Source organism: Streptomyces sp. NPDC054842 (assembly GCF_053611025.1).
On the sequence record NZ_JBSGZN010000046.1, the window covers coordinates 1 to 56,330 of the forward strand.

The following is a 56,330-nucleotide window of genomic DNA, read 5'->3' on the forward strand; positions in this document are numbered from 1 at the left end:
ACCGCGCCCGGTCCGGGCGCGGTGCCGGCGGTCAGGCGTCCGGTGTCCGGTGGGGGCGGCCGAGTACGAGCATGCTGTGCGCGTCGACCGTCAGCCGGACCCCCGCCTTGAACTCGGTCTCGTCGGACTCCTCGCCCGCCGGGTCGGCCGTGTCCGCGACGGTCCGCCACATGTCCCCGAAGGACGCGGACGGCAGCCGGAACGGCAACGGCTCCCGCCAGGCGTTGAACAGCACGAGGAACGAGTCGTCGCTCAGCCGCTCACCCTCCGGGCCGCGTTCGCTGATCGCGTCGCCGCACAGGTAGACGCCCAGCGCGTGGATGTCCCCGCGCTGCCAGTCCTCGTCGGTCATGACGCCCGCGTCGGGCCGCAGCCACACCACGTCGGCGCGCTCGGGCGGCGTGCCCTCGGCAGGACCGCGCAGGAAGCGGCGCCGCCGCAGCACCGGATGCGCGCGCCGCAGCGCCACGATCCTCCGCGTGTAGGCCAGCAGGCCGCGGCGCTCCTCGTCCAGGTCCCAGTCCGTCCAGGAGACCTCGTTGTCCTGGCAGTAGGCGTTGTTGTTGCCCTGCTGGGTGCGGCCCAGCTCGTCGCCGTGCGCGATCATGCACCCCCTGCGAGAGCAGCAGGGTGGTCAGCATGTTCCGCTGCTGGCGGGCCCTCAGCCGCAGCACGTCCGGATCCCGGGTGGCGCCCTCGGCCCCGCAGTTGAACGAGCGGTTGTCGCTCTCGCCGTCGCGGCCGTCCTCGCCGTTCGCGTCGTTGCGCCGCTCGGTGTAGGAGACCAGGTCGCGCAGGGTGAAACCGTCGTGGGCCACCACGAAGTTGACGCTCGCGCGCGGCCGCCTGCGGTCGCGTTGGTACAGGTCGGACGAGCCGAGCAGGCGGCCGGCCAGGTCGGCGACGGTGTGGTCGTCACCGCGCCAGAAGGAGCGGACCGTGTCGCGGTAGCGGCCGTTCCACTCGCTCCACAGCGCCGGGAAGTTGCCGACCTGGTAGCCGCCGTCGCCGATGTCCCAGGGCTCCGCGATGAGCTTGACGCGGCTGATCACCGGGTCCTGCTGGACCACGTCGAAGAACGCGGAGAGCCGGTCCACCTCGTGGAACTGGCGCGCGAGGGTCGCCGCGAGGTCGAAGCGGAAGCCGTCGACGTGCATCTCGGTGACCCAGTACCGCAGCGAGTCCATGATCAGCTGGAGCACGTTGGGGTGGCGCATCAGCAGGCTGTTGCCGGTGCCGGTGGTGTCGAAGTAGTGGGCCGGGTCGTCGTCCACGAGCCGGTAGTACGACCGGTTGTCGATACCGCGGAACGACAGGGTCGGCCCGTTCTCGTTGCCCTCGGCGGTGTGGTTGTAGACGACGTCGAGGATCACCTCGATGCCCGCCCGGTGCAGAGCCTTGACCATCGACTTGAACTCGTCGACCTGGCCGCCCCTGCTGCCCGCCGAGGAGTAGGCGTTGTGCGGGGCGAAGAAGCCGATGGTGTTGTAACCCCAGTAGTTCGACAGGCCCTTGTCGGTCAGGAAGCCGTCCTGGGTGAACTGGTGCACCGGCATCAGCTCCACTGCCGTGATCCCGAGCTTCTGGAGATGGTCCACGACCGCCGGGTGCGCCAGGCCCGCGTAGGTGCCGCGGATCTCCTCGGGGACGTCGGGGTGCAGCCGCGTCAGTCCCTTGACGTGAGCCTCGTAGATCACCGACTGGTGGTACGGCCGGTCGGGTGAGCGGTCGCCCTCCCAGTCGTACCGGTGGTCGGTGACCACACCCAGCGGGACGTGGCCGAGGCTGTCGCGTTCGTCGGGCCGCCCGGGGTCGTCCAGCCGGTGCCCCGTCAGAGAGGGGTGGCCGTCGATCTGCCCGTCCACGGCGGTGGCGTACGGGTCGAGGAGGAGCTTGGCCGGGTTGCAGCGCAGGCCCTCCGCGGGGTTCCAGGGACCGTGCACGCGGTAGCCGTAGCGCTGCCCGGGACGCACGTCCGGCAGATAGCCGTGCCACACGCCTCCGTCGGCCTCGGGGAGCGTGACACGCCGCTCCCGGCCGTCGTCGTCGACCAGGCAGAGTTCGACCTTCTCGGCGCACTCGGAGAACAGGGCGAAGTTCGTACCGGAGCCGTCGTAGGTGGCACCGAGCGGATAGGGACGTCCTGACCATGTCTGCATGAACCGCAGCCAACCACGCCGCAGTTAGGAGTGCTCGCCGATCGCCGCGGCGCGGCGCCGTCGGGCCGCCGGCCCCCACCCGGGGGCCGGGACGCGACGGGGGAGCGATGTCCCGGGCGGTCGTCCCGCGAGCGGCTGAATCCCCCGCGGCAGGAAAGACGACAGGGTGGGCCGTGCTCCCCGCGGGCGGCCCGCCCGCGGGGCCGGCCGGACGACACGAGGAGACGCACACCATGGGGACCGCTGTGCACGTCCCGCAGACCCGGGACATGATCGGGGAGGAACTCTCCGGCGACGAGGCGCTGACCGCACTGCGCCGCTACGGCGGCCGCCGCCTGTTCCTGGACGCGTTCTCCCGGTTCCGCTACGCCGACGGCTTCACGAGCGCGCGCTCCCTCGGCTTCCAGGTGGTCCTCGGCATGGTGCCGTTCACCATCGCCCTGGTCGGCGTGGCCACCACCGTGCACACCGAGAGCGTGGGGCGGGTCATCGAGCTCACCCTGAGCCGGATCGTGCCGGGCGCCAGCACGGACCTGGTGGAGGACGCCCTGGACAAGACGCGCCGCAGCGCCGGTACGGGGGTGTGGAGCGCCGTCGCCATGTGGGTGGGCCTCGCCTTCGCGGTGCTCAACCTGGCCTCGGCGATGGGCCAGGTCGAGCGGGGGGCCAACCGCATCTACGGCATCGAACGCGACCGGCCCTTCCTGCGGAAGTACGGCAGGTCGCTGCTGCTCGCGCTCGCCGCCGGCATGCCCATGGTCCTGGGTTTCCTGGTCCTCGTCGCGGGCGAGGCCGTGGGCGACTCGGTGGTCGAGGCGCTCGGCCTGCCCGGGGGCAGCCTCGACTGGTGGGGAGCGATCCAGGTGCCGGTGGGCATCGCGCTCGCCTGGGTGGCCTCGGCCGTGATCTTCCGCTGGGCACCCCGCCGGGACCAGCCGGGCTACACCTGGCTCGCCTTCGGCTCGGCCGTGCACCTCGTGTTGTGGGTCGCGGCCACCTGGCTGCTCGCCTTCTACGTCGCCGAGAGCGGTTCCTTCGGCGCCCTGTACGGGCCTCTGACGGCCTTCGTGGCGCTCCTGCTGTGGGCCAACCTGACCGGGGTCGCCCTGTTCCTCGGCATCGCCTTCGCCGCCCAGCTCGAAGCGGCCCGCGCGGGGATCGCCGAGGCGGTGCGGCCGGACCCGGGACCGGGCCCGTGAGACCCCTCCGGAAAACGCCCCGGGCCGGACTCCCGTGAGTCCGGCCCGGGGGGCTTCCCCGCCTCAGCGGGACGAGGCGGGCACCTCCGTGCGGTGGTCGTAGTACGCCCACGCGCCCACGGCGACCAGGGCGGTGAGACCGGTGGCCACCACGCGCAGCGCTCCGGACGTCGTGAACGCGACCAGCACCGTGACCAGCGCCCCGCCCAGCATGATCACGCGGCTGATGACGCGCTGTGCCGGCCGCTGCGGTTCCTCGCGGTCCTTGAGGTCGTGCAGCGCGTCACTGGCCGGGTGCCGCGAGCCGCGCCGCGCGCGGGCCCGGTACTGCAGCCCGTAGCTGATCACGGCGTACAGCGCGAGAGCCCCCAGCGCCCACAGCCAGCCCTCGGCATCGCCACCGCTTCCTCGTGCCAGATCCATGCAACCTCTCCTCCCCGATGGCGTCCGTATGCCCCGGAACCCCCGCCCCAGGCACGCCGTCAGTCCCTGCCGTCCTCCGGCCGCGGGGTGAGGAGCAGGATCGTCACGTCGTCGCGGATCGTGGTGCCGAAGCGCACGAGGTCCGCCCAGACCAGGTCCACCAGAGCCTCGGGGGCGGTGTCGGCGAAGGCGGTCAGCCGGTCCACCAGGGGATAGAACGCGCCGGCCGCGTCCCGCGTCTCGGTCACCCCGTCGGACACCAGCAGCAGCCGGTCGCCACGCTTCAGCGGTACCCGGCACTCACGGGGCGGGGACAGGCCGAGGAGCCCGACCCCGAGCGGCGCCGCGGGTTCCACCTCGATCTCGACGGCCTTGCCGTCCCGCAGGAGGAGCGGCTGCGGATGGCCGCAGGACACGATCCGTACGGCATCGGCGTCCTCGGAGAACTCCAGCACCAGGGCGGTGGCGAACAGCTCGGAGTGCGGGGTCGCGGCCGAGTCCACGGACAGCCGGCGGTCGAGCCGACCGGCCACCGACGTCAGTTCCCGCCGGTCGAGCACCGCCTCCCGGAACGCCCCTAGGAGCGAGGCGACCGTCCCGACCGCCGACAGGCCGTGCCCCTGGACGTCGCCCATCACCGCGCGCACGCCGAACGGGCCGTCGCGCACGTCGAAGAAGTCGCCGCCCACCAGCGTCCCGTGCTGGGCCGCCCGGTACAGACCGGAGCAGCGCACGGGACCGATGCGCTCGGCGAGCGGTGGCAGGACGGCGAGCTGGACCGCCTCCGCGACACTGCGCACGGAGACCAGCTGGGCGTCGCGCCGGCTGCGCACGAGGGACACGAAGACACTCAGGGCCGCGATGAAGGTGATGGTCAACAGGTCGGTGTTGCCGGGATGGTTGATGTGCAGGGCAGGGATGTTCAGCAGGACGACCACGACGCCGCCGAACGCGGCGGTGGCGGCCGGCCCGTAGGAGAGCACGGCAAGCGACGGGATGGCTCCCAGCAGGAAGCCGATGTCCAGCGGCCTGCCGCTCACGAGCTCGGCGATGCCGACGCCCAGCAGCAGCACGACGGGAAGCGCCCGCACCCAGCGCGGGGGCGGTGCCGCGCCGCGCAGCCAGCCGCGGTCCTCGCCGTCCCCGCGCCGGGACATGGTCACACCCATGGCAGCCCTCCTCACCCCCACGCTCCTCCGTCCGGGCGCCGGGCGCACTCGGGGTGCCGGTCGGGACCCGCTCGTCGGGAACCTCACGGGCGGGCGAAGAGGGCTTCACTCGGCGAACCGCGGGGCGCGGGGACCACCCGGGCCTCCCGGAACGGCCGGATGCACGGCGACTCCCGCTCCGCCTCGTCCGGAAGGACTGCTCCCGCCTCACGGCATCCACCAGGACTGCTCCCGCGACGCCTCGTCCGGCAGGACTGCTCCCGCCTCACGGCATCCACCAGGACTGCTCCCGCGACGCCTCGTCCGGCAGGACTGCTCCCGCCCCGCCACCCCCGGCCCCTCGTCGCCTGCCGCCCCGCCGGAGGTCCGACGTGCCCGCCGGCTCTCGTCCCGGCCTGTCCCTGGCGTCCGGTGCCGCGCCCCCCGTCAGCCGTCCTGTCCGTCCCGTCCGGTGCCGCGCTGACCGTCGCCCCGTTTTGCCCGCCGCCCGGTGCCGCGCCCCCTGTCGTCCCCTCCGGGCGCCCCACGCGCCGACGCCTCCCGTCTCGCCGCAGCGTCCGACGCACCGTCACCTACCGGACCCCCGCATCCGACGCCGCGTCAACTCTCTTCCGCTGCCGTACGGACGACGGTCGCGGCCGGGACGCTCGCGGACCACCCCGCCTGCCGGAATTGCGATCATTGTCTGTTTAGCATGCACGAGTCCGCTGCCCTGTCGTTCGACGTACGGAAGTCATAGGGCCCCGCGCACGCCGCCGTGAGAGGAGACCACATGACCCGAGCAGGCCGTCACAGAGCGCTGCCGCAGCACACGCCCTCCGCCCATGACCCCGAACTGCGAGCCGCCGCCCGGCACTTCGGGCGCCGCCGCTTCCTCACCGTCACCGCCGCCGCCGCGGCCCTCGCCTTCTCGACCAACCTGCCGACCCCCGGTGCCGCCCGCGCCGCGGCGCTCGACTCGGCGAGGATCTCCGACAACCCCTTCACCCTGGGCATCGCCTCCGGGGACCCGACCCCCAGCTCGGTGCTGCTGTGGACCCGGCTCGCGCCGTCGCCGTACGAACCGGGTGGCGGACTGGGCCAGAGGTCGGTGCTCGTGCAGTGGGAGGTGGCGTCCGACGAGCGGTTCCGCATGGTCGTCCGCACCGGGATCGCCACCGCCCTGCCCGAGTACAACCACTCCCTGCACATCGAGGTCGAGGGCCTGGCCGCCGACCGCGAGTACTTCTACCGGTTCCGGACGGGTGCCTGGATCAGCGAGACCGGCCGCACCCGCACCGCGCCGGCCACCGCCGCCGCCACCGCGAAGCTCACCTTCGCCGCCGTCTCCTGCCAGGCCTACCACGACGGCTACTTCACGGCGCACCGCCATCTCTCCCAGGACGACGTCGACATCGTCTTCCACCTCGGCGACTACCTGTACGAGTACGCCGTGAACTCCGAGGGCGGCGCCCGCGGCTACACGGACCGCAAGCTGCCCGACGTCTTCAACCGCGAGGCCAAGACGCTGGAGGACTACCGGCTGCGGTACGCCCTCTACAAGAGCGACCCCGACCTGCGGGCCTCCCACGCCGCCCATCCCTTCGTCGTCACCTGGGACGACCACGAGACCGAGAACAACTACGCCGGCGCCGTCGACGAGAAGAACGACCCGCCGGAGGAGTTCCTGCTGCGGCGGGCAGCCGCCTACCGCGCCTACTGGGAGAACCAGCCGCTGCGCGCCGCCCAGCTGCCCAACGGGCCCGACGCCCAGCTCTACCGCCGCATCCAGTGGGGCTCGCTGGCCCAGTTCGACGTCCTCGACACCCGCCAGTACCGCTCGGACCAGGCGTACGGCGACGTGCAGCACGTGCCCGGCCCCGAGTCCGACGACCCCGGGCGCACCATCACCGGGGCGGCCCAGGAGGACTGGCTGATCAGCGGCTGGCGCTCCTCGAACGCCGTGTGGAACGTGGTGCCGCAACAGGTCTGCTTCTCCCAGAGGAAACTCGACCTGAACGACCCGGCGAAGGTCTCCATGGACGCCTGGGACGGCTACCGCGCCTCCCGCGACCGGGTGCTCGCCGGGGTCAAGTCGGCCGGGATCAAGAACCTGATGGTGCTCACGGGCGACGTCCACGTGGGCTACGCCTTCGACATCAAGGAGTCCTTCGACGACCCCGGCTCGCGGACCCTCGGCACGGAGCTCGTCGCCACGTCCGTGGCCAGCGGCAAGGACGGCGCCGAGAAACCGGGCAACTGGGAGACCTACACCAAGGCCAATCCGCATCTGAGGTTCTACAACGGGCGGCGCGGTTATCTGCGGGTCGAACTCGGGAAGGACGCGGCGCGGGCCGACTTCAAGACGGTGTCCGCGGTGACGACGCCGGGCGCGCCGATCTCCACGGCCGCGTCCTTCGTGACGGAGGCCGGCAACCCGGGCCTCAAGCCCGCCTGAGAGACGTCTCTGGTGGAGCGTCAGGCGCCGGCGGGGGCCCTCGGCACTCCGCCGGGCGGGCCCTTCGTGTCGGCCAATGCGCGGAACGGGCGCGAACCAGACATCGTTCGATCGTTTTGCGGCAAAACCTACGGTTTCGAAGCCCTTTCGCTCCGAACCCGAGGAGACACCGATGGTCCACAGATACGCCGGCGCAGGTTGTGCCGCGCTCACCGTGCTCGGCACGCTCGCACTGACGGGGCCGCCCGCGACCGCGGCGGGCGACCCCGTGCCGGCGGCGGCGCCCTCCGCCGCGCAGACCCTCGGCGCCGACAAGCCGTCGGCGACGCTGCTGCGCGCCCTCCAGCGGGACCTCGGCCTGACAGGCGGTCAGGCCAAGGCCCGTCTGGTGAACGAGGCGGAGGCCGGCACCCGCGCCGGCCGGCTCCAGAACTCACTGGGCTCGCGCTTCGCGGGAGCCTGGGTGAAGGGCCCGACCTCCGCCGAGCTCACCGTCGCGACCACCGACGCCGCCACCGTCCCGGCCATCGAGGCGGGCGGCGCCCGGGCCGTGGTCGTCAAGCGGGGACTGGCGGAGCTCACCGCCCTGAAGGAGAAGCTGGACCGCGCCACCGCCGGTGCCAAGGGCGTCGACACGCCGGTGCGGTACGTCGACGTACGGGCCAACCAGGTGACCCTCCAGGCGACGAGCCAGGCCGCGGCGGACGCGGTCGTCAAGGCGGCCGGGGTGGAGCGGGGCCTCGTCGACGTCAAGGTGTCCCCGGACCGGCCGCGCGCCCTGCACGACGTCAGGGGCGGCGACGCCTACTACATCGACGAGCAGGCCCGGTGCTCCGTCGGGTTCTCCGTCACCAAGGGCGAGCAGCAGGGCTTCGCGAGCGCCGGCCACTGCGGGAAGGCGGGCGCCAAGACCACCGGCTTCAACAAGGTGGCCCAGGGCACCTTCCAGGCGTCCGTCTTCCCCAAGAACGACATGTCGTGGGTGGCCGTCACCGGCGACTGGACCACGACCGCCACCGTCAAGGGCGAAGGCGACAAGAACGTGGAGATCGCCGGCTCCGTGCAGGCGCTCGTCGGCGCCGCCATCTGCCGTTCCGGTTCCACCACCGGCTGGCACTGCGGCACGGTCGAGGAGCACGGCACCAGCGTCACCTACTCCGAGGGCACGGTCGAGAACGTGACCCGCACGACGGTGTGCGCCGAGCCGGGCGACTCCGGCGGCTCGTACGTCTCGGGCACCCAGGCACAGGGCGTCACCTCGGGCGGCTCGGGGGACTGCAAGAGCGGCGGGACGACGTTCTACCAGCCGGTCAACCCGCTGCTCAGCGAGTACGGCCTCACCCTGAAGACCAGCACCGGGCAGTCGGGTACGCCCACCGCGCAGGACGGTCAGCAGGGCGGCTGGTCGGCGGGCCGGATCTACGACACCGGCACCCGGGTGAAGTACGACGGCGTCACCTACCAGTGCCTCCAGGGTCACCAGGCCCAGGGCGCCTGGCAGCCGGCGCTCACCCCCGCTCTCTGGCAGCGCCTCTGACGGGACGTCCGCGAGGAACCGCCGTCACCGTCGCCGAACGCCGGCCGGACCGCGGCCCCGGCCCCGGCCCCGCCGGCGTTCGCAAGGCGCGGCCCACGGCGGCGGCAGGCGTCCTCGCGCCCGTGCGCCCGCTACGGCTCGGCCAGCAGCGCGTACGCGGTGGGCACGAAGGCGTCGCGGGCGCGGAACCGGCGCGTGCACACGGCGGCCAGCGCGGTGCCGGTGCCCGGGTGGAAGCCGAGGAACGCCTGCTGCCCGAGCGTCGCCCCGCAGTGGAAGTACATCGGCCCGTGCCCGGTGGGGTGCTGGAACCACGCCACCGTGTGCGTGTGCCGGTGTCCGAACCCGCGCCGGAGCACCGGGCGCCGGACCGCGTGCAGCGCGCCCGTCAGCGGTGACCGGGACGGCTCCAGGTGGGCCTCCAGGAACGTGAGGAGGTCGTGCGGGGCGGCCCGGACGGCGCCGGCCGCCTGGAACCCTCCGACGACCAGCGGCGGCGTACGGGTCGTGCCGTCCTTGCGGTGCCCGGTGGCGTCGGTCCCCGGACCCCCGGCGCTCAGGGCGACCCCGGTCAGCCCCAGGGGGCGCAGCACCCGGGCCGCGACCAGTTCCTCCCACGGTGTCGCGGTCGCCGCGACCAGGGCGTGGCCGAGTACGGCGACGGCGAAGTTGGAGTAGTGCCAGCGCGTGCCGGGCCGGTGCCGAGGCCGGGCCCGCAGGAACGCGTCGACCACCCGCTCGGTGGGGTAGCCCGCGTAAGGGTTGGTGCGCCAGGTGGGCAGCGCCCGCGGGAAGAAGTCGGCGGGCAGCGCGGGCAGCCCGGAGGTGTGGGTGATCAGGTGGGCGAGCGTGACCGGGTGCCGTGACGTCTCGTGGCCCGGGTCCAGGAGGGCGGCGGCCGGTTCGCCGCCGGAGACCGCGCCGGTGCGGGTCAGCTGGGCGAACAGGAGCCCGGTGAACGTTTTCGAGGCCGAGCCGATCTCGTACCGCAGCGCGGAGCGGGGCACGGGCGGCGGCGGGGCGGTGCCGCCCGAGCGCACGGTGCGGTGTCCGTGCCGGGACAGGGCGAAGACGACGTCGGGCGCGTCGACGGCGGCCACGGCGGCGTCGAGCCGCCGCCGGACGGCCTCCGCGTCCACGGGCGGTCCCGTCGGCGCGCCCGGTGCCTCCGGTGCGTTCGCCGCGTCCGGTGCGGACGGGGTGTCGGCGCCGTGGGGCGCGCCCGGCCAGGGCGCGGGCCGGACGGTCATGCCGGGGCCGTCGCCAGCCGCGACAGCGCGCGGGATGTGGCCAGCACCGACGCGAACGCGGCCACCAGGGTCGGGTGGTAGACGAGGTCGAACACCTCGTCGGGCTCACCCTCCGGCATGGCGCGCAGCGCGGGCATCGCGCCGTCGGGCTGCTGGGCGGCGGCGAAGCCCTCCCAGGCCCGCTCGTCGAGGCTGGGCTCCGGCAGGCAGGCGTCGACCACCAGCAGTTCGCCGAGCAGGTCCCAGCGCTGGAGGTCCAGCCAGTCGTCCAGCCACACCGGCAGCCAGAGGGCGAGGTAGTCGGCGATGCGGGGCGGCAGCGCCTCGGGCCGCTCGCCCCAGTCGGTGAGGTGGAAGACGGTGTGCGTGATGTCGTAGGCGATGTGCCCCTCGACGGTCCAGGGTTCGGGGGTGCGGCCCAGCCACGTCCTGCCGATGACGTCGGTCTCCGGTGGCCGGGGCGTGAGCCCGAAGCGGCGCTGGAACGCGGAGAGTCCGAGCCGGCGCACGGGCGGCATCTCGAAGGCGGCGGTGCTGAGCAGCCGGTGGTTGAGCAGGATGCCCTCCTCCAGCCCGGGTTGGCTGTACCCCAGTTCCTTGAACGGGAGGTACACCTCGAACGGGATGGGGGAGACGGGCTCGGTGCGCTGCCCGCGGACCAGCATCCGGCCGCCGTCGAGGGTGTTCCGCCAGGCGTGGTCGAGCAACTGCCGTGCCAGCTCGGCCTGTCGCGAACCGGCCACGCCCTCCCGGAACAACACCTTGCAGATCAGCGCCAGTTCACCGACCGGCTTGAAGCGTTCGAGGAAGCCGACTTCCGGATCGACGTCCGTCTCCAGCCGGAAGCCGTCGCGGTGGGCGTGCAGCCACTCGATGGCGCCGACCCCGACGGTGTGGATGAGGCGGGTACTGGTCATCCCGGCGCTCCTTGTCCGTTGCGGCCCTGCCGTGTCGCCCGCGGGAGGGGCGCTGCCGCGGCGCCCGCGGTTGCGTCGCCGTCGAGGCGGTCGAGGGTGAGGGCGGCGGCGAAGGCCGCCATCAGCGTCGAGTGGTAGCAGGCGGCGAAGCCCGTGACCGCCGCCCGGCCGCCGGGGGCGGGGCCGACCTCGGGAACCGAGCCGTCGTCGTGCTGCGCCGCGGCGAGTCTCGTCCACGCGTCCTGGAGGACCGCCCGCTCGGGCAGCCGGGGCAGACTCGCGGCCACGGCCAGCAGTTCGCAGCTCAGGTCCCACTGCCCGTCCTCCAGGCAGGTGTCGAGCCACGGCGGGAGCCAGTGCCGCAGGTACGTCGCGACCGACGGCGGCACCCCCTGCGGGAGCAGGCCCCAGTCGGTGAGGTGGAAGACCACGTGGGTGAGGGTGTATCCGGCGGCCCGCTCGAAGGTCCAGGGCTCCGGGAGGCCGCCCAGCCAGGTGCGCCGCAGCGCCTCCGGGAAGTCGCCGTGCTCCGGAATGCCGCCGCGCCGCTCGGAGTTGAGCACGCTCAGCCGGCGGTTGGGCTCCTGCTCCGTCACCCGCCAGCCGCGGGTGCGGGCCACCGTCGTGGCGGCGTTCTCGTAGCCGCGGTGCCGCAGGCCGGCCGAGGCGAACGCCGCGTAGACCTCCAGCGGGTACGTCGCGAAGGGCTCCAGGTGCTGCAACTCGTGGAAGAGGGCGCCCTTGTCCGTCTGATGCCAGGCGAAGTCGAGCAGGTCGGAGGCGGTGCGGTGCAGCGGGTCGGCGGGGTCGGTGGCCCGGCGGACGCAGACGCACACCTGGGCGAGTTCACCGAGCGGCTTCCAGCTGGTGTTCACGTCCCCGTCCGGGGCGAGCGCGCCGTCGCCGAGCCGGAAACCCGCGCGGCTGCCGGAGACCCAGGCCAGCGCGGCCTCGGCGACCCCGCGGACGTCGCGCGCCGTCACACCGGTGCTCCGGCCCGCATCAACTGCGCCGCCCGGACCTGGAGGGCCACCCGCGGATCGCCGGCCCCCATCTGGGCGACGAACTCCAGGCCGGTCTCCAGTCCCAGCGTGTCCGGCACCCCGTCGAGGAGCGCCAGCCAGCGTCCCGCCCCGGCCGCCTGGAGCCAGTCGCGGCGGCGGACCGCCCGGACGAACCCGCGGGCGACGTCGACGGGGCGCCGCCGGGCCGCGCGCAGCACCCCGCAGTCGCCCCCCGGCACCGCCAGCGGTGCCAGCACGGCGAGTTGACGGGTCAGGAACTGCCAGGAGGCGTCCTCCAGCCACGTGACCCCGGGTTCGGCATGGTCCCCCGGTGAACCGTCGAAGGACGCGTCGAGCCGCATCAGCGTCCGCCGCATCGCCCAGTGGCTCCACACGGAGGTGGGGGAGGCGTCGGCCGGCGGCGGGAAGGCCCGCACGGCCAGGTCGAAGACGAGCAGGTCCTCGTGGTCGGCGGGCGCGCGCCGCAGGACGACGGGCAGCAGCGCGTCGGCTCCCAGGACGCGTACGGCGGCCAGTGCGGGATCGCCGTTCGCCTCGGATGCCTCGCGTGCCGCCACCTTGCCGGACACTCGAAAGGGGTCCCCGCCCCGAAGGGCGGAGACCACGTCCGATGCAAGGTCCTGCACGGCGACCGACAATCGGGTCGGAGTGCCAGACTGCTCCATTCGGATTCCCCCGTCAGCCCTTCTTGGGCCGCGGCGTCGGAGGCGACAACAGGAGGTTGCCGGTTCCGGAGGACAGGGCGAGCGCGGCGCACTCGCGGCTGTCACGGAATTGGCCGTCGGCCTCGACCGGGTCGAGCGCCGCCTCCACGTCGATGCCCTGGACTTCGGTGATGTCGTCGGTCAGAAACTCGGTGGAAGACATACCACCATCCCCTTTGCGAGAGATACGTAGTTCTCCATTTCCAGTTGAACGCCTCGGGCGCGGATGTGCAAAAGGAACGGGCTCGGCCCAGTGATGACAAGGGTTTCCGCGTTTCCGTCCGGCCCCGGAACGGCGAATGCCCGCGGCAGGCACGGGAAGTGATTGAACGGCCGAAAAATTGAATGCGGAATTTATCGTTACGCAGAGGGCAGTTGGGGTACTCGGGTTCGCGGCCATGGCGCCCCCCGGCCGGTCGTCGCCTGGCGCCGAGAGCTCCGGCGGGACGAACGCTCCTCCCGCACACGGCGGGTGAGGCACCGCCACCGGTGTCAGGGAAGGGGCTGCTCCGCCCAGATGACCTTGCCCGCCGGGGTGTAGCGGGTGCCCCAGCGGTCGGAGAGCTGCGCGACCAGGAACAGCCCGCGGCCCCCCTCGTCGGTGCTCGCCGCGTAGCGCAGGTGGGGCGAGGTGTTGCTGCTGTCGAAGACCTCGCAGATCAGGCTGCGGTCGCGCAGCACACGGACCCGGATCGGCTCGCCGCCGTACCGGATCGCGTTGGTGACCAGCTCACTCAGGATCAGCTCGGTCGTGAAGGCCATGTCGTCCAGGCCCCACTCCGCGAGCCGGCGGGTGACCGAGGCGCGCACCTCGCCGACGGCCGCCGGGTCGGGCGGCACCCGCCACTCGGCCACCCGGTCGGGGCCCAGCGCCCGGGTGCCGGCCACGATCAGGGCGATGTCGTCGCTCGGACGCGGCGGGAGCAGGGCGTCCAGGACCGCCCGGCAGGTGTTCTCCGGCGACGGGTCCGCCTCGGACAGGGCGGTGCTCAGCAGTTCGAGACCGGCGTCGATGTCCCGCTCCCGGTCCTCGACCAGCCCGTCCGTGTAGAGCACCAGCCGACTGCCCTCGGCCAGTTCGAGCTCGGCGGTCTCGAACGGCAGGCCGCCGAGTCCCAGGGGCGGGCCCGCGGGCACCTCGGCGAACTCCACGCGGCCGTCGGGAGCGACCACCGCCGGCGGCGGATGACCGGCGCGGGCGACGGAGCATCGCCGGGACACCGGGTCGTAGATGGCGTACAGGCACGTCGCGCCGGTGATCGCGGCGTTGCTCTCCTCCGCGGCCTCGTCCTGGTCGATGCGGCCGACCAGTTCGTCGAGGAGGGAGAGGAGTTCGTCGGGCGGCAGGTCCAGGGCGGAGAAGTTGTGGACCGCGGTGCGCAGCCGGCCCATCGTGGCCGCGGCGTGCAGCCCGTGGCCCACCACGTCCCCGACCACGAGCGCCACCCGGGCGCCGGACAGGGGGAGCACGTCGAACCAGTCCCCGCCCACGCCCGCCTGCGCCGGGAGGTAGCGGTAGGCGATGTCCAGGGCGCTCTGCTCGGGCAGGCTGCGCGGCAGCAGACTGCGCTGGAGCGTCACCGCCATCGTGTGCTCGCGGGTGAAGCGGCGGGCGTTGTCGACGGAGACCGCCGCCCGGGCCACCAGTTCCTCGGCGAGGGTCAGCTCCTCCAGGTCGAACGGCTCGGGCTTCTCGGAGCGCCAGAAGTTGACGACTCCCATCACCAGCGGGCCCACCCGCACCGGCACGGTGATCAGCGAGTGGATCCCGTACGCCACCACCTGCGCGGAGCGCTCCTGGTCCTGGGCGAGCCAGCCCGGGGCCTCCTTCAGGTCGGGCTCCACCAGGGCCTGGCCGGTGCGCAGGCTGCGGGCCTGCGGCGAGCTGTCGACGAAGACGATGCGCTCGCCCACCGGATACAGGGGCGCGTCCTTGCGGATGCCGGCGGACGCGGTGCGCCGCAGCTCCGTGACGGCCTCGGGTTCCTCGCCGTCCAGCACGGCGTCGGCCAGATCGACGGTGGTGAAGTCCGCGAACCGGGGGACGGCCAGCTCGGCCAGCTCCTCGCAGGTGCGGACCACGTCCAGGCTGGAACCGATGCCCAGCCCGGCGTCGTACAGCAGCTTCAGCCGCTCGCGGGCCACGTCCGCGCGGCCGGACAGGGCACGCAGCTCGGTGGAGTCGCGGAGCGTGGCGACGCTGCCGGGCGGTCCGCCCCTCAGGTCGGTGGGGCGCTGGTTGATCGCCAGGAGGCGGTCGCCGACCAGGTGCACCTCGTCCGTCGCGACGCGTCCCGACGCCAGCAGTTCCGCCGTGCCGGGGTCGAGGCCGAGTTCCAGGACGTGCCGTCCCTCGGCGTCCTCCGGCAGCCCGAGCAGGCGTTGCGCCTCGTCGTTGGCCAGCAGCAGCCGTCCCTCGCCGCCGGCGATGATGACGCCCTCGCGGACGGCGTGCAGCACCGCGTCGTGGTGTTCGTACATCCGGGTCATCTCGTACGGGCCGAGGCCGTGCGTCTGCCGCAGCAGCCGTCTGCTGACGAGCGCCGCGCCCGCCGTCGCGAGGATCAGGGCCGCCCCCGCGGCGGCCAGCAGGATCGGCAGCTGGCGGTCGGCCGCACCGCCGACGTTCGCGGTGGTGATCCCGGCCGACACCAGGCCGGCGACCGACCCGTCGGCCCGCTCGACGGGGACCACGGCCTGGACCAGGGGCCCGATCGTGCCGGTGATCTCCTCGGTGAAGGAACGGCCGGCCAGCGCGGGCTCGAGCGTCCCCACGAACTTCTTGCCGATCCGGTCCGGTTTGGGGTGCGTGTAGCGGATCCCGTCGGTGTCGAGCACGACGATGAAGTCCACCCGGGACGCCTTGCGGGCCGCCTCGGCTCGCGGCTGGAGGATCGCCGTGGGGTCCGGGCTGCCGAGGGCGGCCAGGGTGCCCGGCGCGTTGGCGAAGGTCTCGGCGACCGCCAGCGAACGGTTGCGGGCCTCCTGCGTGCTGTCGTGCCGCACCTGGAGCACCAGCGCGACGACCCCGGAGACCACCAGCATCAGCACGATCACCAGCTGGAAGACGAACACCTGGCCCGCGACACTGCGCCCGCTCAGCGCCGACCGCAGACCGGCGGCGGGCCCGTGCCCGCCGCCCGGTGCGCCCCGCCGTCCGGACGGTCTGTGCGGCACGTGCCGCGCTCGCTGCGCGTGCGTTCCGCGAGCGCGCTCACGCCCGGTGCGCCGAGCGTCGTGCCGGCGGGTCGACCGAGCCCGGGATCGACCCAATAGTCGGACCATGTGCCCATGTCTACACTGCCGGGCGGCTGGAGGCGAGAGGGCACACACTGGGCGAACGGCGGCCCCACCGCCCCCTCACGACCCGTCACGGGCCGCTCGGGCTCCCGTCACCCGCCGCCGCGGGCACCTCCCGGCGCCCCTGGGGTGCCGCTCCGCGAGCGGGCGGCGCGAGCCGCCGGCCAGCATCCGGTAACGATCGTGCCGCGCCCCTTGTGGCGGTTCTTGTCACTCATAGCATGCGATCATGTCTTTTCTCTCAAGTCGCCGCAGAAAGCCGCGCCTTGCCCCCGAGCTCGACGACGGGGACCTCGGCAGGCTGCTGAAGTCTCTGCGCGCGACGACCAGGTCCGGCACCTTCGGCACGACGGACCTGTGCGTGGCCCAGATGTCCCGCCTGTTCGAACAGGACCCGGGGGACTGGGACCGGCGGGCGCACCGGCTGTCCGTCCTGGCCGACTACCTGTCCGAGTCGCACCTGCCGTCCGCCTGGGCGACCCGTGAACCGGGCAACGCCAGCGCGCTCGTCCTCGCCGCCTGGTCCGAACTCGTCCGGGGCAGGGACACGGGAGGACTGCCCGACGCCTCCGCCGCCGCCAAGCAGTGCCTGCGGGCGGCGGACCTCGACCCCCAGGACCCCGCGCCGTGGGTCGTGCTGCTCGGCATCGCCCGCCTGGAGCGCTACGCGCAGTCGGACGTCTTCGGCGCCTGGAACGAGATCCTGGCGCGGGACCGCTGGCACCGGGAGGCGTACCTGAGCATGCTGGCCCACCTCTCTCCGGAGGAGGCCGGCTCCCGGGTCCAGGTCCTCGACTTCATCGACTCGATACGCCCCCGGATGCCGGCGAACGCGCCCTGCGCCGCGGTGGAACTCACCGCCCAGGTCATGCAGTACAACGCCGCGCTGGCCCGCGGGGGAGTGGACGCCCTGGTGGCCCGCAACCACTGGACCAACCCGCAGGCCGTCGAGTCGCTGGAGCGCGCCCACCACACCTGGCCGCAGCCGTCGTTCTTCCACCACGCGAAGACGCTCGCCGACCTGAACCTCCTCGCCTACGCGCTGATGGCCGCCGACCGCCGACAGCAGGCAGCCCCCGTCTTCGAGGCGATCGGCAACACGGTCACCGCCTGGCCCTGGAACAGCGGAGGCGATCCGATGGCCGCCTTCGAGCACGCCCGGAACAGGGCGGGCGTCTGACCGGCCCCGTCCTCACAGCGCGGCGGGCCGGCGGGCGGCGGGCCGGTCGGACGCCGCGACGGGCACCTCCAGCGGACGGGCCAGGCCGACCACCCCCTCGTCCAGCCGCTGCAGATGCCGCAGGACGCGGCCGGTGACCCGGTCGTGCCGGGGAGCGTCCCCCGGCCGGTCGCCCTCCAGCATGGACGCCAGGCTCGCGCCGGTCTCCACCGCGCCCGCGCCGGGCCGGTCCTCGACGTGGGCGACGAGCACGTCGATGTTGTGCGCGATGCGACGGCCCGCCTTCTTCAGCCGGGGATCGGCGGCCACCGTCCTGCTGTGGGGCAGCAGTTCCGCCGTCGCCGCCAGCGACCGCGCGTGGTACGCGCACGTCTCCAGGAGCGCCACCAGGTAACGGGCCGTCTGCCGGCGGGAGCGCAGCGGGGTGATCGGGTGCGTGAGCGGCTGCGTGGACGCCCGCAGGTCCTCCAGCGCCGTGTCGAGGTCCCGGGCCTTGTCCAGCAGGTCCAGCGCGGGCCCGCCGCTCAGCTGCTCCACCGCGGCGCCGGTGACGTCGCCGAGCCGGGCCAGCACCGTGGCGAGCAGCTCGTCCGTGCGGCGGTCGGTGTGCACCGGCAGGACCAGCGCGGCGGCCACCACCCCGCAGACGGCACCGAGGGCGGTCTCCTCGATCCGCAGGACGAGCACCTCGGCGCTGTAGGTGTTCAGGAGTGTGTAGAGCAGCCCGAGCATCGCCGTGACGAAGAACGACATCAGGGCGTACGACAGCGGCGCGGTGAAGAACATCGCGAAGATGAACAGCAGGACGAGACCGAACGCGGTCCAGGTGTGGTTCCCGACCACGCCCGCGAGCAGCACTCCGGCGACGACCCCGAAGACGGTGCCCAGGAGCCGGCGGTAGCCCTTGACGAGGATCTCGCCGGTGGACGCCGTGTTGAGGAAGACGACCCAGCAGGTGAGCACCGCCCAGTACCAGCGCTGGCTGGACAGGAACTCGCCGCCCGCGATGGCCAGCGCGGAGCCGACCGCCACCTGGACGGCGGCCCGCGTGGTGGGGCGCCGCAGCCCGGTGCGGTCCTCGTCCTCGTCCTCGTCCCGGCCGTTCTCCTCGGCACCGGCGATCGCGATGTCCTCGGCGTCCAGCTCCTCGCGGGAGCGTGTCGTGGCCGGGGAGTCGTCGGACTCGTCCTGCGGGCCGTCGAAGGCCAGCCGCAGGCCGAGGACCGCGCGCGCCGCCTCGCCGATGCCGCGGAAGACGTCCTGGACGGCGGCGGGGGCGCGCGGCAGGTTCTCCTCGTCGCGGTAGGCCAGCAGCCGGTTGCGCACGTGGGCGAGCGCCGTGCCCCGGCTGCCGGAGACGGGCCGGGCGACCAGCAGCCGCAGCGCGTTCAGGTCGCGCCGCAGGGTCGCCGTGATGTCGTCCTCGGCCCGCAGCCGGTCGCCCGGCGCGGGCACGGGCGCGTCGGGCAGGTGCAGGGTGAGGGTGTCGGCGCGCTCGGCGCTGCGCGCGGTGAGCAGCAGGACGCCCAGCCGCTCGGCGGCGATCTCGGCGTCGGCGACCCGGCGCTGCACGTGCGAGGCGGCGGCGTCGTCGCTGGTCCCCTCCTCCAGCCGCCCCTGGATCATCATGGCCGTCTCGTGAAGGCGGGCGGTGTGCCGCCGCACCTCCTCCAGCGCCTTCTCCATCCGGTCGGGACCCGCGTCCAGCAGCTCGGTCTGCGCGGACACCAGCTGGGCCAGCCGCGCCCGGAACGCCTCCCGCAACCGCAGCAGGATGCGCTCGGGCGTCTCCGCCACCAGGCCGAAGCGCACCGCCGCACTGCACGCGAACGCGAGGACCAGGGTGGCGCACAGCCCCGGCAGCGTGTCCGAGCCGGCCTGGACGAACAGCGAGACGAAGTAGACCTGGAACCCGATGAGCCCCAGTGCCGTCCCCCGGTCGCCGAACCGGCGGCTGTAGACCGCGCCGAAGATCAGGGCGAGGAAGAAGAGGTCACCCGCGACGACGTGCGTGTTCAGCAGGGCGCCCAGCGACATCGCCGCGAGGGCCACCGGCAGGCCGAGCGCGAGGGTGATGGCCTGTTCCCGCCGCTGCTTCTCCCGGATGGCGAACGTGGCGACCATGGCCGCCATGGCGCCGGCCACCATGTGCGTCACGCCGGCGTCCATCAGGGCCAGCAGCGCCAGGGCGAGCGCGATCGCGCCCACGGTCCGCAGTCCCGCCATGAGCCGCAGCAGCCCCGGGTCGGAGGCCGCGAATCGATCCCAGGTACCCGTCCAGGTCGGCCGTTTCGCTTTCCTCACCCTGCCGTACGTCCTCGCTCGCCGTCATGATCAGCCGTTCCAGCATGTCACGGCGCACCGCGTACGCCCTGCCCCGGGGGCGGCACCCCCGCGGGCGGCGGCTCCGGACTCCGCGGCGGGGCACCCCGGCTTCGGATGCACGCCGGACAACGGACACGCCGGCCCCGCGCGCGACGCAGCGGCCGGTGCCCCGCACGCGCCGAGCCCGGCGGAGTCGTACGGCCCCGGGGGCCGCCGAGGTGCCGGGCCGGTGTCAGCTCGCGGTCCGGTCGCCCTTGCGGTCGCGGCGCGTCAGGGCGCGCTGGACGCGGGACAGGCCGGTGGGGAGGTGCCCGCGCAGGGCGGCGCGCGCCGCGTTCGAGCCCGGCGCCCCGTGCACACCGCCGCCCGGGTGCGCGCCCGCCGAGGCCAGGAAGAGGCCCTTGACCGGGGTCTCGGGGCGACCGGTGCCCGGCACGGGCCGGAAGACGAGCTGCTGGTGCATGGCCGTGGTGCCGCCGTTGATGGCACCGCCGTGCAGGTTGGCGTTCAGGCTCTCAAGCGTGGGCGGCGCCAGGATGCGGCGGGCTCGCACCAGGGCGCGGAACCCGGGCGCGAACCGCTCGACCTGTTCCTCCACCCGGTCGGCCATGACCTCCTGCTCGCGCCGGTCCCACGTGCCGGTCAGCCCGCCGTCACCCGCGTCACCGGTGATCCGGTGCGGGACGTGGGTGTACGCCCACGCCGACTCGGTGCCCAGCGGCGAGCGCGTGGCGTCCGACGTGGTCATCTGCCCGAAGATGGCGAACGGCCGGTCGGGCACCTGGTGCATGGCGATCTGCGCCGCGAACCGCGTCAACTCGTCCATGCCGTCCGCGAGATGGACCGTGCCCGCGGACGCCGCCCGCTCCGCCCGCCACGGCACCGGTCCGCTGAGCGCCCAGTCCACCTTGAAGGTGGCGAAGTCCCACTGGAAGCGGCGCAGATCGGCGAGCAGCTGCGCCGGGAGGTGCTCCTCGTCGACGAGGCTGCCGTACAGCGCGGGCACGGATACGTCGGCCAGTACGGCACGGCTCGCGACGACCGCCTCCCCGCCCGCCGTGCGCACCCCGACGGCCCTGCCGCCCCGCACCACGACCTCGGTCACCCGCTCACCGCAGCGGACCGCGCCGCCGCGCTTCTCCAGCCGGCGCACCAGGGCCTGGGTCAGCACGCCCGAGCCTCCGGTCGGCACCGGGAAGCCGTGCGTCTGGCCCAGCATGGACATCAGCCAGCCGAAGCCGCCGCTGCCCGCCGCCTCGGGGGCGAGGTCGGCGTGCAGGGCGTTGCCGGCCAGCAGCAGCCTGCCGCCCTCGCCCTCGAACTCCTCCTCGCCCAGGCGCCGTACGGGCAGCACCAGGGACCGGGCCAGCCGCAGTCCGCCCGCCCCGCGCAGCCGCATGGCCAGCCGGGCCCCGGCGCGCACGGGCGGGAAGGGGGTGAACAACGCCTCGACGATGTCCGGCCGCAGCCGCTCCCAGATCCGGTGCAGCTCCCGCCAGGCCTCGCCGTCCCCGGGACTGAAGTCGCTCAGGGCGGCGGCGGTGTCCTCGACATTGCGGCCCAGCAGGGCGCAGCTGCCGTCGGTCAGCGGATGCGCCAGCACGTAGGGGGCGTGGCTCCAGCGCAGCCCCTCGCGTTCCAGGTGCAGGCCGGCGAGGACCGGGGAGGCGGCGGCCAGCGGGTAGAAGGAGCTGAAGACGTCGCTGACGTAGTCGGGGTGCACCTCGCGGTCGTGCCGCACCGCGCCGCCCGGTTGGCTCTGTTCCTCCAGTACCTCCACGCTCCAGCCCGCGTCGGCGAGCAGGTTGGCCGCCACCAGGCCGTTGGGCCCGGCGCCGATCACCACCGCGTCCGGCATGTCTGCCTCCTGTTCAGCGGGGCGGGCCCGGCCGCGCACGGGGGAGCACCGCCGGGGGTCCTACCGGTCGGCGGTTTCGGGGAGCGAGCGGCTCTCGCACAGGTCCGCCAGCCGGTTGAGCATCGCGCGGTGGCGCAGCTGGACGAGCACCTCGAAGGCCGCGTTGTGCAGGGTGCCGCCGGCGCCGCGCAGGGGGTGCTCGTCGACGATGAGCAGGGTGTCCTCGCCCCACTCACGGACGTCCAGAGCGATCCTGGCCGTGCCCAACGGGCCGGAGTGGGCCTCCAGTTCCAGCTGCCTGGGCGGCTCGACGCGCCGTACGACGGTCTTGTTGGTCACCGTCCAGGGGCCGAGGCGCACCTCGAAGGTCAGGGAGGCGCCCGTCTGCGGCCACTGTCCCTCGGCGGGCCAGGTGTCGGACGTGCCGACCACCCATTCGCTGTAGCGGTCCGGGTCGGCCAGCACGGACCACACCACGTGGGGCGGCCTCTTGATGAGCTGATGCCGTACAGCCATGCAACCCTCCTGGAGGTGAACGCTCTTCACGGCCCAACGCGGGCTGTCCGAGTCGGCTGCACTCAGGTTTCCATCTTTGCGGGACTTACGCCTTTTCTGCTGTGACGAGCGGCACGGGGCCGGTGTCCGCGTCCGCCGGGCGCCCGCACCCGGCGGACGGGCCTCGGTGCGGCCCGGGAGGACCCCCGTACGAAGGCCGTCGCGGCGCGGTGCGGTTAGCGTGGTGGGCATGCCTGATGCCGAAACGCGTCGTAGTGGTCCGCTGGCGGGCCGTGTCGTGGTGGTGACCGGCGCCTCGCGCGGCCTCGGAGCCGCCGTGGCCCGCGTCCTCTCCGAGCGGGGAGCCGTGGTGGCCCTGCTGGGGCGCCAGCCCGAGGCGATCGCCGAGGTCGCGGCGTCGCTGCCCGGCCCGGCGGGGTGGTGGGAGGCCGACGTCACCGACGACGACGCCATGAACCACGCCGCCGCCCGTATCCGCGAGCAGCTCGGCGCGCCCTCCGCCGTCGTCGCCAACGCCGGGGTCGCCGAGGGCGGTCCGTTCGCCGAGTCGGACCCGGCGACCTGGCGGCGTGTGATCGACGTGAACCTGACCGGCAGCGCGATCACCGCGCGGGCGTTCCTCCCGGACCTCGTCGCGACGCGCGGCCACTACCTGCAGATCGCGTCGCTGGCCTCCATCGGCGCCTCCCCGATGATGAGCGCCTACTGCGCCTCCAAGGCGGGCGTGGAGTCCTTCGCGCACGCACTGCAGGCCGAGGTGGCGCACCAGGGTGTCGCGGTCGGGATCGCCTACCTCAACTGGACCGACACGGACATGATCCGGGACGCGGACCAGCACGCCGTCCTGCGGGAGCTGCGGGGGCACATGCCGCCCCCGGCCCGGAGGGTCTACCCCGTGGAGCACGTCGCGGAGCGCATGGTGGCGGCCGTCGAACGCCGGTCCCGTGCCGTGTACGTCCCCTCCTGGCTGCGGCTCGCCCAGGTCGGACGGGCGGTCCTGCCGCCGGTGGTCACCCGGATCTCGCGCAGGGAGCTGCCCCGGCTGGCGGCCCGGGACCGGTTCGAGGCGACCGGGCTGCTGGGGGCCGGGGCCCGCGACGACCCCGCCGAGGCGCACAGGAGCCGTACACCTCCGGCGGGGTGACGCGGGCCGTCCGGGACGGGCGGGTCAGTGCGGCCCGTCCGCGTGGTCGTGCCGGATCAGCGGGCCCGGCTGCGGAGTCGGCGGCACCGGGTCGGGTCCGGCGGGTCCCGGCGGCGCCGGCGGGACCGGGTCCGGCGGCGGAGCGGGGACGGGACCGGGCGCGGGGCCGGGCTGCGGATCCGTCGGCCCCGGCGGCGGGGTGGGGTTCGGCGGGGTCGGGTCGGTCGGCGGGATGCTCATCGGCCACCTTCTCTCTCGACGGACACGGATCACCTCACGGGTTCCCCCCGCAGCTCGATCATGCCTGCGGCGCCCGCTTCATACCGCTGTGCGCCCTCCGCCCGGGCGGCGGGCCCCGGCGGGAGGACCGCCAAGCGGTGCATCTCGGGCCCTCTCCGGTATGACCGGGCGCGCTGCGGGGAGTCGGAGATCCATGAACGATGCACAGCACCGAGACGGACCCGACCGCGCGCACCGGCGGCCGGACGGGGTCGACGACATGACCGTGGAGGCGCTCGGCGCCCTCTCCAAGGCACTGGAGACGACGGAACGGGCCCGCGGGCACCTGTACGCGTTCCACCAGCTGACCGGCACGGCCGACCTGGAGCTCGACCGGGCGGTGGAGCTGCTCCGCAAGGCCGGGCACGCCGGGTACGGCGACCGGGTGGAACGGGAGATCCTGGGCCGCAACGTGATCCCCGGCCACTGGACGTTCCAGATCGTCGAGGCCTACAACGACACCTACTACGAGCCCTTCAAGGCCCTGGAGCGGCAGGCGCGGGACGACCTCGTCGAGGGACGCGACCACCTGTACGAGGCGGAGATGAAGGAGGACCGGCGCACCGGCGGTCACCCGGACCACACGGCCCGGCCCGACCGGACGTGACCCGGCGGCCGTGAGGGGCGCCCCGCCCGGGCGGGGCGCCCTCGCCCGGGGTCACTTGACGACGGTCGACCAGTCCGGCGACTGCGCGGGGTCCAGGCCGCGCAGGCGCTCCAGCACCTCGGGCTTCTGCGCGTCCATCCAGTCGGCCAGCTCGCGGAAGGACACACAGCGGACGTCCTTGCGGACACAGACGTTCTTGATGACGTCGTCGACCGCCTTCATGTAGATGCCGCCGTTCCAGTCCTCGAAGTGGTTGCCGATGAACAGCGGTGCCCGGCTGCCGTAGTACACGCGGTTGAAGCCGTTGAGGTAGGTCTGGGTGGTCTCCTGGCGCCACTTCTCGTGCTGCGCCGGGTCGCCGTCCGTCTCGCCCTCGGACTGGTTGTAGAGGAAGTTGAAGTCCATCGACAGGCCCTGGTACTTGCCGCCCTCGTACGGAAGCATCTGGAGGGGGAAGTCCCAGATGCCGTCCTTCTTGGCCGGCCATATCTGGAAGTCGCCGGCGGAGCTGGCGTCGTAGCGCCAGTCGAAGGTCTTGATCGCCTTGAGCAGGTTCTTCTGCCCCTCCAGGCACGGCGCCCGGCCGCCGACGATCTCCCGCTTCGCGTCGAAGGGGAGCGCCTTCATGTCGTCGTAGCCGGTGTTGGTCTTCCACTTCTCGACGAACGAGTAGAACTGCTTGATCTCGCTCTTCCACTCCTCGACGCTCCAGTCGCCGCCGCCCTTGTCGCCGCAGAAGTGCCCGTTGAAGTGCGAACCGATCTCGTTGCCGTCCTCCCACGCCTTGCCCAGCTCCGTCAGCGTGGTGCGGATGTGCTCGTCGGTCGGGTAGCTGATCGCCGAGTCGCCCGGGTCGTGCATCGGGGGGTGGTACAGCGTCTTCTTGTCCTTCGGCAGCAGGTAGATGCCGGTCAGGAAGAAGGTCATGTGGGCGTTGTACTGCTCGGCCATCTCGCGGTAGTGCGAGAACAGCTCGTCGTCGCCCTGGAGGGCGCCGTCCCAGGAGAAGACCACGAACTGGGGCGGTTTCTCACCGGGCTTGAGCCGCGTGGCCTTGAACTCACCGCGCTGCGGCCCGGTGTACGAGGTGGAGCCGTCCCCGATGACCTTCGTCTTGCCGTCCCACTGGGGCTCCTTGCCCTCGCCCGCTCCGTCGCCGTCGCCGGGCGACGTGGCGGCCGACGACCCGGTGGGCGCCGGGTCGTCCCCCGTCCCCCACACGACGAGGGGCACGGTGATGCACGAGACGGCCACGGCGATGGCGGCGGTCAGGATCCTGGGCCGGGCGGTCAGCCGGCCCAGGACGTCGGCGCTGCCGCTGCGGCGGCGCCTGCGGTGGGCGTTCGAGTTCATCGGTGGCGCATTCTGCGAGGAGGGAGAGCGGAGCGCAATGGTGCCGTCGCCGCTCGCTTCAGCTGAGGGGGCTCATGGCCTTCGACCAGATGCCGTAGGGGACGGAGGTGGCGGGCGAACCGGCGAGGCCCTTCAGCGGGAGGGGTTCCAGGCTCTTGGACAGGTCCATGCGGTAGGTGACGACCGCCGTGGACACCGCGCGGTGCGTGCCGACGTACCAGGCCGCGGTGTCCTTCTGGCTGGTGCCGCCCTTGCCCGCGACCTTCGCCGCGTCGGGTGCCGCGCCCGGGTGCTGGGTGCGGAACGACTCGGCGAGCGCCTCGGTGACCTGGTCGGCCACCTCGGTCCTGACCGCGCGGCGCGGTTTGGGTGTGCTCAGGGCGACGCCGCTGCCGTTGCGGGTGATGCGGCGCACCGAGTAGGGCTCGGTGTGGGTCCCCTGGGCGGCGAACGTGGCGTACGCGCTGGCCATGCGGATGGCGCTCGGCGTGGAGCTGCCCAGCGACAGTTCGGGCACCTGCGGGCCCATGCTGGACGAGAGCAGGCCGGCCGCCTGGGCGGTCAGGCGCACCTTGTCCAGGCCGGTGTCCAGGCCGAGTTGCATGAACGGCGCGTTGACGGACGAGGCGAGCGCCTTGTGCAGGGGGATCTGCCCCCAGGACTTGCCGTCGTCGTTGTGGGCGGTGACCTTCTTGCCGCTGCGGTCCCAGTAGGGGCCCTCGGGTGTGGTCACGGGGACGTCGTCGTCACCGTTGTAGACGGAGTCGGGGCCGACCGGGGTGGTGGCCGTGGTGCCGCGCTCCTTGCGGACCCCGTGCTCCAGGCCCGCCGCGTAGACGAAGGGGAGGAACGCCGAGCCGGCCGGGACGGTCGTCGCGTTGGACTCGTTGAAGCCCTGCTTGCGGTGGTCGGGACCGCCGTAGACGGCGAGTATCCGGCCGTCGTCGGCGACCGAGGCCGCCCCGTAGTGCGCGGTCTTCGCCTTCTCCGGGTCGTCCTTCACGGCGTCTTTGCGGGCCCGGGTGACGGCCGCGGTGAGGGCGTTCTCCCGCTTCCGGTCGAAGGTCGTGTAGATCTGGTAGCCGCCGAGGTCGAACTGCTGGTCCGAGATGTGCGCGGACTTCTTCGCGTACTGGGTGGCCAGCTCCACGAGGTAGTCGCTCTGGTGGCCGGTGTCGTAGACCCGGGACTGCTTGAGCGGCTCGGGGAACTCGGTGTACTTCGCGCGCTGTTCCGCGGACAGCTTGCCGATCTTGACCATGCGGTCGAGGATCCAGTCCCACCGCTCCACGGCCCGCGCGTGGTTGTTCGCGCTCAGGGAGGGGTCGAAGAGGCCGGCGCCCTTCAGCAGCGAGGCCAGGAACGCGGCCTCGCTGGGGTTGAGTTCGCTGACCTCCTTGCCGTAGTACGCCTGCGCGGCCCGCTGGATGCCGTAGGTGCCCCGGCCGAACCAGCTGGTGTTGAGGTAGCCCTCCAGGATCTGGTCCTTGCTCATCTTCTGGTCGAGCTTGATCGCCATCATGGCCTCGGTCAGCTTGCGGCTCACCGAGCGGTCCTGGGACAGGTAGACGTTCTTGACGTACTGCTGGGTGATCGTGGAGCCGCCCTGGGTGTCGCCCTCGCCGACCGTGCGCCACAGGGCGCGGGTGATGCCGCTGGCGGAGATGCCCGGGTCGGAGTAGAAGCTCTCGTTCTCCGCGGCCAGCACCGCCCAGCGCACCTGCTCGGGGATGTCCTTCAGCGGCATCTCCTGGCGCCGTACCCAGCCGGTACGGGCCATGGGGGTGCCGTCCTCCCAGAAGTAGACGTTGTCCTGCTGGGTGGCGTACGTGTTGAGGTTGTCCGGGATCTCCGTGGTGGCGTAGGCGACGCCCAGCAGGGAGGCGGTGGCGGCGAAGAGCGTCAGGACGGCGCCCAGCCACTGGCGCCAGGACGGCATCCAGCGGCGCCAGCCGGTGCGGCCAGGCCGCGGGTACTTCGGGCGCAGGCGGCGGACGTAGGGCGCGGCGCCCTCGATCACGGGGGCCAGGCGTGCCGAGACGGCCGCCGTCACGGCCGCCCTGGCGGTGGGCGGGCCGGGCTTGCGCCGGGGACCGCTGCGCGGCTCGACGGGCCTCGGCTTCGGCACGTCCGACACCCGGAGCGCCATGGTGGCCTCCGGGTCGGTGCGGACCTGCCGGACCGGGGCGGGCTCGGGCTCGGGGCTGTCGGCGGGCGTGCGGGGCGCCGGTTCGGCCTCCGGGGGCCTGCGGGCCGGCCGGGCGGCGAGCGCCTTGAGGTCGTCGGGCGTCCGGAGGGCCATGGTGGCCTCCGGATCGTTGCGGGGCTCGCGCTCGGGGGCGGGCTCCAGGTCCTCGGGCACCCGGAGCGCCATGGTGGCCTCCGGGTCGGTGCGCGGGCGGCCACCGGCGTCGGGGGTGTCCCGGCGGGCGGGGCTTTCCGGGGTGCCCGTGCGGCGGGAGGCCGACGGCTTCTCGCCGTCGGGCGCGGGCGTGCGGCGGCCGGGTTCCGGGGAGCCGGAGCGGTCGGGAGCGTCCTCGCGGCGGTGCGGACCGCCGCCCTCCTCGGGCCTAGCCATGGAGGATTTCCGGACGTGGCCCCCCGCCGGGGTGCACCTCATGTATTCGCTGCCATGACGTGGACATGCCTGCGTTTCCCTCCGCACTCAGTCTTGCTCGCGCGGGTAGACGCAGCTGCCGCGCACGCGGCTGCGAGCCCCCCTCCCCGACCTTTCGGTACATCGCGGCCCCCACAAATTATCAGTGGTCACAGTGATCGCTTCCGTCGGATACCAGACAGAAAGCGGACAGTTGTGTTCCGTTTCGGTCACGTGAAGGACGCGGCGCCCCGTCTTCCCGGTTCCCGGAGTCACCGCAGCGGGATGATCACTTCGTCCTCGACGGGCGGATCGAGTTCCTGGGCACGGTTTCCGGTGGCCGAAAAGCATCGCAGCCGGACCGCGTCCGGAGAGACGTCGAGCCGCAGGAAGCACTTGAAGAACGGCGGGCTGTACGTCGCCGAGCCGGGCGAGAACAACTGCGTGTACGTCTTGCGCACGGGCAGGCGCAGCCGTGCGCGGCGGTCGGGGCGGCGCCCCGCGCCCAGCAGCCCGGCGACCAGCCGGACGCGCCGCGTCACGCGCGCGGGCGCCCCCGGGGAGCGGGTCGGCGCGATGCCCAGACGCTCGGCGATCACGGCGGCCGCCTCGTCCGCGTCGAGCGTGAAGAAGCGGGGCATCCGCAGCCGCCGCCCGTAGAGCCGGCTGTAGAAGGCCAGGGAGTCGCCGCGCAGGGGGTAGCAGCGGAAGTCGTCCTCGCCGACCCCGGCCACGGAGACCCGGGGAATGGTGTGGGTGGCGTGCATGAAGGCGCCGCCGCCCCCGGCGACCACGTACTGGACGGTGCGGCCGTCCACCGCCACCGGATAGCGCTGGTAGTTGTGGATGTCTCCGCCGATCGCGGCGACATAGCGGTGCGCGGGATCACGGACGATGTCGTCGACCGTGCCGCCGCCCTCGATCGCGCAGGGGTGGTGCTCACCGTCGACGTACAGGGGTGAGCCGGTGACGAGGATCTTCGGGACGTCCGCCTTCGACACCTCGCGCAGCCAGCGGCCCTGTTCGGCGTCGAGGGTCCCCAGCAGTCCCGTGTCGATGCCGACGATGCGCACCGGACCGGCGTCGACGGCCCAGTAGGGGCCCGGCTGCACGGCCTGTTGGGCGGGCGCCGACCGCAACTCCCTTGCGGTGGCCAGACGTTGCTCGTCGACGGGACGGGCCTTGTGCCACAGCAGCCCGCGCAGCCAGGTGCGCGTCAGCGGGCGGGGAGCGGGCGGCGGGGCGAGGGGCGGGGCGTCGCAGAAGACGCGCATGAAGCCCTGGAGGTCCTCGTACCAGTCGTGGTTGCCGGGTATCGCGTACACGGGTGCCTGGTAGTCGCGGTACGGACGGTGGAACTTCGTGCCGTACTCGTCGGCGCTGCCCACCGGATAGACCACGTCACTGGCCAGGACGGCGAAGCTGGTGCCCTGACCGGCTTTCAGGAAACCGGGGACCACCGCGTACTGGGAGTCGTCGCCCTCCCCGGTGTCCCCGATGACCATGAAGGAGAAGTGGTCCGGGTCGTCGCGCCGGATGACGCGGTCGGCGGGGGCGCCGGCGGCCGCGCACCGCTCCGCCCAGCGGGCGCGGGTGCCGCCGGTGGGGTCCCCGAACCACGAGGCCAGGAGGCCGTTGCGTGCCGGCCACAGCGTCCGCGGGTCGAGCCACGACAGCTTCTCGACGCGCTCCGGCATCAGCAGCCGGTAGTCCCCGCGCACCGAGTCGCCCCAGCCGGCGCCCGCGGCGGTGTCCCGTGAAGAGTCAGACATCGGGGAACCGTAACAACGAGCCGCGGCACGCCGACGGCCAGCCCGCACCTTCGCCGCCCGCGCCCGGCACCGCGGGTCCCGGGAGGGCCGTGCACGCTCAACTCGGCTCGCTGCGGGCGCACTTCACGGCACCGGGTCTCAACCGGCCCCAAGATAAAGGGTTTTCACGAAAAGCAATGCGCTCCGCCAAGATTTCTCGGCGTCGAGATTCACGGTTCTCGGACAATTGTCGTTCACATGAATTCGTCACCTGACGGGCTCGGGCGGTCGCTTTGTGTCAACCTCCGCCGGAATGTGTTTCGCGAATTCCCGGAGCGGGAATTCGCGTTTTAGTGCTTCGGACAGGAGGCACGTCCGTGGGAGCTGGCCCCTACAGAATCCCGGGTGTGTCCGGTGTCGTCCGTATGTGCCGCTCCCCAGGTGACGTACACCTTTCGAAGGGAGTTGCGGCGCCATGAGTGTCACGGCACGCACGAAGCAGCACCCGCACGACGACGCCCCCGACACCGCCGCGGCGTTCGAACGTCTCCGCGCCCTGCCCGACGGCCCCGAGCGGCAGGCACTCCGGGACGAACTGGTGAGAGCCTGGCTGCCGATGGCCGAGCGCATCGCGGGCCGGTTCCGGGGCAGGGGAGAGTCCGTCGAGGACCTCTGCCAGGTCGCCGCCCTCGGTCTCGTGAAGGCGGTCGACCGCTACGACCCCGAGCGGGGCAACGCCTTCGAGAGCTACGCCATCCCCACCGTCACCGGTGAGATCAAGCGCCACTTCCGCGACCACATGTGGCTGCTGCACGTGCCCCGCCGCGTCCAGGACCTGCGCAATCGCGTCCGTACCGCCGTGAAGGACCTGTCCCAGACCGCGCCCGGCCAGCATCCCTCCGTCGCCGAGATCGCGGCCGAGGCCCAGCTGACCGAGGACGAGGTGCGCACGGGTCTGGAGGCGCTCGACAGCTTCTCCGCCCTCTCGCTGGACGCCGAGCTGCCGGGCAGCGACGACGGCTACGCGCTGGGGGACGCGCTCGGCGCCCCGGACGGCGGGTTCGACCTCGTCGTCGACCGCGAGTCGGTCAAGCCCTGCCTCCGGGCGCTGCCCGAGCGCGAACAGACCATCCTCTACCTGCGGTTCTTCTGCGGTATGACGCAGAGCGGGATAGCGCGGCAGCTCGGCATCTCGCAGATGCACGTCTCCCGCCTGCTGAGCGGCTGCTACGACAGGCTCCGCGAGGAGGCACTCGCCGACGCGCCGTAGGGATCGTCCGGCCGATCATGGTCCCGGCCGCTGAAGCAAGCACGGCCTCTCACGAGCGGCATGATCGGCCGGTTGGTCAGCCGGACAAGTCCTGGCTGTCGCTTCGCCCTCATGCCGGTTCCGTACGGGTACGCGGGTCGCCTACTCGTGCTGGCCGGCGGCGTTGTTGTTCGTGCCGTCCGCGCGGGTGTTCGCGTTCTCGTTCACGAGGCTCTGCGCATCGCTGTTGATGTTCGAGTTCAGCGTCGAGATGTTGTCGAGGACATGCGCGTCGTTCAGGGTGCCGTCGGCGATACCGGCGTGGGCCGGAGCGGCGACGAGGAGCGCGGTCACAGCGGCGAGGCCGGCGGTGGTGAGGATGTCGGTCTTCATGGCGTGATCAACGACGGTCGTTCACGCCGGTCACCGGAGTTCCATCCGCTCCGCTACGCCGGTTCGGGCTTGTGCGCCTCCAGGGTCTTCGCCAGGAGCGCGTGAAGGTGGCGGCGCTCGTCCGCGTCGAGTCCTGCCAGGAGTTCCGCCTGGGCGTCGTCGGCGCCCCGCTGGATCTCGTCGAGATAGCGCCTGCCGGCCGCGTTGATCGTGACGAGGTTGCGGCGTCGGTCGCCCGGGTCGGCCTGGCGCTCGATGCGGCCTCCCCTCTGGAGCCGGGTCACGATGCCGCTGACGTCGTTGCGGTCCAGCCCGAGCCGCCTGCCGAGATCGGCCTGGCTGAGCGCGCCGTACTCCTCCAGCGCGGCGAGGACGGCGAAGTCGGAACGGGCCGTGAGGGGCATGTGCCTCGCTGTCATGCGAGCCCCGACCGTGGAGACCTTGTTCGCCTGCCAGCTCGTGAGTGCCCGCAGCCGTGCCGGCGGTCGGAGGTCGTCGTTCGCTTCGCCCATGGACCCCACTGTAAACGTTGGCCGCCCCAACCGAACGGTGTTACGTTGGGCTCGCCAACGTTGGGTAGCCCAACGAAAGGAGTCGGCGGGATCTTCTGCCGACCCCGACTTGGCCGAAGGGAGCTTCCTGATGTCCGACAACATCGCTCACCCCGACCTGTCCGGCCGGCGTGTCCTGATCCCCGGCGGCACCGGAGGGGTGGGTGAGGGCGCCGTGCGCGCCTATCTCGCGGCGGGTGCGCAGGTGGTGGTGCCCACACGCAGCAAGGAGCGGGCGGAGGAGTTCCGCGCGCTGCTCGGCGAGGCGGCCACCGCGCGCCTGTACCTGTTCGAGCACGACTACACCGACTTCGCGGGCGCCGAGGCACTCGTCGCCACCATGGTCGACCGGCTCGGCGGGCTGGACGACGTCGTCGCCCCGATCGGCGGCTGGTGGCACGGCAAGCCGTTGTGGGAGATGAGCGAAGCGGACTGGCAGGCGGCCTTCGTGGGCCTGGCGACCGCTCACATGGCCGTGGTGCGCGCGGCCCTGCCTCGCATGACGCGGCAGGGGGCGTACTCCATCGTGGTCGGCGAGTCCGCCCGCGTGCCGATCCCCGGAAGCGGCCTGGTGAGCATGGAGCAGGCGGCGCTCCAGATGATGCACCAGGTGCTCGCCGTCGAACTCCAGGGTGCCAAGCGCGTGTTCCTCCTCGAACTCGGCCCCGTGGCGACCCGCTTCGTCGAAGCCGCCGATCCCGCTCAGGTCACCTCCGCGCAGATCGGTGCGGTCGCCGTCGCGGCTTCCGTCTCGACGCAGCCCGGGCGGCCGGTGCGACTGCTGAACCGGACCCATGCCGAGGACGCCCTGGTCTCGCTCGGGGCGTCGAAGTGAGCGCCACCCACCTCGGCTACGAAGTCATCGTGTCCGAGGCGATCCCGCTCGCACTGCCGGGACGCCTGCCCGACGGAGGCGCGCGCACCTGGGCGCCTGTGTCCACGACTCTCCTCTTCGGGCACGGCGAGGTGGTACTCGTCGACCCGCCGCTGACCGCCGCGCAGGCGGAAGTCGTCGCGGACCGGGTCCGCGCCGGCGGCCGAAGGCTCACCCACATCTTCGTGACACACGCGCACGGCGACCACTGGTTCACCGCGGCGAGCCTGGCCGACCGTTTCCCGGGCGCCCAGGTGGTGGCCACGAGCGGGACCATCGCGCAGATGCACCGGGCCGCGCAGGCGCGCGCGGGCTTCTGGGACAAGATCCTCCCCGGACTGATCCCGGCGTCCCCCGTCACGGCCGTGGCCGCCGAGGACCTCGGAAACCGGCTCGTCCTCGAAGGACACGCCCTGTCCGTCGTCGGCGTCGGGCACAGCGACACCGACGACACCAGCGTCCTGCACGTCCCGGACCTCGACCTGGTCGTCGCGGGCGACGTCGTCTACAACGGCGTCCACCAGTACCTCGTCGAGTCCCGTGACGGGGGCCGCGACGCCTGGCGCCGTGCCATCGCCGCCGTGGAGGCGCTCGGCGCACGCCGCGTCATCGCCGGCCACAAGAATCACCGGTACGACGACGACGCGGAGCGCCAGATCGAGGAGACCCTCCGCTACCTCGCCGACGCGGACGAACTGCTCGAAACGGAAGTGACACCGGAGGACTTCTACGACGCCATGGTCCGGCGGCATCCGGGCCACCTCAACCGCAGCAGCCTCTGGGGCAGCAGCCAGGCGCTCTACACGGACCGCACGTAGTCGATGCGCCGCCCACCTGGAAGGCCCGTCGAAGGCCCGCCGGATGGGCGGCCCGCCGATCGGCCCGTCGACACCTCCCGGTGGTTCCGGTTCAGGAGGTCGATGCCGTCTCGCCGGTCAGCGGATCTCGTTCCCGGGGTGTTCCAGGTCGTAGGTCTCGCGGGCTCGGGCGATCTCGGCCCGGTGTTCGAGTGACCAGTCGGCGAGTGCCTTGACCAGGTGGGTCAGGCTCGCGCCCGTCTCGGTGAGCCGGTAGTCGACCTGGGCCGGCACGGTCGGATACACGGTCCGCAGGATCAGGCCGTCCCGCTCCAGCCGGCGCACCGTGAGGGTCAGCATGCGCTGGGAGATCCCGTCGATGGCGCGCTGGAGTTGCCGGAAGCGCCGCGGGCCGCCGGCCAGCTCGACGACGACGAGGACCGACCATTTGTCACCGACCCGGTCGAGGACGTCGCGGATCCCGCAGTCGGGACGGTCCGGCTGTCCGCAGGGTTCGAGTGCAGCGGGTCCAGCGGTTACCTCGGTGTGCCTCACTGACACGGAACTGCCTCCTTGTGGCCCGACCCGGGCCGGTTGAGGATCTCACCGTAGTTACCGAAGAGAACCACGGTAGGAGACGGAACCGTAATGATCATGGTGACCGGTGCGAACGGACAGCTCGCCACTCTCACGCTCCGGGAGCTGGCCGAGCGCCACCTGCCCGCCCTCGGTGGCACTCGATCACCCGTGGAAGGGCAGCGGCGCCTCGACTTCGACGACCCCGCGAGCCTCGACCTCACCGGTGTCTCCACGCTGGTCCTCGTCTCGGCGGGGTACGCCGAGGACGACCAGGTCATCACCCGGCACCGGGCAGCTCTGGACGCCGCGGCGCGCGGCGGCGTGAGCCACGTGGTGTACACGAGCCTGGCCGGCGACGGTGACCACCTCGGCTTCGCCCTCGCCCATCGGGCCACCGAGCAACTGGTCCGAGCCAGCGGCATCGGGTGGACGGTCCTGCGCAACGGCCTCTACGCCGAACTCTTCGGGGCGCTCCTGACCTGGACCGCCGACGGCCTGGAATCGGCGTTCGGCGACGGAGCGCTCGCCGCCGTGGCGCGGACCGACCTGGCCGCGGCGGCAGCCGTCGTGGCCGGTGATCCGACCGCGCACGCCGGCAGGACCTACGACCTCGTCGGCCAACCGATCACCGCCGTCGACATCGCCGAATCCCTCGGAGTCGCCCACCGGACCATCGGGCTCGGGGAGTACCGGTCCCGACTCCTCGCCGACGACACGCTGCTGCCGTTCCAGCCGCCGATGCTCGCCTCGATCGCGACCGGCGTCCGCCACGGGTTCCTCGGCACCACGGGCCCCGACCTCGCCCGCCTGCTCGGCAGACCGCTCACCGACCCGCTCACCGTCGCCACGGCCACCGCGGCCGCGACGCGCCCCGACGCCGGCTGACACGGGTCATTCACGGCAGCACGCCGCAGTGTGCCGCTGAGGGTCGCCGTCGCCGTCACCCCGGGCGAAGGCAGGTGCTCCTGCACATCTCCCGGCTGCATTCCGTCCGGCGACGGAGTTCTTCGACCGTGCGAAAGCTCCGCTGGACGGCCCGCAGCCGTGTCACGGCCGGAGCCGCCGCATGACGAACGCGCCGTGGGGTACTCCGGCAGCACTCGGGCACGACGGCCCGGGCACCGACGGCACGAACCGGTCCGGAGGCGACGCGCACATGAGCCCGACCGACGGCGCACCCGCTCCCACGACGACGCACGACGCCGGCCCCGAGGCGTACGACGCGGGGCCCTTCCTGCCCGCGCGGGGCGGGCTTCCCGCGCACCGGCGCGCCGCGGCGGAGTGCCGGGGCTGCCCGCTCTTCGAGAACGCCACCGGGACCGTCTTCGGGGCGGGCGACACCTCGGCGCGGATCCTGCTGGTCGGCGAGCAGCCGGGGGACCAGGAGGACAGGCAGGGGGAGCCCTTCGTCGGACCGGCGGGGCGGCTGCTGGACAAGGCGCTGGAGGAGGCGGGCATCGACCGGGACGACGCCTACGTCACGAACGCCGTGAAGCACTTCAAGTTCACTCCGGCCGCGGGCGGCAAACGCCGTATCCACAAGGCGCCCGACCTGCGCGAGACGGCCGCCTGCCGGCCCTGGCTCCTCGCGGAACTCCGGCTGGTCCGGGCCGACGTGGTGGTCGCGCTCGGCGCCACCGCCGGGAAGGCGCTGCTCGGCAGGTCGTTCCGTGTGACGAAGGACCGCGGAACGCTCCTCCCGCTGCCCGCCGAGGTGGCGCAGCACGCGCGGGCGGGTGAGCGGGACGCGGGGGAGCGGTACGTGGTGGCGACCCTGCACCCGTCCGCCGTGCTCCGCTCCGACGACCGCGAGGCCGCCTACGCGGGGCTGGTCGCCGACCTGAAGGTGGCCGCACGGGCGCTGGACGAGGACCGCTGAGCGGGCCGGGCCCGCACCGGCCCGGGTGATCGGGCTTGAAAGCGGATCTCCGGGTACCCGGCCGGTATGCGCGACACCGACCCGCGCCCGACCGGGCGCAAGAAGCCGACCGAGACCGCGACGGAAGAGGCCCTGGAGGAGGTGAAGGAGCTGGGCGAGCAGGAGGACACCGACACCACCGAAGGAGCGCCGGAAGGCACCGGCGACCCGATCACCCCGAGCCCTCCCGCCAACCGCAGGACCGCCGAGGGGCACCCCTCCGACTGACTCCTCGCCGGGGGAACGTGTACGCCTGGAGCACACCGGAGCGCGTCCACCGCGGAGAACACGGAGCGCCCGCGCGGAACCCGGGACCTCCGGAGCGGGCCGCGAGCAGGGTCCCGGCGGGGACGACAACGCCGTACCCGCCCGGCATCCCGGCCGGCAGCGCGGGCAACGGCTCACCGAGGCCGTACTCGGTCGTGCGGAGGCGGGGATGAACGCCCGCCCTGCGCCGCCGGATCTGACCGGTGGGGAACGGCCGAGCAGCGGGCTGGGTGATCGGGCATGCAGGCGAGCGGCCGCCCCCCCCGCCTGACCGGGCGGGCCCCACACGCCGGCGCCGGGCGGGGACCACTCCCGCCCGGCGCCGGTCACGATGTCCTCAGTCCGGCAGGCTCCGCGCCTCGATGTCGACGCTACGGAAAGTCGGGCGCGGCGGACAGGGTGCCGTACCGACGTCCCGGGGTCGCCCCACCGGCGTCAGGCGCACGACGAGGCCCCGGACGGGACACGTCACCCGTCGCTCACCAGCACCACTTCCAGCGTGCGGGGGCCGTGCACGCCCTCCACCCGGTCCAGCTCGATGTCGCTCGTCGCGGACGGCCCGGAGATCCACGTCAACGGGCGTGCCGGGTCGAGGCGTTCGAGCCCCTGCGGCACCGAGGAGACCACCTGGCCGGGCACCCGGAGGACGCAGATGTGGTGGTCGGGCACGAGGGTCGCACGACGGCGCCCCTGGTCGGGACCGCCGTCCAGCACGATGGTGCCGGTCTCGGCGATGGCCACCGCGCACGCCGTGACCACACTGTCCACCCGGTCCAGCTCGTGCGCGCTGTTCCCGGCGACGTCCGCCACGCGGGTCACGTCGGCCGCCGCCAGCCAGCCCGTGTCCAGCCCCGACGGCACCAGCACCGACGTCGAGCCGTGCGCGGCCAGCAGGCCCGCGATCAGCGCCGGGAGCCCGGCGGTGTCGCTGCGGTGCACGAGGGCGCGGTAGTCGGCCAGGTTCTCGGCGAGCAGTTCCACCGTCTGCCCGACGTCGCGCGCGCCGTGCTCGCGCAGGTAGCCGCGCTCGACGACCCGCTCGTAGGGGGTGTCGTCCGCGGGCACGTCCGCGAGGGCGCGCCGCACGCGGCCCAGGATCCGTTCCCTGCTGGTCACTTGCGACCGTCCTCTCCACCGTGCGTCCGCTGCCACCAGTCGCGGAAGGGCTCCGCGGGCACCGGTGGCAGGTCCCGCGTCCCGCTCCACGCCCGGCCGGGGCCCGGCAGCGTACGCGGATGGAAGCGCCGGCTGCGCGAGGCGAGCCGCTGACCGGTGCGCAGCGCCCCCGGGTGCGCGAACGTCCAGCGGGCCGCGCGCATGGCCGCCCGCTCCGCCGCGTGTCCCTTCGCCGGGCGCAGCACCACCTTGTTGCCCTCGCGGGTCACCGGGCCGCCCTGGACGACCCGCTCGCGCAGGTGCACCAGCACCTCGGGGATGTCGATCGCGACCGGGCAGACGTCGTAGCAGGCCCCGCACAGCGAGGAGGCGTACGGCAGCGACGCGTCGATCTCGCTCCCGGTGCCGCGCAGTTGGGGGCTGAGGATCGCGCCGATCGGGCCCGGGTACACGGAGCCGTACGCGTGGCCGCCGGCCCGCTCGTACACCGGGCAGACGTTGAGGCAGGCGGAGCAGCGGATGCAGCGCAGCGCCTGGCGGCCGACCTCGTCGGCGAGCGTGTCGGTGCGCCCGTTGTCGAGCAGGACCAGGTGGAACTCCCGGGGGCCGTCCTCCTCGGTGGTGCCGGTCCACGTGCTCGTGTACGGGTTCATGCGCTCGGCCGTGGAGGAGCGGGGCAGCGTCTGCAGGAACACCTCCAGGTCCCGCCAGGCCGGCACGATCTTCTCGATGCCGACGACCGAGATCAGCGTCTCCGGCAGGGTGAGGCACATCCGGCCGTTGCCCTCGGACTCCACGACCACCAGGGTGCCGGTCTCGGCGACCATGAAGTTGGCCCCGGAGATGCCGACCTTGGCGCGCAGGAACTTCTCGCGCAGGTGCAGACGGGCGGCCTCGGCGAGTTCGGCGGGCGTGTCGGTGAGGCCCTCGGGCGCGGGGCGGCCCCACTCGCTCATCTCGCGGGCGAAGATCTCGCGGATCTCCCCGCGGTTGCGGTGGATGGCCGGGACCAGGATGTGCGAGGGGCGGTCCTTGCCCAACTGCACGATCAGCTCGGCGAGATCGGTCTCGTAGGCGCGGATGCCCTCGGCCTCCAGCGCCTCGTTGAGCCCGATCTCCTGGGTGGCCATCGACTTGACCTTGACGACCTCGCTCTCACCGGTCGCCTTCACCAGGTCCGCGACGATCCGGTTGGCCTCGTCGGCGTCGACGGCCCAGTGCACGGTGCCCCCGGCCGCCGTCACCACCTCCTCCAACTGCACGAGGTAGCGGTCGAGATGGCGCAGGGTGTGGTCCTTGATCCGCTTGCCCGCCTCGCGCAGGGCGGCCCAGTCGTCGAGTTCGGCGACCGCGTGCGCGCGCTTGGCGCGGATCGTGTGCGTGGCGTGGCGCAGATTGCCGCGCAGGGTGGGGTTGTTGACGGCCTCGTGCGCGGCCCGGGGGAAGGCCGGCATGCCGACGAAGGTCCCGCTCATGCCAGGGGCTCCTCTTCCGTGCTCGCCAGGATCTCCGCGATGTGCACCGGGCGCATGCCCGTGCTGAGCCGTGCCATGGTCCCGCCGATGTGCATCAGGCAGGAGTTGTCGGCCGCGCACAGCACCTCCGCGCCCGTCGACTCGGCGTTGCGCACCTTGTCGGCGCCCATCGCCGCCGAGACGTCGGCGTTCTTCACCGCGAAGGTCCCGCCGAAGCCGCAGCACTCCTCGGCCCCCGGCAGCTCCCGCAGTTCGAGGCCCTTGACGGCTTCCAGGAGCCGGCGCGGACGCTCGCCGAGACCGAGGCCGCGCAGCCCGTGACAGGTCGGGTGGTAGGTCACCGTGTGCGGGTAGTACGCGCCGACGTCGGTCACCCCGAGGACGTCGACGAGGAACTCCGTCAGCTCGTACGTCTTCGGCACGACGGGGGCGAGCGTGGCCGCGAGACCGCCCCCGCGGCCCTCCGCCCGGGCCCGCTCGCCCATCCGCGGATACAGCTCCCTGACCATCGCGCCGCACGACCCCGAGGGCGTCACGATCGCCTCGTAGCCGCCGAAGACATCGGAGAAGTGCAGGGCCATCGGCTCGGCCTCGTGCCGGTAGCCGGTGTTGTAGTGGGCCTGCCCGCAACAGGTCTGCGCCATCGGGAAGTCGACCTCGACACCCAGTCTGGTCAGCAGTTTCACCACGGCGCGGCCGGTGTCCGGATAGAGCGTGTCGTTGACACAGGTCAGGAACAGGGCGACACGCATCGCGGCTCCTCGGGTTCGGTCATCGGATGGGTACTGGGGTACCGCGCCACGCGTTCAGCGTAGTGGCGGGCCCGGGGGAGGGTGCGGAACGGGCGGATCCGCGCTCAGCCGCCGGTGAGGCGGCGCTCGGCCTCGCGCCAGGCGGCCTGGTCCCCGCCGGGTTCGTACCGCGTCAACGGCTGGGTGCGCGCGACGAGTTCGCGCATGGCGGTGCGGTCGCCGACCAGGCCCTGGGCGCGGGCCTGGACGAGGACGTTGCCGAGGGCCGCCGCCTCGGCCGGACCCGCCACGACCGGCAGCCCGCAGGCGTCCGCGGTGAGCCGGCACAGCAGGGCGTTGCGGGCCCCGCCGCCGACGACGTGCACGACGTCGACCGGGTGGTCGGCGAGCTCCCGCGCCTCGGCGACGGCCCGGCGGTGGGCGAGCGCGAGGGAGTCGAGGATGCAGCGGGTGATCTCCGCCCGGGAGACCGGCACCGGCTGGCCCGACGCCCGGCACGCCTGCGCGATCCGCTCCGGCATACGGCCCGGCGCGAGGAACGCCGCGTCACCCGCGTCGACGACCGAGCGCAGCGAGGGCACCTGTTCCGCCTCCCGCAGCAGCCCGGCGAGGTCGGGACCGCCCCAGTCGCGCAGGCACTCCTGGAGCAGCCACAGGCCCATGATGTTCCGCAGGTGGCGGACCGTGCCGTCGAGGCCCAGCTCGTTCGTGAAGTTGGCCGCGCGGCTCGCCTCCGTGAGGACCGGCGCGTCCAGCTCCAGGCCCGCCAGCGACCAGGTGCCGGTGCAGATGTACGCGAAGCGCTCGCCCACGGCGGGGACGGCGGCCACCGCGGACGCCGTGTCGTGCGAGCCGACGGCGGTCACCGGGACGGGCCCGGTCAGCCCGGTCTCCTGGAGGACGTGCGGGCGCAGCGTGCCCGCCGGGTCGCCCGGCCGGCGCAGCGGCGGGAACAGCTTCAGGTCGATGCCGAGCCGGTCCGCCACGTCGTACGACCAGTCGCGGGTGCGCGGGTCGATCAGCTGGGTCGTGGAGGCGTTGGTCAGCTCGGTGCCCGCCTCGCCCGTCAGCCAGTACGTCAGCAGGTCGGGGATCAGCAACAGCCGCTCGGCCCGTGCCAGTTGGGCGGAGCCGCAGGCCGCCGCGAGCTGGTACAGCGTGTTGAACGGCGCGTACTGGAGCCCGGTCGCCGCGTACAGCTCGGCGGCGGGCACGGTGGCCCACACCCGCTCCGCGACGCCCTCGGTGCGGGCGTCGCGGTAGTGCACCGGGTTGCCGAGCAGAGCCCCGTCGGCGTCGAGCAGCCCGTAGTCCACGGCCCAGCTGTCGATGCCCACGGAGTCGACCGGCCCCGCGGCCCGCAGCCCGTCGAGGACACCCGCGTACAGGCCGAGGATGTCCCAGCGCAGCCCCTCCGGGACCCGGACGGGCCGGTTGGGGAAGCGGTGCGCCTCGGTGAGCTCCAGCGAGCCGGGCCCCACGCGGCCGACCATGACGCGCCCGCTGGACGCGCCGAGGTCGACCGCGGCGTACGTGTGCACAGCGGTCACCGCAGGAACGCGGCGGCGACGCCGGCGTCGACCGGGACGTGCAGGCCGGTGGTGTGCGTCAGGTCGCCGCCAGTCAAAGCGAACACCGCGTTCGCGACGTGCTCGGGCAGCACCTCCCGCTTGAGGATGGTCCGCTGGGCGTAGAACTCGCCCAGCTTCTCCTCCTCGATGCCGTACGTGGCCGCGCGCTGCGCGCCCCAGCCGCCCGCGAAGATCCCGGATCCGCGCACGACGCCGTCCGGGTTGACGCCGTTGACCCGGATGCCGTGCTCCCCCAACTCGGCTGCCAGCAGCCGCACTTGGTGAGCCTGGTCGGCCTTGGTGGCGGAGTAGGCGATGTTGTTCGGACCGGCGAAGACCGCGTTCTTGGACGCGATGTAGACGATGTCGCCGCCGAGCCCTTGCGGGATCATCACCCGGGCCGCCTCGCGGGAGACCAGGAAGGAGCCGCGGGCCATGATGTCGTGCTGGAGGTCCCAGTCGCGGGCCGAGGTCTCCAGGAGCGGCCTGGAGATGGAGATGCCCGCGTTGTTGACGACGAGGTCGACCCCGCCGAAGGCGAGCACGGCCGCCCTGAAGGCGTCGGCGATCTGCTCCTCGGAGGTCACGTCGACGGTCACGGCGACGGCCTTGTCCGGTCCCCCGAGCTGCTCGGCGACCTGGGCGGCGCCCTCCGCGTTCAGGTCGGCGACCACCACGCAGGCGCCCTCGGCGGCCAGCCGCTCGGCGATCGCCCTGCCGATCCCGCTGCCGGCGCCCGTCACCAGCGCCACGCGGGTGGCGAGCGGCTTGGGCTTCGGCATCCGCTGGAGCTTGGCCTCCTCCAGCGCCCAGTACTCGATGCGGAACTTCTCCGACTCCTCGATCGGCGCGTACGCGGAGACCGCCTCGGCCCCGCGCATCACGTTGATCGCGTTGACGTAGAACTCGCCGGCCACCCGGGCGGTCTGCTTGTCCTTGCCGAAGCTGAACATGCCGACGCCGGGGACCAGCACGATCGCCGGGTCCGCGCCGCGCATCGCGGGCGAGTCGGCGTCGGCGTGCCGGGCGTAGTAGGCCGCGTACTCCTCGCGGTACTCGGCGTGCAGCTCCCGGAGGCGGGCGACGGCCTCGTCCAGGGGGGCCGACGGCGGCAGGTCCAGGACGAGCGGCCGGACCTTGGTGCGCAGGAAGTGGTCCGGGCAGGACGTGCCGAGGGCGGCGAGCCGCGGGTGCTCGGCGCTCGCCAGGAAGTCGAGGACGACGTCGGAGTCGGTGAAGTGGCCCACCTGGGGGCGGTCCTGGGAGGCGGCGGCGCGCACGTACGGCGCCAGGGCGGCGGCCCGCTCGCGGCGCTCGGCGTCGGGCAGGGCCTCGTAGCCGGGCAGCACCGGCCCGAACGGCTCGGCCTTCCCGCGCTCGGCGAGGAACGCCTCGGCGGTACGGATGATGTGCAGCGAGTTGCGCTCGCACTCCTCCGCGGTGGCGCCCCACGCCGTGATGCCGTGACCGCCGAGGACACAGCCGACGGCCTGCGGGTTGGCCGCCTTGACGGCCGCGATGTCCAGGCCGAGCTGGAAGCCGGGACGGCGCCAGGGCACCCACACCACGCTGTCGCCGAAGCATTCGGCGGTGAGCTTCTCGCCGTCCGCCGCGCAGGCCAGCGCGATGCCGGAGTCGGGGTGCAGGTGGTCGACGTGGGCCGCGTCCACGAGTCCGTGCATCGCCGTGTCGATCGAGGGCGCCGCGCCCCCCTTGCCGTGCAGGCAGTAGTCGAACGCGGCGACCATCTCGTCCTCGCGCTCGACGCCCGGGTACACGTCCGCCAGCGCGCGCAGGCGGTCGAGGCGGAGCACCGCGAGTCCGGCTTCGGTGAGGGTGCCGAGGTCGCCGCCCGACCCCTTGACCCACATCAGCTCGACGTCGCCACCGGTCACCGGGTCGGTCTCGCTGCCCTTGGCGGACGTGTTGCCGCCGGCGTAGTTGGTGTTGCGCGGATCGGCGCCGAGCCGACGCGACCGAGCCAGCAGAGCAGCGGCTTCGGGATGGGGTGCCATGTTCCGGTTCCTTAAAGAGAGAGGGTGAACGAGTGCACGTGTCGTACGGGAGCGAGGGGGAGGGGCCTCACAGGCACCGTCGGGGACGAACGGGAGGAGCGTGTCCGGCCGGCCCTCGACAGTGCCGGGCGGATAGCGTCGGCCCGGGCCCCGAAGGGGCGCGGGGAACTGCGCGACCGGCCCACCCCAACCGGAGGTCCACCACCGACCGCGTCCCCAACGGCGCCCGGAGCCAACCACCGGCCCAAAGCGGACCACCGGCCTGGAGGGGGCCGGGCCCCGACAGGGGCGCGGGGAACTGCGCGACCGGCCCACCCCGACCGGAGGCCCACCACCGACCGCGTCCCCAACGGCGCCCGGAGCGGACCACCGGCCCGAAGGGGGTCCGGGCCCCGACAGGGGCGCGGGGAACTGCGCGACCGGCCCACCCCGACCGGAGGTCCACCACCGGCCGCGTCCCCAACGGCGCCCCGGGCGGACCACCGGCCCGAAGGGGGTCCGGGCCCCGACAGGGGCGCGGGGAACTGCGCGACCAGCCCACCCCGACCGGAGGCCCACCACCGACCGAGACCCCTACGGCGCCCAAAGCGGACCACCGGCCCGGAGCGGACACCGACCCCGAGCCGGCTCCCCCTGGTCAAGCCAAGCGCAGCGGCTACGCTCCCCACCCCGCCTGCCGCCCTCCCACCCGCTCCGCGGCAATCCGCTCCTGCCAGCCGGACCGGCGATACGCGGCGACCGGGTCGGGATCCAGACCGAGCTCCTCGCGGACCTCGGCGAGCAGCGGCCGTACGTCGGTGTTGTAGGCGTCCATGATCACCGCGTTGGCCTCCAGCACGTCACCGGAGCGCTGGGCCCCGGCGAGGGCGTCCCGGTCGACGAGCAGGGCCTTCGCCGTGGCCTCCTGGACGTTCATCACCGAGCGGATGATCGCCGGGATCTTCGCCTCGATGTTGTGGCACTGGTCGAGCATGAAGGCGACCTCGGGTGCGAAGCCGCCGCCCCGGATCACCTCGTACATGATCCGGAAGAGCTGGAAGGGGTCGGCGGCGCCCACCATCAGGTCGTCGTCCGCGTAGAAGCGCGAGTTGAAGTCGAAACCGCCGAGCTTCCCCTCCCGCAGCAGCGTGGCGACGATGAACTCGATGTTGGTGCCCGGCGCGTGGTGCCCGGTGTCGACGACGACCTGCGCCTTGGGGCCGAGCTTGAGGCAGTGCGCGTACGCGGTGCCCCAGTCCGGCACGTCGGTGCTGTAGAAGGCGGGCTCGAAGAACTTGTACTCCAGCAGCATCCGCTGGTCGTCGCCGAGCCGCTCGTAGACCTTGGCGAGGCCCTCGGCGAGCCGGTCCTGGCGCTCGCGGAGATCGTCCTGCCCCGGGTAGTTGGTGCCGTCGGCGAACCACAGCTTCAGGTCCTTGGAACCCGTCGCGTCCATGATGTCGACGCACTCCAGCAGGTGGTCGACGGCCTTGCGGCGCACGGCGGCGTCGGGGTGGCAGATGCTGCCCAGCTTGTAGTCGTCGTCCTGGAAGGTGTTGGAGTTGATCGCGCCCAGCCGCACACCGCGGTCCTCGGCGTGCTTCGCGAGGGCGGCGTAGTCGTCGACCCGGTCCCACGGGATGTGCAGCGCGACGGTCGGGGCGGCACCGGTGAACTCGTGCACCTTCGCGGCGTCGTCGAGCTTCTCGCGCGGGTCCCGCGGCACTCCTGGCTGCGCGAACACCTTGAAGCGGGTTCCCGAGTTCCCGTACGCCCATGACGGCGTCTCTACTGCCTGGGTCTTGAGGGCGGCCTTCACGGCGGCGGGATCGGTCACTTCAGGGCTCCTGTGACTTCGGGTGCGACGTCGGTTCTGAACACGTCGTCTGAAACGATTCAGAGCGCCGAAACTATGAGCGCCGCGAAAGGCTGTCAACCCCTCCGGCCAAGACCGCTTTCCGTGACTTGGTCGTGACCTCCAGGTATCGAGAATTTCAGCCCGCACCCATTGACGTGACCTGGGTGACCTGCCTAACGTCCCGGCAACCTAGTTGAAACCTTTCACGACGTCGTGAGGCCTCCCCGCCCGCGTCGTTGAGGAGCCCACATGACCCACCGGTCCGACTCGGGTCCGGCCCCCGTGCTGGCGCTCAGGGACATATCGAAGTCCTTCGGCGCCGTACGCGCCCTGCGGGACGTGTCCCTGGAACTCTTCCCCGGCGAGGTGCACGCCCTCGCCGGCGAGAACGGCGCGGGCAAGTCGACCCTCATCAAGACGCTCGCCGGCGTGCACCGACCGGACGCCGGTCAGGTGCTGCTGGACGGGGAACCCACCGTCTTCCACGGTCCCGCCGACGCCCGTGACGCGGGCATCGCCGTGATCTACCAGGAACCCACGCTCTTCCCCGACCTGTCGATCGCCGAGAACATCTTCATGGGCCGTCAGCCACGGCGCGCCCTCGGTCGCATCGACCACAAGGCCACCCACGCCGCCACGCTGGCCCTGATGAAGCGCCTCGGTGTCGAACTCGACCCCGACCGCCCCGCCCGCGGCCTGTCCATCGCCGACCAGCAGATCGTCGAGATCGCCAAGGCGCTGTCCTTCGACGCCCGGGTCCTCATCATGGACGAGCCGACCGCCGCCCTCACCGGCAGCGAGGTGGCCCGCCTGTTCGGCGTCGTGCGCACCCTGCGCGAGCAGGGCTCGGCGGTCCTCTTCATCTCGCACCGGCTGGAGGAGATCTTCAGGATCTGCCGGCGGGTCACCACCCTGCGCGACGGGGCCCTGATCTCCAGCGAACCGCTGGACGGCATGACCGAGGACGACCTCGTACGCCGCATGGTCGGCCGCGATCTCGACGAGCTCTACCCCAAGCAGGACGTCGAGGCGGGCGAAGTCGCCCTGAGCGTGAGGAGACTGACCCGCGAGGGCGTCTTCACCGACGTCTCCTTCGACGTCCGGCGCGGCGAGATCGTCGGTCTCGCGGGACTCGTCGGCGCCGGCCGCACCGAGGTCGCCCGCGCCGTCTTCGGCGTCGACCGCTGGGACGCCGGCGAGGTCGAGGTCGACGGCAGGGGACTGACGAACGGCGCCCCGTCCACGGCCATGGCCGCGGGCCTCGCCCTGGTCCCCGAGGACCGGCGCGCGCAGGGCCTCGTGATGGACATGTCGATCGAGCGCAACATCGGCCTCACCGGCCTGCGTTCGACGGTCAGGGCCGGCCTGATGGACCGCGGCGCCGAACGCAGCCGTTCCCTGGACTGGGCCGTCCGGCTCCAGGTCAAGTACGCGCGGATCGCGGACGCCGTCGGCACCCTGTCCGGCGGCAACCAGCAGAAGGTCGTCCTCGCCAAGTGGCTCGCCACCGGCCCCAAGGTGCTCATCGTCGACGAGCCCACCCGCGGCATCGACGTCGGCACGAAGGCCGAGGTGCACCGCCTCCTGTCGCAGCTCGCCGCCGACGGGGTCGCCGTCCTGATGATCTCCTCCGACCTGCCCGAGATCCTCGGCATGGCCGACCGCGTGCTCGTGATGCACGAGGGCCGGCTCACCGCCGAGATCCCGCGCTCCGAAGCCACCGAGGAAACCGTGATGGCCGCAGCCACCGGGAGGGCCGCCGCATGACGGTGACCGCCACCGACCCCGCGCCCGCCGCCGAGGTGCCGAAGTCCAGCGGCACCCGGCTGGTCGACCGCGTCTTCAAGATGCGCGAACTGGCCATCCTGGCCGTGTTCCTGCTGATGATCGCCGTCACCCAGGCCGGCAACAGCGAGTTCCTGTCCGAACAGGGCATCAAGGACCTGCTCCTCAACGCGACGATCCTCGTGCTCGTCGCCACCGGCCAGTCGCTGGTCGTGATCACCCGGAACGTCGACCTGTCGGTCGGCTCCACCCTCGGCATCACCGCCTTCGCGGCCGGCACCTGGCTCCAGGGCGGCGGCAGCCCCGTCGTCGCCATCGCCCTCGCGGTCCTGCTCGGGATCGGCTGCGGCCTGGTGAACGGGCTGCTCGTCAGCCTCGGCCAGGTGCCCGCGCTCGTCGTGACCCTCGGCACGCTCTACATCATCCGCGGCATCGACTCCATCTGGGTCGGCTCCCGGCAGATCACCGCGGCGAGCCTGCCCGACGGGTTCATCGACTTCGGGTCCGGCGGCATCTCGGCGGTGCCCTACCTCGCGCTGATCGCGCTGGCCGTGCTGATCGCCACGGCCTACTACCTCAAGCACTTCGGCGGCGGCCGCGAGCTGTACGCGCTCGGCTCCAACCCGGAGGCCGCCCGCCTCGCCGGCATCCCCGTCCGCAAGCGGATCCTCGCCGCGTACACCTTCTGCGGCGCCCTCGCGGGACTCGCCGGCGCCCTGTACCTGGCCCGGTTCGGCAACGTGGACTCCGGCACCGGCAACGGCTACGAACTCACCGTCGTCAGCGCCGTCGTGGTCGGCGGCGTCGTCTTCACCGGCGGCTCAGGCAGCGTCTACGGGGCCGCGCTCGGCGCCCTGCTGCTCACCTCCATCAACAGCGTGCTGCCCGCCCTCGGCGTCAGCTCGGTCTGGGTGCTCGCCATCAACGGCGTCCTGCTCATCCTCGCCATCGCCGTCGACCGGATCGTCGCGCTGCGCGTGGCCACCGCACTGAAGAAGAGGAACGCCCGCCATGGCTGACTCGTCCCCCGCGCGCGCCGTCCGCGGCTGGTCCGCCGTGAAGAGGTGGGACTCGGCCGTCGCCGCCCTCCTCATCGTCGTCCTGCTGTTCTCCTTCGGGTTCGTCGACGGCTTCGGCAACGCCCTCAACCTGTCGTTCCTGATCGGCAACACGCTGCCCATCGCGCTCGTCGCGCTGCCGATGACCCTGCTCGTGGTCGCCGGCGAGATCGACCTCTCCGTCGCCTCCACCGCGGGCCTGTCCGGCGCGGTGATGGGCGCCCTGTGGAACCAGGGCCTGACGATCGAGGCGATCATCCCGATCTGCCTGCTGCTCGGCGTGGTCTGCGGCCTGGTCAACGGACTGCTCGTGACCCGGCTCGGACTGCCCTCCCTCGCCGTCACCATCGGCACCCTCGCCGCCTACCGGGGCATCGCACAGATCGTGCTCGGCTCCGACGCGGTGACCGATTTCCCCACCCAGTACCTGGACTTCGCCGCCGGACGCATCGGGGACACCTTCGTCCCGTACGCCCTCCTGCCCTTCCTGGTGCTGCTCGCCATCGCGGTGGTCGTGCTGCACGCCACCCCGTTCGGACGCTCGCTGTTCGCGGTCGGCGCCAACGAGGAGGCCGCGCGCTTCGCCGGCATCCGCGTCCGCCGGCACAAGCTGCTGCTGTTCGTCGCGACCGGCCTCATGGCCTCGCTCACCGGCGTCTTCTGGGCCCTGCACTACGCCAGCGCCCGCTACGACAACGCCACCGGGCTCGAACTGTCCGTCGTCGCCGCCGTCCTGCTCGGCGGCATCGACTTCGACGGCGGCAAGGGCACGCTCGGCGGCGCGATCGCGGGAGTCTTCCTGCTCGGCGCGCTGCAGAACGTGATGAGCCTCCAGGACGTCTCCGCCCAGTCGCAGATCGTCGTCACCGGCGTCCTGCTCGTCCTGTCCGTGCTCGGCCCCCGGGTCGCACGGCAGATCTCCGCCGCGAGGGCGGGGCGCAGAGCCGCCGCCACCTCGGCCCCCGCCTCGTGACCCCGTACCCCGCGTACCTCCCGCAAAGGATCCCTGCCATGCGCAAGTCATCGATCCGCCGTACCTGTGCGGCCCTCGCCGCCGCCACCTCCCTGGCCCTCGCCGCCACCGCCTGCGGCGGCACCACCAAGGACGACGTCAAGAACGACAGCGGCGCCGCCGCCACCGCCGGCAAGGCGGACCCGAACGCCGCCACCAAGAAGGGCCTGACGGTCGGCTTCCTGCCCAAGCAGGTCAACAACCCCTACTTCACCTCCGCCGACAAGGGCGGCGAGAAGGCGCTGAAGGAGCTGGGCTCCAGCTACAAGGAGGTCGGCCCGAGCAGCGCCACCGACACCTCCGGCCAGGTGTCGTACGTCAACACCCTCACCCAGCAGCAGGTCGACGCGATGGCCGTCTCCGCGCAGGACCCCGGCGCCCTGTGCACGGCGCTCAAGCAGGCCATGAAGAACAAGATCAAGGTCGTCACCTACGACTCCGACACCAAGGCCGACTGCCGCAACGCCTTCGTCTCCCAGGCCAGTGCCGAGGACCTCGGCCGCACCGAGGTGCAGCTGCTCGCCGAACAGATCGGCTACAAGGGCGAGATCGCGATCCTGTCGGCCGCGCAGACCGCGACGAACCAGAACCTCTGGATCGACTTCATGAAGGACGAGCTGAAGGACCCGAAGTACAAGGACATCAAGCTGGTCAAGGTCGCGTACGGCAACGACGACGCCCAGCAGTCCTTCCAGCAGACCCAGGGCCTGCTCCAGGAGCACCCGAAGCTCGCCGGGATCATCTCCCCGACCACCGTCGGCATCAAGGCCGCCGCCCAGTACCTGTCCGGCTCCAAGTACAAGGGCAAGGTCAAGCTGACCGGCCTCGGCACCCCCAACGACATGCGCAAGTACGTCAAGAACGGCACCGTCGACGCCTTCGAGCTGTGGGACCCGGCGAAGCTCGGCGAGCTGGCCGCGCGCACGGCCGTGGCGCTGTCCTCGGGGCAGATCACCGGCAAGGAGGGCGAGACCTTCAAGGCCGGCGACATGGGCTCGTACACCATCGGCAAGGACGGCGTGATCAGCCTCGGCAAGCCGACCGTCTTCGACAAGAAGAACATCGACCAGTTCAACTTCTAGTCGCCACAGGGGTCTTGATGCAGCGTGTGTGCTTTCTGCTGAAGGTCCGTGCGGACCGCCTCGACGAGTACCGCGAGCGGCACGCCACCGTCTGGCCCGAGATGCGCGAGGCGCTCTCGGCCACCGGCTGGCACAACTACTCGCTGTTCCTGCGGGAGGACGGCCTGCTGGTCGGCTACCTGGAGACCGAGGACTTCGCCGCCGCACGGGCCGGCATGGCGGCCACCGACGTCAACGCCCGCTGGCAGGCGGAGATGGCGCCGTTCTTCGAATCGCTGGACGGCGCCGGACCCGACGAGGCCATGAAACCCCTGAGCGAGGTGTTCCACCTCGCCTGACACCGCGCGGCCGCTCACGGCGAGCGGCCGCGCGAACCACCCCCCACCCCGGCCCGCCCCGATCGGGCCGACCCAGGAGTCCCCGACATGAGACGACGCACCCCGACGGCGACCGCCCCGGCGGGCACGGTGCCGCACGGCCGGCGGACCGGACGCGCCGAGCCAGGTCCTCGCGGCCGGGACGCCCGTCCCGCGGGACGGGACACTCCCGGCCGCGCGCCACGAGCGGCCCGCCACCACCACCCCCGGCGTGCCGCGGGTCCTCGGATTCCGGCGGCCCGCACGACCACGGATTCCGCCCGGCCCGCGGGTAATGTGAGCCCCTGCCCGCCGCTTCTCGTCCCTCTGGAGGTACCTGCCTGATGGCCCAGTCGGTGGGTATCAAGGACGTCGCCCGCGTCGCCGGAGTCTCGGTGGGCACGGTCTCCAACGTCATCAACCGCCCGGACACGGTCGCCTCCGACACCCGGGCCCGCGTCCAGTCCGCCATAGAACGGCTCGGCTACGTCCGCAGCGAGTCGGCGCGCCAGCTGAGGGCCGGGCGCAGCCGGATCATGGGCCTGCTCGTCCTCGACATGGGAAACCCCTTCTTCGTGGACGTGGCGCGCGGCGCCGAGCGCGCCGCGCGGGACGCCGGGCTCGGCGTCATGGTCTGCAACAGCGCGCAGAGCGCCGGCGAGGAGGCGGACTACCTGTCGCTCTTCGCCGAGCAGCGGGTGCGCGGCGTCCTGCTGACGCCCGCCGACGCGACGGGCCGCAACATCGCCGCCTTCCGCCGCCACGGCATCCCGTTCGTGCTCGTCGACCGGGTGGCCGAGGGCACCACGGAGTGCTCGGTGTCGGTCGACGACGTGGCGGGCGGCGCCCTCGCCGTCCGGCATCTCGTCGACGCCGGCCACCGCTCCATCGCCTACGTGAGCGGACCGCCCGGCCTGAACCAGGTCAGGGACCGCCGGGAGGGCGCCCTGAACGCGCTCGCGGAGGCGGGACTCGCCCCCGGCCTGCTGCGCGAACTGCCCACCGAGCGGCTCGACGTGGCCGCGGGGCGGGACGCGGGCGCGCGAATCCTCGGCCTCGCCGAGCGCCCCACCGCCGTGTTCTGCGCCAACGACCTGCTCGCCCTCGGAGTCCTCCAGGCCATGTTCGCGGCCGGCGTCGGCGTCCCCGACGACCTCGCGATCGTCGGCTACGACGACATCGAGTTCGCGGCGGCCGCCGCCGTCCCGCTCACCTCCGTACGCCAGCCCGCCGTGACCATGGGCGCCCTGGCCGCGGAACTCCTCCTGGAGGAGACCGAGGCGGAGACCGCGCCCACCCCGCACGAGCACCGCCGGGTCGTCCTCCAGCCGGAACTGGTGGTGCGCGGCTCCAGCCTCTCGCGTTGACCCGCCGTTCGTCTCCGGCCGCTCGCCGCGCTGACCGGCCGGTCAGTAGCCCTTCCGCGATCCCCGGTCCCGGCCGGCGGGCGAGCATGTGCTCAACTGGGACGCGGCCTGGAATCCGTACGTCTCGGGAGCCCTGTTGACCACCAGTTACCGTCAGCCCGGTGTCGTCCTCACCGACCGGCACTTCACCGTGCCGCTCGACCACGACCGGCCGTCGGGGGAGAGCATCGAGCTCTTCGCCCGCGAGGTCGTCGCGAGTGAGCGGGCGGAGCAGCGGCTCCCCTGGCTCGTCTACCTCCAGGGCGGCCCGGGGTTCGGCGCCAACCGCTTCGTCGGCAAGCAGGCCTGGCTCGGCCGGGCCCTCCAGGAGTACCGGGTGCTGCTCCTGGACCAGCGCGGCACCGGCCACTCCACTCCCGCGAACCGGCAGACGCTGCCGCTGCGCGGCGGACCCCGCGAGCAGGCCGACTACCTCACGCACTTCAGGGCGGACTCCATCGTCCGCGACTGCGAGGCCATCCGGCCCGCCCTCACCGCAGGCGCACCCTGGACCGTGCTCGGCCAGAGCTTCGGCGGCTTCTGCACGCTGAACTACCTGTCCACCGCACCCGAGGGACTGAGCGCCGCCCTCATCACCGGCGGACTGCCCTCGCTCGACGCCCACGCGGACGACGTCTACCGCGCCGCGTACCCACGCATCGAGCGCAAGGTCGCCGCGCACTACGCCCGCTACCCGCAGGACGTCGAGCGGGCCCGGCGGATCGCCGAGCACCTGATCCGGCACGAGACGGTCCTGCCCGGTGGCTACCGGCTCACCGTCGAGGCCTTCCAGTCGCTCGGCATCCTGCTCGGCGGCTCGGAGGGCAGCCACCGCCTGCACTACCTCCTGGAGCACGCCTTCGTCCGCACCGCGCAGGGCCCGGCCCTCTCGGACGCCTTCCAGGAGGAGGCGCAGAGCCTGCTCTCCTACGCGGGACACCCCCTGTACGCCCTGGTCCACGAGGCGGTCTACGCCCAGGACGACCGCCCCACCGCCTGGTCCGCGGAGCGCGTGCGCGCCGAGTTCCCCCGGTTCGACGCGGCGAAGGCGCTCACGGAGGACGGCCCGCTGCTGTTCACCGGCGAGTCCGTACACCCCTGGATGTTCGACACCGACCCGGCGCTGCGCCCGCTGCGCGAGACCGCCGCGGAACTGGCCGCGCACCGGGACTGGAAGCCGCTCTACGACCCGGCCCGCCTCGCGGTGAACGAGGTGCCGGTCGCCGCCGCCGTCTACCACGACGACATGTACGTCGACACCGGCCACTCCCTGCGCACGGCCCGTGCCGTACGGGGGCTGCGCACGTGGGTCACCGACGAGTTCGAGCACGACGGGGTGCGGGCGGGCGGCCCCCGGGTGCTGGACCGGCTGCTGGCCCTGAGCCGCGACGAGGTCTGACCGGAGCCGTTCCGTCTCCGGGAGCTCCCGGCCGCCCGCCCGGATGCGCGGCCGGGTGCCCGGGACCATCCTGGAGACATGTCCGGACGGGCCCCTGTGGTGGTGCATCCGCCGAACGGCACCGGCGGTCGCCGGGTGACGGCACGCGGCGAGATCCTCGGCCTGGCGTTCTCCGACGAGGACGTGGTCGAGTTCCTCAGCCGCGCCGGTCTGCCCGACGCCGAGGATCTGCTCGACGATCCCGCGTGGGTGAAATGGCGCGGCGCGGACGCGCACCACTACGAGGCGGCATAGCGGAGAACGGCCCCGGGCCGGCCTCTTCGGAAGAGCGCCGGCCGGTCGCTTCGCCGTGCGCTGGCAGGGCGGACGGGAGCCCGCGCGGGGGAGCGGACCACCGGCCCTTCGAGGCCGGCGCGGGTCGGCGGGCCCGGCCACGGGCGCGTGAGCGCGGATCACTAGGATCGTGATCATGCAAAAGGACGACGAGAGGGCCGAGGAGCGGCGCTCCCCACTGCGGGCCGACTGCGCCCGGTGCTTCGGGCTCTGCTGCGTCGCCCTGCCCTTCTCCCGCTCGGCGGATTTCGCCGCCGACAAGGACGCGGGCGAACCCTGCGCCAACCTGCGGACGGACTTCAGCTGCGGCATCCACACCCGGCTGCGGCAGTCGGGCTTCACCGGATGCACGGTCTACGACTGTTTCGGCGCCGGCCAGCAGGTCTCGCAGGTCACCTTCGGCGGGCGCGACTGGCGCTCGGGACCGCCCGAGCGGACCCGGCAGATGTTCGAGGTGTTCCCCGTCGTACGGCAGCTGCACGAACTGCTCCGGTACCTCGACGAGGCGCTGACCCTGCCGGCCGCCCGCCCGGTCCACGCCGACCTGCGCCGGATGCTCGACGAGACCGGACGGCTCACCAGGCTCGGCCCCGACGAGCTGGGACGGCTCGACGTGGGAGCGCACCGGCAGCGCGTCGACGTGCTGCTGCTGCGGACGAGCGAGCTCGTGCGCGCGGGCGCCGGCGGGGGGCGGAAGAAGAAGAACCGGCGGGGCGCCGACCTCCTGGGTGCCCGCCTGCGGGGAGCCGACCTGAGGGGCGCCCTGCTGCGCGGTGCCTGCCTCATCGCCGCCGACCTCACCGGTGCCGACCTGCGTACGGCGGACCTGATCGGCGCCGACCTGCGCGACGCCGATCTCACGGACGCCGACCTGACGGGCGCGTTCTTCCTGACGCAGCCCCAGGTCGAAGCGGCCCGGGGCAGCGCCGGCACGAGACTGCCGGAGTCAGTCACCCGTCCCGGACACTGGGCAGCTCAGGGCTGACGGCCCGGCCGCGGCGGGGGAGCGGCGCTCCAGGCGCAGCCGCAGGCCGTCGGGCATGAGCGTGAGCCGCTCGGCCACCCGCAGCCGGTACCCCGGTTCCGGCAGCAGCTCGTAGCGGCGCAGCAGCAGTCCCAGGACCAACGTCGCCTCGTGCAGGGCGAACTGGCGGCCGATGCAGGCCCGCGCGCCGGTGCCGAACGGCTTGAAGGTGTGCGCGGGGCGGGCGCGTACCGCCTTCGCGTCGAAGCGGTCGGGGTCGAACCGCTCGGCGTCCGCGCCCCAGACCTCCGGGTCCCGGTGCAGCATCGCGGTCAGCACCAGGGCCCACGCGCCCCGCCGCATCGGGTGGACGCCGCCGAGCACCGTGTCCTCGCGGGCCTCGCGCGCGAAGGCGGGCGCCGTCGGCCACAGCCGCAGTGCCTCGTCGAGCACCCGGCGGACGTACCGGAGCCTTGCCACCTGGTCGTAGGCGGGCCGGGCGGTGTCGCCCCAGACGCGGTCCACCTCCGCCCGGGCGCGGGCGGCGACGTCGGGATGCCGGGCGAGGTAGTGCAGGGCGAAGGAGAGGGCGCCCGAGGTCGTCTCGTGGCCGGCGATCAGGAAGGTGATCACCTGGCGGCGGACGTTCTCGGGCGACAGCCGCTCGCCGGTCACCGGGTGGGCCGTCTCCAGCATGCGGTCCAGCAGGTCGCCGTCGCCCTTGCCGCTCGCGGTGCGGCGGGCCGCCACCACGGCGTCGACCGTGCTGTTCAGGTAGGCCATGTCGGCGTCGTTGCGACGGTTCGCGCGGCGCAGCAGCGGGGCCAGCGGCGCCGGGACGACGTTGCGCCGCTGCGCGTGGCTCAGGGCGCCCACCATGGCGTCCACGAAGGGGTGCGGCCGGGAGCGCTCGAAGGAGCCGAAGTCGTGCCCGAAGCCGGTGCGGGAGATCGTCTCCAGGGTCAGCTTGGTCATGTCGCCGGGGACGTCCACGCCGTGCCCGGCCGCCGCCTGCCGGTCCCACCGCTCGGTCAGGCGCTCGGTCACGGCGAGCATCATCGGGTGGTAGCCCTCCATGGCCTCCCGGCTGAAACCCGGGGCCAGCACGTCGTGCGCGAGCTGCCAGTTCGGTTCGTGGTTGTACGCCGTGAACAGTCCGTCGCCGGCCACCGGGCGGAGGTTGGCGACGCCGAGGCCCACGTGCTTGGCGAACCGCGACTCGTCGGCCAGCTCGGCGGCGAGCCGGGCGCCCCCGACGAACACGATCTCGTTGCCGAACGCCTTGCGGCGGAAGACGGGTCCGAGCCGGCGTCCGAAGCGCAGCGAGTCCTGGACGGGCGTGCGCACGTTCGCCCCGACCACGTCCCCGATCAGCGGGATCCGCAGCGGGGGGCGCGGTATCCGGTGGAGCTCGGGCCAGCCCAGCTCCGCGCTGCGGAACCCCTTGGGCAGCGCGGCCCCTGTCGTCTGCGCCATCGCGCCATCTCCCTTGCGTTCACGCCGGGTTGAGCCCGGCGTCGCTCTTGTTGTACGTGAGTTCAACAGCGGCTGCCAGTGTCATCCCGTTGTTGAACCGGCGTCAAGTAAGGTGCGGGCATGACCGGGAACCAGGGGGAGCGGACGGAACGCGCGCGCCGCCGCCTCAGTACCGAGGAGCGCCGGGAGCAGTTGCTGTCGGTCGGCGCGCGGCTGTTCTCGGAGAGCCCGTACGACGAGGTGTGGATCGAGCAGGTCGCCGAGATCGCCGGGGTCTCGCGCGGGCTGCTCTACCACTACTTCCCGACGAAGCGGGACTTCTTCGCGGCCGTCGTC

Annotated in this window: 47 protein-coding genes and 1 pseudogene (1 of these 48 running past the window's edge); 22 read left to right on the plus strand and 26 right to left on the minus strand. The window is 72.9% G+C overall.

Annotated elements, in window-relative coordinates:
• Positions 1-31 precede the first annotated feature (31 nt).
• Positions 32-2,159: pseudogene (gene glgX / locus ACWGIS_RS28765) on the minus strand (glycogen debranching protein GlgX).
• A 233-nt stretch (positions 2,160-2,392) separates the two neighbouring features.
• On the opposite strand from glgX, the gene ACWGIS_RS28770 reads away from it, so the two are divergent.
• The gene (locus tag ACWGIS_RS28770; RefSeq protein ID WP_453365372.1) at positions 2,393-3,358 is read left to right on the plus strand and encodes a YihY/virulence factor BrkB family protein; all 966 of its coding nucleotides are present in this window, start codon (positions 2,393-2,395) and stop codon (positions 3,356-3,358) included.
• Between the two features lie 63 nt (positions 3,359-3,421).
• Here the strand turns inward: ACWGIS_RS28770 and ACWGIS_RS28775 are convergent, their stop codons facing one another.
• Together ACWGIS_RS28775 and ACWGIS_RS28780 are read right to left on the minus strand one after the other, a co-directional pair.
• Positions 3,422-3,781, minus strand: a complete 360-nt coding sequence (locus tag ACWGIS_RS28775; RefSeq protein ID WP_453365373.1) for a hypothetical protein — start codon at positions 3,779-3,781, stop codon at positions 3,422-3,424.
• Between the two features lie 59 nt (positions 3,782-3,840).
• Positions 3,841-4,950 (minus strand): PP2C family protein-serine/threonine phosphatase, encoded by a 1,110-nt coding sequence (locus ACWGIS_RS28780; RefSeq protein WP_453365374.1) that lies wholly within the window; start codon positions 4,948-4,950, stop codon positions 3,841-3,843.
• Between the two features lie 772 nt (positions 4,951-5,722).
• Here ACWGIS_RS28780 and ACWGIS_RS28785 point away from each other — a divergent pair.
• Together ACWGIS_RS28785 and ACWGIS_RS28790 are read left to right on the plus strand one after the other, a co-directional pair.
• Positions 5,723-7,387, plus strand: a complete 1,665-nt coding sequence (locus ACWGIS_RS28785; protein ID WP_453365375.1) for an alkaline phosphatase D family protein — start codon at positions 5,723-5,725, stop codon at positions 7,385-7,387.
• A 172-nt stretch (positions 7,388-7,559) separates the two neighbouring features.
• Entirely contained in the window at positions 7,560-8,924 is a 1,365-nt protein-coding gene (locus ACWGIS_RS28790) for a carbohydrate-binding protein (RefSeq protein ID WP_453365376.1), read from the plus strand.
• 131 nt (positions 8,925-9,055) lie between these two features.
• On the opposite strand, the gene ACWGIS_RS28795 is transcribed toward ACWGIS_RS28790, so the two are convergent.
• The 6 genes from ACWGIS_RS28795 to ACWGIS_RS28820 form a co-directional block, all read right to left on the minus strand.
• Positions 9,056-10,174 (minus strand): serine hydrolase domain-containing protein, encoded by a 1,119-nt coding sequence (locus tag ACWGIS_RS28795; RefSeq protein WP_453365377.1) that lies wholly within the window; start codon positions 10,172-10,174, stop codon positions 9,056-9,058.
• The gene (locus tag ACWGIS_RS28800; protein ID WP_453365378.1) at positions 10,171-11,091 is read right to left on the minus strand and encodes a DUF6895 family protein; all 921 of its coding nucleotides are present in this window, start codon (positions 11,089-11,091) and stop codon (positions 10,171-10,173) included. The genes ACWGIS_RS28795 and ACWGIS_RS28800 overlap by 4 nt, the downstream gene beginning before the upstream one ends.
• Positions 11,088-12,074, minus strand: a complete 987-nt coding sequence (locus tag ACWGIS_RS28805; protein ID WP_453365379.1) for a DUF6895 family protein — start codon at positions 12,072-12,074, stop codon at positions 11,088-11,090. The genes ACWGIS_RS28800 and ACWGIS_RS28805 overlap by 4 nt, the downstream gene beginning before the upstream one ends.
• Entirely contained in the window at positions 12,071-12,781 is a 711-nt protein-coding gene (locus ACWGIS_RS28810) for a hypothetical protein (RefSeq protein WP_453365380.1), read from the minus strand. Before ACWGIS_RS28810 ends, ACWGIS_RS28805 begins: the two co-directional genes overlap by 4 nt.
• A 13-nt stretch (positions 12,782-12,794) precedes the next feature.
• Complete coding sequence (locus ACWGIS_RS28815; protein ID WP_453365381.1) at positions 12,795-12,983, minus strand: hypothetical protein; 189 nt, start codon at positions 12,981-12,983, stop codon at positions 12,795-12,797.
• Between the two features lie 329 nt (positions 12,984-13,312).
• Complete coding sequence (locus ACWGIS_RS28820) at positions 13,313-16,105, minus strand: SpoIIE family protein phosphatase (protein ID WP_453365382.1); 2,793 nt, start codon at positions 16,103-16,105, stop codon at positions 13,313-13,315.
• Positions 16,106-16,349: 244 nt separating this feature from the next.
• On the opposite strand from ACWGIS_RS28820, the gene ACWGIS_RS28825 reads away from it, so the two are divergent.
• On the plus strand, positions 16,350-17,300 hold the full coding sequence (locus ACWGIS_RS28825) for a hypothetical protein (protein WP_453365383.1): 951 nt from the start codon (positions 16,350-16,352) through the stop codon (positions 17,298-17,300).
• 12 nt (positions 17,301-17,312) lie between these two features.
• Here ACWGIS_RS28825 and ACWGIS_RS28830 read toward each other — a convergent pair whose 3' ends face one another.
• From ACWGIS_RS28830 to ACWGIS_RS28840, 3 genes are all read right to left on the minus strand, one after another.
• A complete protein-coding gene (locus ACWGIS_RS28830) occupies positions 17,313-19,526 on the minus strand; it encodes an FUSC family protein (RefSeq protein WP_453365423.1) in 2,214 nt (737 codons plus the stop codon).
• A 331-nt stretch (positions 19,527-19,857) separates the two neighbouring features.
• The gene (locus ACWGIS_RS28835; protein WP_453365384.1) at positions 19,858-21,483 is read right to left on the minus strand and encodes a phytoene desaturase family protein; all 1,626 of its coding nucleotides are present in this window, start codon (positions 21,481-21,483) and stop codon (positions 19,858-19,860) included.
• 60 nt (positions 21,484-21,543) lie between these two features.
• Positions 21,544-21,999, minus strand: coding sequence for an SRPBCC family protein (locus ACWGIS_RS28840; RefSeq protein ID WP_453365385.1), 456 nt, complete (start codon positions 21,997-21,999; stop codon positions 21,544-21,546).
• A gap of 229 nt (positions 22,000-22,228) precedes the next feature.
• On the opposite strand from ACWGIS_RS28840, the gene ACWGIS_RS28845 reads away from it, so the two are divergent.
• Positions 22,229-23,143: an SDR family oxidoreductase gene (locus ACWGIS_RS28845; protein ID WP_453365386.1), complete on the plus strand. Its 915-nt coding sequence runs from the start codon at positions 22,229-22,231 to the stop codon at positions 23,141-23,143.
• A gap of 24 nt (positions 23,144-23,167) precedes the next feature.
• Here the strand turns inward: ACWGIS_RS28845 and ACWGIS_RS28850 are convergent, their stop codons facing one another.
• The gene (locus ACWGIS_RS28850) at positions 23,168-23,383 is read right to left on the minus strand and encodes a hypothetical protein (protein ID WP_453365387.1); all 216 of its coding nucleotides are present in this window, start codon (positions 23,381-23,383) and stop codon (positions 23,168-23,170) included.
• Between the two features lie 193 nt (positions 23,384-23,576).
• On the opposite strand from ACWGIS_RS28850, the gene ACWGIS_RS28855 reads away from it, so the two are divergent.
• Positions 23,577-24,029, plus strand: coding sequence for a hypothetical protein (locus ACWGIS_RS28855; protein ID WP_453365388.1), 453 nt, complete (start codon positions 23,577-23,579; stop codon positions 24,027-24,029).
• Positions 24,030-24,080: 51 nt separating this feature from the next.
• On the opposite strand, the gene ACWGIS_RS28860 is transcribed toward ACWGIS_RS28855, so the two are convergent.
• The 3 genes from ACWGIS_RS28860 to ACWGIS_RS28870 form a co-directional block, all read right to left on the minus strand.
• Positions 24,081-25,382: a hypothetical protein gene (locus ACWGIS_RS28860; RefSeq protein ID WP_453365389.1), complete on the minus strand. Its 1,302-nt coding sequence runs from the start codon at positions 25,380-25,382 to the stop codon at positions 24,081-24,083.
• A 58-nt stretch (positions 25,383-25,440) separates the two neighbouring features.
• A complete protein-coding gene (locus ACWGIS_RS28865) occupies positions 25,441-27,960 on the minus strand; it encodes a transglycosylase domain-containing protein (protein WP_453365390.1) in 2,520 nt (839 codons plus the stop codon).
• A 290-nt stretch (positions 27,961-28,250) separates the two neighbouring features.
• A complete protein-coding gene (locus tag ACWGIS_RS28870; protein WP_453365391.1) occupies positions 28,251-29,750 on the minus strand; it encodes a metallophosphoesterase family protein in 1,500 nt (499 codons plus the stop codon).
• 454 nt (positions 29,751-30,204) lie between these two features.
• On the opposite strand from ACWGIS_RS28870, the gene ACWGIS_RS28875 reads away from it, so the two are divergent.
• Entirely contained in the window at positions 30,205-30,999 is a 795-nt protein-coding gene (locus ACWGIS_RS28875) for a SigB/SigF/SigG family RNA polymerase sigma factor (RefSeq protein ID WP_453365392.1), read from the plus strand.
• A 141-nt stretch (positions 31,000-31,140) separates the two neighbouring features.
• Here ACWGIS_RS28875 and ACWGIS_RS28880 read toward each other — a convergent pair whose 3' ends face one another.
• Positions 31,141-31,371 (minus strand): hypothetical protein, encoded by a 231-nt coding sequence (locus ACWGIS_RS28880; protein ID WP_453365393.1) that lies wholly within the window; start codon positions 31,369-31,371, stop codon positions 31,141-31,143.
• Between the two features lie 53 nt (positions 31,372-31,424).
• On the minus strand, positions 31,425-31,883 hold the full coding sequence (locus ACWGIS_RS28885) for a MarR family winged helix-turn-helix transcriptional regulator (RefSeq protein WP_453365394.1): 459 nt from the start codon (positions 31,881-31,883) through the stop codon (positions 31,425-31,427).
• Positions 31,884-32,013: 130 nt separating this feature from the next.
• Between ACWGIS_RS28885 and ACWGIS_RS28890 the strand changes: the two genes are divergently transcribed.
• Together ACWGIS_RS28890 and ACWGIS_RS28895 are read left to right on the plus strand one after the other, a co-directional pair.
• Entirely contained in the window at positions 32,014-32,757 is a 744-nt protein-coding gene (locus tag ACWGIS_RS28890) for an SDR family oxidoreductase (protein ID WP_453365395.1), read from the plus strand.
• The gene (locus tag ACWGIS_RS28895; protein WP_453365396.1) at positions 32,754-33,614 is read left to right on the plus strand and encodes an MBL fold metallo-hydrolase; all 861 of its coding nucleotides are present in this window, start codon (positions 32,754-32,756) and stop codon (positions 33,612-33,614) included. Before ACWGIS_RS28890 ends, ACWGIS_RS28895 begins: the two co-directional genes overlap by 4 nt.
• Before the next feature lie 117 nt (positions 33,615-33,731).
• On the opposite strand, the gene ACWGIS_RS28900 is transcribed toward ACWGIS_RS28895, so the two are convergent.
• Positions 33,732-34,154 carry a winged helix-turn-helix transcriptional regulator gene (locus ACWGIS_RS28900; RefSeq protein ID WP_453365397.1) on the minus strand — a complete coding sequence of 141 codons (423 nt, stop codon included), beginning with the start codon at positions 34,152-34,154 and terminating at the stop codon, positions 33,732-33,734.
• An 87-nt stretch (positions 34,155-34,241) separates the two neighbouring features.
• Between ACWGIS_RS28900 and ACWGIS_RS28905 the strand changes: the two genes are divergently transcribed.
• The 3 genes from ACWGIS_RS28905 to ACWGIS_RS28915 all read left to right on the plus strand — a co-directional run bounded on the left by ACWGIS_RS28905 (position 34,242) and on the right by ACWGIS_RS28915 (position 36,318).
• Complete coding sequence (locus ACWGIS_RS28905) at positions 34,242-35,057, plus strand: NmrA family transcriptional regulator (protein WP_453365398.1); 816 nt, start codon at positions 34,242-34,244, stop codon at positions 35,055-35,057.
• Positions 35,058-35,328: 271 nt separating this feature from the next.
• On the plus strand, positions 35,329-36,051 hold the full coding sequence (locus tag ACWGIS_RS28910) for a UdgX family uracil-DNA binding protein (RefSeq protein WP_453365399.1): 723 nt from the start codon (positions 35,329-35,331) through the stop codon (positions 36,049-36,051).
• Between the two features lie 66 nt (positions 36,052-36,117).
• Entirely contained in the window at positions 36,118-36,318 is a 201-nt protein-coding gene (locus ACWGIS_RS28915) for a hypothetical protein (protein ID WP_453365400.1), read from the plus strand.
• A gap of 507 nt (positions 36,319-36,825) precedes the next feature.
• Here ACWGIS_RS28915 and ACWGIS_RS28920 read toward each other — a convergent pair.
• The 6 genes from ACWGIS_RS28920 to rhaI form a co-directional block, all read right to left on the minus strand.
• Complete coding sequence (locus tag ACWGIS_RS28920) at positions 36,826-37,473, minus strand: LutC/YkgG family protein (protein ID WP_453365401.1); 648 nt, start codon at positions 37,471-37,473, stop codon at positions 36,826-36,828.
• Complete coding sequence (locus tag ACWGIS_RS28925) at positions 37,470-38,948, minus strand: LutB/LldF family L-lactate oxidation iron-sulfur protein (RefSeq protein ID WP_453365402.1); 1,479 nt, start codon at positions 38,946-38,948, stop codon at positions 37,470-37,472. Before ACWGIS_RS28925 ends, ACWGIS_RS28920 begins: the two co-directional genes overlap by 4 nt.
• Positions 38,945-39,700 (minus strand): (Fe-S)-binding protein, encoded by a 756-nt coding sequence (locus ACWGIS_RS28930; RefSeq protein ID WP_453365403.1) that lies wholly within the window; start codon positions 39,698-39,700, stop codon positions 38,945-38,947. The genes ACWGIS_RS28925 and ACWGIS_RS28930 overlap by 4 nt, the downstream gene beginning before the upstream one ends.
• A gap of 104 nt (positions 39,701-39,804) precedes the next feature.
• Positions 39,805-41,241 (minus strand): rhamnulokinase, encoded by a 1,437-nt coding sequence (locus ACWGIS_RS28935; RefSeq protein WP_453365424.1) that lies wholly within the window; start codon positions 41,239-41,241, stop codon positions 39,805-39,807.
• Between the two features lie 5 nt (positions 41,242-41,246).
• Positions 41,247-43,286, minus strand: coding sequence for a bifunctional aldolase/short-chain dehydrogenase (locus tag ACWGIS_RS28940; RefSeq protein ID WP_453365404.1), 2,040 nt, complete (start codon positions 43,284-43,286; stop codon positions 41,247-41,249).
• Between the two features lie 655 nt (positions 43,287-43,941).
• The gene (rhaI, locus tag ACWGIS_RS28945; RefSeq protein WP_453365405.1) at positions 43,942-45,102 is read right to left on the minus strand and encodes an L-rhamnose isomerase; all 1,161 of its coding nucleotides are present in this window, start codon (positions 45,100-45,102) and stop codon (positions 43,942-43,944) included.
• A gap of 270 nt (positions 45,103-45,372) precedes the next feature.
• Here rhaI and ACWGIS_RS28950 point away from each other — a divergent pair, with 270 nt between their 5' ends.
• The 9 genes from ACWGIS_RS28950 to ACWGIS_RS28990 all read left to right on the plus strand — a co-directional run bounded on the left by ACWGIS_RS28950 (position 45,373) and on the right by ACWGIS_RS28990 (position 54,539).
• Positions 45,373-46,890, plus strand: a complete 1,518-nt coding sequence (locus tag ACWGIS_RS28950) for a sugar ABC transporter ATP-binding protein (RefSeq protein WP_453365406.1) — start codon at positions 45,373-45,375, stop codon at positions 46,888-46,890.
• Entirely contained in the window at positions 46,887-47,927 is a 1,041-nt protein-coding gene (locus ACWGIS_RS28955; protein ID WP_453365407.1) for an ABC transporter permease, read from the plus strand. Before ACWGIS_RS28950 ends, ACWGIS_RS28955 begins: the two co-directional genes overlap by 4 nt.
• The gene (locus tag ACWGIS_RS28960; RefSeq protein WP_453365408.1) at positions 47,920-48,939 is read left to right on the plus strand and encodes an ABC transporter permease; all 1,020 of its coding nucleotides are present in this window, start codon (positions 47,920-47,922) and stop codon (positions 48,937-48,939) included. Before ACWGIS_RS28955 ends, ACWGIS_RS28960 begins: the two co-directional genes overlap by 8 nt.
• 38 nt (positions 48,940-48,977) lie before the next feature.
• Entirely contained in the window at positions 48,978-50,060 is a 1,083-nt protein-coding gene (gene rhaS, locus ACWGIS_RS28965; RefSeq protein WP_453365409.1) for a rhamnose ABC transporter substrate-binding protein, read from the plus strand.
• Positions 50,061-50,077: 17 nt separating this feature from the next.
• Positions 50,078-50,398: an L-rhamnose mutarotase gene (locus ACWGIS_RS28970; RefSeq protein WP_453365410.1), complete on the plus strand. Its 321-nt coding sequence runs from the start codon at positions 50,078-50,080 to the stop codon at positions 50,396-50,398.
• Between the two features lie 362 nt (positions 50,399-50,760).
• Entirely contained in the window at positions 50,761-51,783 is a 1,023-nt protein-coding gene (locus ACWGIS_RS28975; protein ID WP_453365411.1) for a LacI family DNA-binding transcriptional regulator, read from the plus strand.
• A gap of 136 nt (positions 51,784-51,919) precedes the next feature.
• Positions 51,920-53,221 carry an alpha/beta fold hydrolase gene (locus tag ACWGIS_RS28980; protein ID WP_453365412.1) on the plus strand — a complete coding sequence of 434 codons (1,302 nt, stop codon included), beginning with the start codon at positions 51,920-51,922 and terminating at the stop codon, positions 53,219-53,221.
• 78 nt (positions 53,222-53,299) lie between these two features.
• Positions 53,300-53,515, plus strand: a complete 216-nt coding sequence (locus ACWGIS_RS28985) for a hypothetical protein (protein WP_453365413.1) — start codon at positions 53,300-53,302, stop codon at positions 53,513-53,515.
• 175 nt (positions 53,516-53,690) lie between these two features.
• Entirely contained in the window at positions 53,691-54,539 is an 849-nt protein-coding gene (locus tag ACWGIS_RS28990; protein ID WP_453365414.1) for a pentapeptide repeat-containing protein, read from the plus strand.
• On the opposite strand, the gene ACWGIS_RS28995 is transcribed toward ACWGIS_RS28990, so the two are convergent.
• Positions 54,501-55,994: a cytochrome P450 gene (locus tag ACWGIS_RS28995; protein WP_453365415.1), complete on the minus strand. Its 1,494-nt coding sequence runs from the start codon at positions 55,992-55,994 to the stop codon at positions 54,501-54,503. The genes ACWGIS_RS28990 and ACWGIS_RS28995 overlap by 39 nt on opposite strands.
• A 120-nt stretch (positions 55,995-56,114) precedes the next feature.
• Between ACWGIS_RS28995 and ACWGIS_RS29000 the strand changes: the two genes are divergently transcribed.
• Positions 56,115-56,330, plus strand: partial view of a TetR/AcrR family transcriptional regulator gene (locus ACWGIS_RS29000; RefSeq protein WP_453365416.1) — the 5' portion only. Its footprint extends 399 nt past the window's final position; only the first 216 of its 615 coding nucleotides appear in the window; the start codon lies at positions 56,115-56,117; the stop codon falls past the right edge of the window.

Coding starts and splice junctions, on each gene's coding strand:
- ACWGIS_RS28770 (WP_453365372.1), top strand. CDS start 2,393: ATGGGGACCGCTGTGCACGTCCCGCAGACCCGGGACATGATCGGGGAG.
- ACWGIS_RS28775 (WP_453365373.1), bottom strand. CDS start 3,781: ATGGATCTGGCACGAGGAAGCGGTGGCGATGCCGAGGGCTGGCTGTGG.
- ACWGIS_RS28780 (WP_453365374.1), bottom strand. CDS start 4,950: ATGGGTGTGACCATGTCCCGGCGCGGGGACGGCGAGGACCGCGGCTGG.
- ACWGIS_RS28785 (WP_453365375.1), top strand. CDS start 5,723: ATGACCCGAGCAGGCCGTCACAGAGCGCTGCCGCAGCACACGCCCTCC.
- ACWGIS_RS28790 (WP_453365376.1), top strand. CDS start 7,560: ATGGTCCACAGATACGCCGGCGCAGGTTGTGCCGCGCTCACCGTGCTC.
- ACWGIS_RS28795 (WP_453365377.1), bottom strand. CDS start 10,174: ATGACCGTCCGGCCCGCGCCCTGGCCGGGCGCGCCCCACGGCGCCGAC.
- ACWGIS_RS28800 (WP_453365378.1), bottom strand. CDS start 11,091: ATGACCAGTACCCGCCTCATCCACACCGTCGGGGTCGGCGCCATCGAG.
- ACWGIS_RS28810 (WP_453365380.1), bottom strand. CDS start 12,781: ATGGAGCAGTCTGGCACTCCGACCCGATTGTCGGTCGCCGTGCAGGAC.
- ACWGIS_RS28815 (WP_453365381.1), bottom strand. CDS start 12,983: ATGTCTTCCACCGAGTTTCTGACCGACGACATCACCGAAGTCCAGGGC.
- ACWGIS_RS28820 (WP_453365382.1), bottom strand. CDS start 16,105: ATGGTCCGACTATTGGGTCGATCCCGGGCTCGGTCGACCCGCCGGCAC.
- ACWGIS_RS28825 (WP_453365383.1), top strand. CDS start 16,350: ATGTCTTTTCTCTCAAGTCGCCGCAGAAAGCCGCGCCTTGCCCCCGAG.
- ACWGIS_RS28830 (WP_453365423.1), bottom strand. CDS start 19,526: ATGGCGGGACTGCGGACCGTGGGCGCGATCGCGCTCGCCCTGGCGCTG.
- ACWGIS_RS28835 (WP_453365384.1), bottom strand. CDS start 21,483: ATGCCGGACGCGGTGGTGATCGGCGCCGGGCCCAACGGCCTGGTGGCG.
- ACWGIS_RS28840 (WP_453365385.1), bottom strand. CDS start 21,999: ATGGCTGTACGGCATCAGCTCATCAAGAGGCCGCCCCACGTGGTGTGG.
- ACWGIS_RS28845 (WP_453365386.1), top strand. CDS start 22,229: ATGCCTGATGCCGAAACGCGTCGTAGTGGTCCGCTGGCGGGCCGTGTC.
- ACWGIS_RS28850 (WP_453365387.1), bottom strand. CDS start 23,383: ATGAGCATCCCGCCGACCGACCCGACCCCGCCGAACCCCACCCCGCCG.
- ACWGIS_RS28855 (WP_453365388.1), top strand. CDS start 23,577: ATGAACGATGCACAGCACCGAGACGGACCCGACCGCGCGCACCGGCGG.
- ACWGIS_RS28860 (WP_453365389.1), bottom strand. CDS start 25,382: ATGAACTCGAACGCCCACCGCAGGCGCCGCCGCAGCGGCAGCGCCGAC.
- ACWGIS_RS28865 (WP_453365390.1), bottom strand. CDS start 27,960: ATGGCTAGGCCCGAGGAGGGCGGCGGTCCGCACCGCCGCGAGGACGCT.
- ACWGIS_RS28870 (WP_453365391.1), bottom strand. CDS start 29,750: ATGTCTGACTCTTCACGGGACACCGCCGCGGGCGCCGGCTGGGGCGAC.
- ACWGIS_RS28875 (WP_453365392.1), top strand. CDS start 30,205: ATGAGTGTCACGGCACGCACGAAGCAGCACCCGCACGACGACGCCCCC.
- ACWGIS_RS28880 (WP_453365393.1), bottom strand. CDS start 31,371: ATGAAGACCGACATCCTCACCACCGCCGGCCTCGCCGCTGTGACCGCG.
- ACWGIS_RS28885 (WP_453365394.1), bottom strand. CDS start 31,883: ATGGGCGAAGCGAACGACGACCTCCGACCGCCGGCACGGCTGCGGGCA.
- ACWGIS_RS28890 (WP_453365395.1), top strand. CDS start 32,014: ATGTCCGACAACATCGCTCACCCCGACCTGTCCGGCCGGCGTGTCCTG.
- ACWGIS_RS28905 (WP_453365398.1), top strand. CDS start 34,242: ATGATCATGGTGACCGGTGCGAACGGACAGCTCGCCACTCTCACGCTC.
- ACWGIS_RS28910 (WP_453365399.1), top strand. CDS start 35,329: ATGAGCCCGACCGACGGCGCACCCGCTCCCACGACGACGCACGACGCC.
- ACWGIS_RS28915 (WP_453365400.1), top strand. CDS start 36,118: ATGCGCGACACCGACCCGCGCCCGACCGGGCGCAAGAAGCCGACCGAG.
- ACWGIS_RS28925 (WP_453365402.1), bottom strand. CDS start 38,948: ATGAGCGGGACCTTCGTCGGCATGCCGGCCTTCCCCCGGGCCGCGCAC.
- ACWGIS_RS28930 (WP_453365403.1), bottom strand. CDS start 39,700: ATGCGTGTCGCCCTGTTCCTGACCTGTGTCAACGACACGCTCTATCCG.
- ACWGIS_RS28940 (WP_453365404.1), bottom strand. CDS start 43,286: ATGGCACCCCATCCCGAAGCCGCTGCTCTGCTGGCTCGGTCGCGTCGG.
- ACWGIS_RS28950 (WP_453365406.1), top strand. CDS start 45,373: ATGACCCACCGGTCCGACTCGGGTCCGGCCCCCGTGCTGGCGCTCAGG.
- ACWGIS_RS28955 (WP_453365407.1), top strand. CDS start 46,887: ATGACGGTGACCGCCACCGACCCCGCGCCCGCCGCCGAGGTGCCGAAG.
- ACWGIS_RS28960 (WP_453365408.1), top strand. CDS start 47,920: ATGGCTGACTCGTCCCCCGCGCGCGCCGTCCGCGGCTGGTCCGCCGTG.
- rhaS (WP_453365409.1), top strand. CDS start 48,978: ATGCGCAAGTCATCGATCCGCCGTACCTGTGCGGCCCTCGCCGCCGCC.
- ACWGIS_RS28970 (WP_453365410.1), top strand. CDS start 50,078: ATGCAGCGTGTGTGCTTTCTGCTGAAGGTCCGTGCGGACCGCCTCGAC.
- ACWGIS_RS28975 (WP_453365411.1), top strand. CDS start 50,761: ATGGCCCAGTCGGTGGGTATCAAGGACGTCGCCCGCGTCGCCGGAGTC.
- ACWGIS_RS28985 (WP_453365413.1), top strand. CDS start 53,300: ATGTCCGGACGGGCCCCTGTGGTGGTGCATCCGCCGAACGGCACCGGC.
- ACWGIS_RS28990 (WP_453365414.1), top strand. CDS start 53,691: ATGCAAAAGGACGACGAGAGGGCCGAGGAGCGGCGCTCCCCACTGCGG.
- ACWGIS_RS28995 (WP_453365415.1), bottom strand. CDS start 55,994: ATGGCGCAGACGACAGGGGCCGCGCTGCCCAAGGGGTTCCGCAGCGCG.